The organism is Gammaproteobacteria bacterium, assembly GCA_040183005.1.
Taxonomy (GTDB): Bacteria; Pseudomonadota; Gammaproteobacteria.
In genome coordinates this window covers 1784702-1842372 of record JAMPIW010000007.1, presented here as the reverse complement: position 1 = coordinate 1842372, position 57671 = coordinate 1784702, and the positions used below count along the sequence as shown (strand labels likewise).

The following is a 57671-nucleotide window of genomic DNA, read 5'->3' as shown; positions in this document are numbered from 1 at the left end:
CCAGGTTTTACTCTCTTGCCCCTTACTCTCCCCGCCCCTCGCAGTTTCATTCTTCAGCTTTTTGTCTGCCACCTTGTTATGAAAAGGCCGGGTGGATTATTAAAGTTTTAATTATCAAATACCGCTAAAGAGGAGCACGAAAAAGAAAAAGACATTGTCTTTTCCAAGTGACGTTGATCGCATATCAATCGAGTGGAAATCATGAGCAATAGCACCTATTCATTACAAACCCTGTATCGGCGGGGTGACAAATTCATGACCAGCATCAACTGGCTGTTGCTGGTTGTGTCGTTGATGCTGGCCGCATGGCATGACACCTGGTTTGCAGCCTTTGCAATTGGCCTGCCGGCTGTTATCGCTTCTACCGCGATGTATTTCATGATGCCGGGTAGTCTTGCTACCCGATTGACGAATGCCACCACTTTTATGGTTTTTGCGGCGCTGCATATACATCAAAGCCATGGCATGATCGAGATGCATTTTGGCATATTCGCGCTGTTGGCTTTTTTGCTCTATTACGTGGATTGGAAACCCATTGTTGCCGCCGCAGTGGTGATTGCTGTTCATCATCTGGCCTTCAACTTTTTGCAGGAAGGCGGTTATGGTGTGCATGTCTTCCATGACCACAGTGGGATTGGCATCGTGCTGATTCACGCCGCTTTTGTCGTCTTTGAGACGGCAGTGCTGGTGCTGCTTGCCATTAACTTCCGCAAGGACGCGGTGCAATCCGAGGAGCTACGTGAAATTGGCCAACACTTGAATATCCGGGATGGCATTATCGATCTCAATTTCCGTTCAGCCAACGCCAGCAGTGAGTTCGCGCGCGGTTTTAATGAGTACATGCAGGCCATTCACAATGCCATCGGGAACGCCAGGACAGTTTCCCAAATGTTGGGTGCTTCCATGCGGAAAATGCAGCAAACCACCAGCCAGGCCAATGAAAATGCTCAAAGACAATTGGCCGACACCGACCACGCGGCCACGGCTATCAATGAAATGACTGCCTCAGTGCAGGAAGTGGCGCGGAGTGCGGAACGGGCTGCCCAGGCTACTACTAACGCCGATCAGGAGACCAAAGCCGGCCAATTTGTTATCGATCAGGCGCGTCAATCGATTCTCAATCTGGCCAATGAGGTAGAGCAATCGGCCGCTGTCATTCAAAAACTTGAGCAGGACAGTCAAGGTATCAGTATGGTGCTGGATGTGATCAAGGGCATCGCCGAACAAACTAATCTGTTGGCCTTGAATGCGGCCATTGAGGCGGCACGCGCGGGCGAACAGGGTCGCGGCTTCGCGGTTGTGGCCGACGAAGTGCGTACCCTAGCTAGCCGCACCCAACAGTCCACTGCTGAAATTCGGTCCATGATCGAAAAACTTCAAACAGGTTCGAAGAATGCTGTCGTGGCGATGCAAGAGGGTAAGGCGAGGGCTCAGCATGGCGTGGAGCAAGCCAACCGGGCAAGTGATGCCTTGCAAGCCATCGCCAATGCGGTATCGGCCATCCGCGACATGAACCTGCAGATCGCCAGTGCCGCAGAAGAACAGAGCGTCGTGGCCGATGAGATCAATCGCAATATTCATAGCATTAACCATTCAGCTAACGATAATGCCGAAAAGATGCAGCAGGTTAGTCAAACCAGCGGAAAGGTGCTGGGCCTTGGTGATCAGTTGGGTGATTACGTAGGGCGATTTAAGGTATGATCCTAAACATGGCGTGGCGACCCCCTACAGCAGCTGCTCGGGGGTAACCAACGCTGCTAAGGGCGTGATACGCCAAGGAGGTTCGACATCGCCCGATGATTGCTCTGCTTGAAGCTAAACGCGCCGGCTTGTTGCGACGCGAGCATGTAGCGCCCAACCTGTTGGCTGGTGTTGTCGTCGGCATCGTCGCCTTGCCGCTGGCGATGGCGTTTGCCATTGCGTCAGGGGCCAAACCCGAGCAGGGTATCTATACTGCAATCATCGCCGGTTTCCTGGCTGCTGTGCTCGGCGGCAGCCGGGTGCAGATCTCCGGCCCCACCGGGGCCTTCATCGCCATTCTCTTCGGCATCAGCGCCAAATATGGCATCGACGGCCTGCAAATCGCCACCCTCATGGCAGGTGTGATCCTGGTGGTGATGGGCATGGCGAAGCTCGGCGGGATCATCAAGTTTATTCCCAACCCGGTGGTGGTGGGATTTACCTCCGGCATCGCGGTGATCATCTGGGTTGGTCAGTGGAAGGACTTTTTCGGATTGCAGCCGGTGGAATCTGGTAATCACTTTCACCAGAAGGTGCTGCACCTGATCGAAGCCTTTCCCACCCTGCACCCGGCCACTGCGGGCCTTGCCCTCACCGGATTGTTGCTGGTGATTTTCTCTCCTAAATATCTGAGACGCATCCCCGGCCCGCTGGTGGCGATGCTGGCAGTGACCGCGTTGCAGGCGATATTCCAGTTTAAAGGGGTCGAAACTATCGGCAGCGCTTTCGGTGGCATACCGCAAGGGCTGCCTGAATTCAAGATGCCGGAGATCAGTTTTACGCGCATCGTCGAATTGATCGGCCCGGCGTTGACGATTGCCATGCTGGGCGCCATTGAATCCTTGCTGTCGGCGGTGGTGGCGGACGGCATGACCGGCGTCAAGCACGATTCCAACCAGGAGCTGATCGGTCAGGGTGTGGCCAATATGGTGACGCCCCTGTTTGGAGGTTTCGCCGCCACCGGCGCGATTGCCCGTACGGCATCCAATATCAAAAATGGCGGCAACAGCCCCCTGGCAGGCATCGCCCACGCCGTGACGCTGTTGCTAATATTACTGGTATTGGCGCCCTATGCGGCGCACATTCCGCTGTGCGCGCTCGCCGCGATCCTGTTTGTGGTTGCCTACAACATGAGCGAGATGCGTCATTTCATCGGCCTGGTGTGCGGCGGCCCGCGCAACGACGTAATCGTGCTGCTGATCACTTTCGTGCTCACCGTGTTTGCGGATCTGGTGGTGGCGGTCAACGTCGGTGTGATCCTGGCGGCATTGCTGTTCATGAAACGCATGTCGGAATCGGTGCGTATCGAAGACATTACTGCCGGGGAAATCGAAGCCGCTTTACCGGAAGGTGCTCAGGGCGAATTGCCACAAGGTGTGCGTATCTATTCCATCGACGGCCCGTTCTTCTTTGGCGCAGCGGAAACCTTCGAACGTACCCTGGCCGGACTGCATGTGGATGTAAAGGTGCTGATCATAAGGCTGGGGCGCGTGCCGTTCATCGACGCCACGGCGATGCACACCTTCGCTGAAATGATCAAGCTGTTTCAGAAGCGCCGCACACGCATCGTCATTTGCGAGGCCAATGAGCGTGTCATCCATAAACTGACCCAGGCGCACATCATCGAGCAGCTGGGGGAGGGAAACGTCTATCCCGATCTGGTCTCAGCGCTTGATGCGGTGCGCGCTTCCGGTGTTTGATGGGATCCATACCGCCGCGCATACAGTTTGGTGAATTCCGCGCCGAGAAAGAAGATTTGTGCGGAATAGTAGACCCACAGCAACCCTGCAATCGCCGATCCCGCTGCGCCGAATGCAGAGGTGATGGGGGTGTTGGCGAGGTAGAAGGCGATCACCGATTTGCCGAGGGTGAACAGCAGTGCGGTGAGCGCGGCGCCGATCCAGACGTCCTTCCAGGCGATACTGATGTCGGGCAGCAGTTTGTAGATGGCGGCGAACAGTACTGTGATGGTGCCGGAAAACAGGACAAAATTCAGAACCGCTACTACATGGGTCTTTTCCGGCAGTAAATCGGTGTGTTGTTCAATCGCGGTGAGCGCGGTACTCACTGCGAGCGATGCAAGCAGCAGCAGGCCGATGATCACGATCATGCTGAACGATAACAGCCGCGTTTCGATCATGTCCAGCATGCCCCTGCTCGAAGGTGCCCTGACACCCCAGATGTGATCTAGGCTGTTCTTGAGTTCAACGAAGACCGTGGTTGCGGTAATGAACAAGGTGGCCAGACCCACGATCACTGTGGCAAGCCCTGCCATGGGGTTGCGGGCGCTTTCGATAATCGCCTGGATGGTGGTGGCGCCCTGCTTGCCGATCAGCCCTTGAATCTGGGCGACGAGCTGCCCTTCCGCGGCCTGTTGACCAAAAAAGACGCCAGCGATTGTGATGACGATAATCGACAGTGGCACCAGAGAAAACAGGGTGTAAAACGCCAGCGCTGCACCCATGCTTGCTGCCCGGTCGTCGAGCCAGGCGAAGAAGGTGTCGCGCAGCAGGCGCCAGATTTCTTGGTAGTACATAGGGGGGATTATAGATCATCCGTAAGGCCAGATGACCTGGAATAGTCTGATAGGTTATCCTTTGCTTTCTGAAATCCAAAATAACTTTTCCTGACCGCATGAGGTATGGCGGTGGGGTTTGTGCAAGGGGCGGGATAATGAATGTTTTAATCATTGGTAACGGCGGGCGTGAGCACGCGCTGGCGTGGAAGGCGGCGCAGTCCGCTGGAGTGGAACATGTGTGTGTCGCACCCGGCAATGCGGGCACGGCGCGCGAGCCGAAGGTGCAGAATGTGGCGATTGCGGTGGATGACATTGCAGGGTTGTTGGCCTTTGCGCGGGACAATAGCATTGGGTTGACCATTGTAGGCCCCGAGGTGCCGCTGGTGTTGGGGGTGGTGGACGCCTTCCGCGCTGCGGGACTGCGCTGCTTCGGACCAACGCAGCAGGCCGCGCAGCTGGAGGGCTCCAAGGCATTCGCCAAGGACTTCATGGCGCGCCATGGCATCCCCACGGCAGCCTATGGCAAATTCACCGATGTGACGGAGGCCATTGCCTATATCCACCAGCTAGGCGCCCCTTTGGTGGTCAAGGCCGATGGGCTGGCCGCGGGCAAAGGGGTGATCATCGCCCAGACCACCGCGCAGGCCATCGATGCGGTGCGCGATATGCTGGCCGGCAATGCCTTTGGCGCGGCGGGCCATCGGGTGGTGATCGAGGAATATTTGCGGGGCGAGGAAGCCAGCTTTATAGTCATGGTGGACGGCGAGCACATCCTGCCACTTGCCACCTCGCAGGATCACAAGGCGCGCGACAATGGCGATCACGGCCCCAACACGGGTGGTATGGGCGCCTATTCCCCTGCCCCAGTAGTGACGCCGGAAATCCACGCACGCATCATGCGCGAGGTGATTGAGCCCACGGTGCGTGGCATGGCGCAGGAAGGTACGCCCTATACCGGCTTTCTCTATGCCGGCGTGATGATTGCCCCCGATGGCACTCCCAAAACACTGGAGTTTAATTGCCGCTTTGGCGACCCGGAGACCCAGCCGGTGATGATGCGTTTGCGCTCGGATCTGGTGGCATTGTGCGAGGCGGCGCTCGATGGGCGTCTGGATCAGGTGCAGGCTGAATGGGACCCGCGCCCCGCGCTGGGCGTGGTGCTGGCGGCGGGCGGTTACCCGGATGCCTACCGCAAGGGTGATGTGATCTTCGGCCTGAACAAAAAAGAGCCGGACGGCAGCAAGATCTTCTACGCCGGTGCTACGCTAAAGGATGGTGATGTCATCACGGCCGGGGGGCGGGTGTTGTGCGTCTGCGCGCTTGGCGACAGCGTCTCCGAGGCCCAGACGCGCGCGTATAACCTTGTGAAGCAGGTCTCCTGGAAGGACATGTATTACCGTACCGATATAGGTTATCGCGCTATGGTGCGCGAGAAACTTTGAGTTTTTGGCGTCTTAAACAAGCTGCCCGTGAACTGCGCAAGGGCGGGGTCATCGCCTATCCCACCGAGGCGGTGTACGGGCTGGGGTGTGATCCGCTCAATGCGCAAGCGGTGCTGCGTCTGCTGAGGCTGAAGAATCGCCCCATGGAAAAGGGGTTGATCCTGATCGCCAGCGACTTCCAGCAACTCACGCCGTTTGTTTGCCCGCTTGATCCAGCCATCATGGACAAAATAAGCCGCACCTGGCCTGGCCCCGTCACCTGGCTGCTGCCCGCCACACCCGAAACCCCGGCCTGGCTGCGCGGCGCACACGACACCCTCGCGGTGCGTGTCACCGACCACCCGCAGGCAGCGGCGCTGTGCAGGGCGTTCGGTGGCGCTATTGTCTCCACGAGCGCCAATCCGGGTGGGCGCAAACCCGCGCGCAACGCCTTGCAGGTGCGTGGCTATTTCGGCGATTCCATTGATTGCATCCTGTCCGGCGCGATAGGCCCTCGGAGAAATCCCAGCGAGATCCGCGATGCCGCAACCGGTAAGATTGTCAGGCCCGGGTAGTTCTACTGTGTCACAAAGCGCTGAAGGGCGCATTGCGGCGTTAAAATCGGACTCAAAATGCTCATTTACTCCGTGTAAACTCCGCTTTTTCGCCCGATTTTGCCTTGCACTGCATCCCTTGATCACTTTGTGACACAGTAGAAGTAGATGGGCTGTTCCCTGTCCGCCTCAAATGTAGGGTGCGTCGCGCGCACCAATTCATTTGCCGGACCCATGATGCGCGCGGCGCATCCTACGTGAAGGATGATTGGCCGTTTACTCCACCCATCCTGGCACATGGCGCCGGGCTGTGCGCAGTTCGGCGTCGAGGGCTTTGTAGCCGGGTTCTTTTTTTTCCACCAGTGCCCAAAACTTCGGTGAATGATTGAGCTGAATGGTGTGGCACAGTTCATGGACGAGCACACAACGCACCAGGGGTGCGGGCAGGAATAGCAGCTTGTAGTTGAGATTGATGTTTTTTTGGCGGGAGCAGCTTCCCCATCGGGTCTTTTGTCCTCGGATGCGCACCTGACGAAAGGGTAGAGCGGTTTCATGGCTGATCTGCTCCAGCCAGGGCCGCAGGTGCGTTTGGCCTTTGCGTGCCAGCCACAGCCTCAGCACGGACTTGCACAATGAGGTATTGTCCACAGCACCGCGCACGATTAGCCGCGCACCATCACTTTGCGACAATGTTACGCGGCGTGAATCAATGGCCTTGTATTCAACCTGCCAGACCTCATCTATTGCTTGCATGGCAATGATATCGGGAAGGGTGTCGTGAGCGCTCTGGCCGAGCCATTGCCGTTGTTCATTGACCCGCTGCAGGGTCTTGTTAATCCATGCCTGTTTCCCGTGCACCAGGGCTGGAATGCGCCGGTGATCAAAGCCGCGCGGCACCACCACCTCCACCTGCCCCAGCGGCGAAATCTTCAGGCAGACGCGCCTTGCCTTGGCACTTTCCCGAATAGAGTAAGCGTTAACCATTGCCTAGCGTGAATGCCTGATCTTCGGCCAATAGGTGTCGACGTTGAACGACGGACTATGGGCTGGGGTGTGGCATTGCGCGCACATCTTTTCGCGCGGCCAATCGGCGTTTCCTACAGGCTTCGTGCCACTTGATGCAACGTGCGCCTGGGCAGGGCCGTGACAGGACTCGCACTGCACATTGCTCAGATTGCCGGTAGTGTCGTCGTCGATGAAGCCGCCGGGCTTGTTGAACCCCACGGTGTGACAGACGATGCAGTTGGGATCAAACGCCTTGTTGACCCGGCGCAGTGTGCCATAGGCATGGGCGTGACGGCTGGCGTGCCAGGTCTTGTGCTGCTCGGCATGGCAGCTTTGGCAGGCCTGCGCTCCGGCATATGGGCTTTCACCGGCCTGTTGGGCCTTGGTGATCTTTACGCTTTTTTGGTAATCCGCCTCGACCTGGGCGTTATATTGCTTGTACCAGGCCTTCAAGCGCGGCGCATCGGGGATAGTTTTGGGCAGCGGGATGATCTTATGCTTCCATGACTGGATTGCCCCCGCGCTGTCCAGCGCGATGTCGAGTCGTCCCAGGCGCATGCCGCGCGACCCCGGTTGCAACACCAGGGTGTTGTCCACCTTTTTCGGCTCGCTGTATTTTTCGTAGGCGGAGCGGATCAGCAGGATGTCCACCTGCTGCAACGGCAACAGGCGGCGCGCGTCATCCAGCGTCAACGTGGTGGCCAGCACCGTGAGCGCACCGCTTTGTTTAGCGTGTTGCAGGGCTTGGGTCAGCGCTGCACCGTCGCTGCCCGGCGCTGTCATTGTGTGTGCTCCTCCCATCTGCTGGAGAGGCGACTCGCGGGGGTCGATCCAGCTAAAAAAGGCCAGTGTCCTGCCGTTGCGTGTGATGTCCCGTTCAGTCTGGAAGGTGGCATCACTCCAGTTGCTCGCCACCCACGGTAGCGTATCATTTTTGATGAAATCGGTGCCGTAGGCGAGATCCGTCCATTGCACACCAATGGCGTCATAATTGAGCGTCTTGACGCCCTTGAGGATATACTCCCCCGTGAGCCGGTCATGCACCGACTCGCTGCGCAAGAAACCGCCGGATGAGACCAGGAACAGGCCAGGCTTTTCCTTGCGTAAGCGATCAATCATGGTGGCTTGGCGCCGGATTCCGCCGAAATCCCCCTCCAGGCTGCACCCGCAGGGCTCCAGCTCGCCATCGAGATTGCTGGTGTAGATGAGGGTGATGCCGTTACTCCCCGCTGCATGGGCCTGACTGCTGAGCAGCAGCGTGAATGCCAGTCCGAAGAAGATAGCCATGAGGCTTTTTTTCATGATGTTCCCGCTACCCAAGAGTGAGGCACCTATCAGCCAGTCACTCTATTATCGGGGTTAACGGCAGGGGAGGGAAGGGAGGAGGTTAGTGTTGTGTACCTTTGCCGCCACGCACCAAGCGAACGAAGCGTGCTTCCCCTTTGTCACCGGGGGTTGCGCCCTCCGGGCCGAAGCTCAGGATATAGGCGTCATTGTCAAAGCCCTTGCGCGGCGTGGCGGACCAGAACGGGGCGGCAGGGGTGGCCGGGAAGAGCGTCAGGTTGATGCGGGGATCAGTGCATTGCCGTTCCGCGATCATGGCCAATTCGGGGATATGGGGGACACGCCAGTCGCTATGCTTTGCATAGCCCCCCTTTTTATTGAGTTGATTGGCCGCATCCAAGGCGCCCTGCCAGGTATAGCCGCCCGGCGTGCCCTTGCATGTTGCGCCATCCCAGCTTTGATTCAGTGCGCAACGCATCCAGGTCAGGCCCGATTGGCTATCGGTTAGCGTGCCGTCGCCATTATCCTTGAAGCGCTCGGTGGGCGTGGACATGGGGCGGGACCCGGTATCGCAGGTGTAACTCCAGGCTGGCGCAGCGCAAGCCATTGCCGCGTACAGGAAGAAGAGGTGTTTTGCCCCCATAGTTCGACTCCTTGGTATTCATTCTGCAAGATAAAGGCCGCCTCCTGTGTGAAGTGGGCGGCCTCTGGTTTAGTAGGCTTATGGGTAGCCCGCGCCGCTGCGCACTTCGACCGACGGATGCTGCCTGGTGTTTTCGCCTGGTTTGAGCTTGAAGCCACGGTGCATGTAGAAGGAATAGGCCTCCAGTGCCTTCATTTCCTTGCTGTTGGCGTCCAGTGCCTGCCCTTCCAGCGGCACCTGAATGCACCAGTTGATCATGTCGCGCAGCGGAATCACCTGTCCCAGATTGGCCTGCCACTTGGGGAAGGTGTGGGGATTGGACGCCGCCGCATCCGGGTGGCAATTGGCGCAGGCCAGCCCGTTCTTGCCGAGCTTGGCGCTATGCCACAGGTCATCGCCCTCTTTTACGGTCGCCATAAGGTCTTTGTACTGGGCTGCCAGCTCGTCCTGGGTAAACGGCTTTCTGGCCTGCGCGGGCTCGATGGTAAAAATGGCAAAGGAAACGATAGCAACAGTGATGCCGGTGAACGCGAATAAACGGCCTTTGGTGTTTGATTTCATTGACATGCCTCCTTAAAGTTTGACGCCTTTCTTGACGCCTTCCGGCAGAAGATCCGCCCACGCATCATAATGCAGAGCACCGCTGAACTCCTTTTCCAGGTCAATGTATTGCGTACCCAAGCCGTCCAGGATGTCGCCTGGATCGACGCGATTCATCTTGATATCGGGGAAGGGCAGTTCGACGCCAGGGTAGGGCCAGGGCCAGGAGGTAGACAGGGTGCCCACGGAGGATAGGTTGCCTATCCGGTTATACACAACCTGATGCACATGACCGTGGAATGCCATCACCCGCTCGAAGCCGGAAAGGATCTCGCGGATTTGCGGCGCGTCCTCGGTTTGGAAGTTCCAACGCGGGTAATAATCCCACAACGGCGAATGAGTGAAGACAACTACCGGGGTATCGGGCTTGAGTTTTTTGACGTCTTTCTTTAACCATTCAAGCTGCTCTTCACGGACGCCCCACAGGCCGCAATGATGGCACTCCAGCTCTTCCATGAAGCCCATTCTTTCATCCGGCGTCAGACCCTTCATCGTCCAGAAATCGCGCACCAGAATAGAGTTCATGCCGATAAAGTGCACCCCTTTGTGATCGAAGGACCACGTCGGACTGCCGAACATGTCACGCCATGCCTGCCCCATGTCCAGATACCAGTCGTGTTCGCCGGGGATAACCTTGAGTGGCACTTTTAGCTTGGAAAGTATCCGCTTGCCCTTTTCCAGCTCGGTACGCTTGCCTGATTGGCCGATGTCGCCGAGATAGACGACAAAATCCGGCAGGGGATTCATGTTGTTGACGTCATCGACTGCTTTTTTCAGAATGCCGTCGAACTTGTGATCAGGGATGTCGTAGAGATGCGCATCGGTCAGAATCGCAAACCGGAACGGTGTAAGCCGACTGTTACCCGCAGCCTCCGCTACCTGCACCATGCCAAAGGAAACCCCGGCGGCACTGGCTACCAGGGTCGCCAGCCCCGCCTTGCCCGTGATGCCCAGGAATTCCCTTCTGTTCATTTTGCTGAAATCAGTCATTGCAGTGCTCCTCCTCTATGCTGTGGTGTGTAAATCCGTTTTCGGCATCTTTGAGCTTAAACTTTAGTCTTGGTCTTAATCTAAATAAATCTATTTTCGTTAGGTGGCAATGTCAACATAAGTCTATCTTGAGAATAGATGATGGCGAAAAAAAGACTTCGGAAAGCCGCTGCATATTCTGCCCATCCCGAACCCACACATATGGTGGTGAGTTTGACTATACGCCTTATTTATCAGCGGTCAACAAGCTGTCAAAATCCGCGACCTGCCGATGCTCAGCAGTCGTATCCAGGGCGCCTTCGCGCACCAGCCACACCGTCTGCATTCCCGCCGTATGAGCAGCATCGAGCTCTTCCTTGATGTCGGAGAGGAACAGGATTTCGCTGGGATCGGTATTCATGGCCTCAGCAATAGTGAGATAGGCATTTGCCTCTCGTTTGCCACCCGTAGTGGTGTCGAAATACCCGGAAAATAGTGGCGTCAGGTCGCCGTATTCGGTGTGTGCGAAAAGCAGTTTTTGTGCATGAACGGAGCCGGAGGAGTAGACGCAAAGCCGTATGCCCTGCCCGTGCCACGCTTTGAGATTGCGCACGGCATCTTCATAGACATGGCCCTTGAAGGCACCGCGCTGGTAGCCGTCTTCCCAGATCATCCCCTGCAGCGCCTTGAGGGGGGTAATCTTTTTGTCTTCATCAATCCAGCGGATGAGCTGCTCGATGACCTGGTGGTCGCTGAGGTCACGCTCCACAATTTGTTTTACGTCGTTCAGCAGCTTGCGCACTGCCGCATCATGCGCATGATCGCGCACAAAATCCGCCATGCGTTCCCTGGCATAGGGGAAAAGTATATCTTTTACGAAGGACAGCGAGGAGGTGGTGCCTTCGATATCGGTGAGGATAGCTTTGATCACGTGTGATTCCTGAGCTTCATGATGACGGATACGGATTTTTTCGGAAATGATGTTACATACGCTCAACGAGAAGGTGCGATCCACGAAAAACACGAAAGGCACGAAAAAATTTAGCAGTACAATCCGTTCGTGGATGGCGCATAACGTTGCGCATAAGCCGCGAGCGGTAGCGAGTCGGATTTGATGCGCTTGTTAGCTGCCATATTCAGTGTGCTACCTCTGTCGTAGGGGCATTTTCGACGTCAAGCCGTGCTTCACAACCAAAAATGAACCCACCGTCATTCTCTCTAACCCAGTAGTTTCCAACTGCTCTTGGATCTGAAGCAAACATAGTTTTCTTTCTTTTAATTAATCGCTTAATGATTATTTTCATTTCCTTAGGCATTTCATCCAATGTTTTTACAAGCTCTGATTCATAGTGATTTTCATTATTCCAAGCGTCCAAAACTACGGCATTCCATGCAGTTATAACTATCTTAATTGCGGTTTCGAGTTCATCTTTTGTATGATGATTTGGCAAATTCATGATCAATTCTTTGCCGAACTCGAGGATTGTTTGCGATATTTTCGTCGTTGGAATCATTATCTAAATTATTTCAATATGTTCAGTGCGCCATTTTGGCAGCTAACATCACTTAGGAATATAGTCTTTTAGTAAGCAAGTGTATGCAATGCCCATGGAAAAAGAAATCTCCGCTCTATGGGAATGATGGTAAATATTTGAAGGTGGGGTGTTCCGGACTATCCCGGGAAAGTCTGTGGTGGCTACGGGTGGACTCGAACCACCGACCTCAGCATTATGAGTGCCGCGCTCTAACCAGCTGAGCTACGTAGCCATTTTATCAAACGGGAATTTACAAGCAGCAAGCCTCAGGTAACCATGAGCCAAGCACTAGCGGGCGGAAATTATAACCTCTTTTCCTGCGTCTGCCCACCCAAGTTTGGTAATTTTCTAAATACTTTACCTTGGATCAAACATTGAACCGCGCCTTCCCTGCCGCAGACCATGCCACGTGTGGGTTCTGGTTTTGACGGAGTCCAACCAAAGCTCTCTTGCTGCACGATCCGAGAGGAATGCGAGGGACGGGTTACTTGAGTGAGAAATCGACGCGGCTTTGTTTCGCCTTGTCCTTGCTGGCGTCCTTGCCCTCTTCAGCCTGCAATCTGGACGCAACCACAAAGAGCTGTTGCGGGACCACTTGGCCAGTCCTGAGCAGGTATTCCTTCACCGCATTAGCGCGTTCGTTGGCAAGTTGCCGCAAATCGTCGTCCGTGATGATGGTATTGGCCAGCATCAGCTTTTCCATCTCGGGCACAGGCAGATCCTTGAGTAGCCCAATGAAGGTGCGTGGCTTGGGGAATTTCTCCCGCTTGTAGGCCTCTTTCAGGTACTTCGGATATTCCTGAGATTCGACAGTAATTTCTTCTGCCGAACCGGCGGGGATGCCCTGCTCGACGAGAGTCCGGAGCTTGGCCGCTTTGACCTTCTGCTCCATCTGATAGTTGCGCAGACCTTCCTTGTCGAGTTCCGGGTCGGCACGACCGGCGATATCGAGATCAAGAGCAGGGCGTTCGTTCAAGGCTTTGGCGAGCGTGTTCAGCTTGTTCTCCATGGCCGGGGCAATGGCGTGGCGGCCATAATCGAACTCAAGATAACTCAGCTCTTCGCCGCCGCCAAACAGCGATCCCAGCAGTGCAAACGGCGAGGTTACGACCTTCACAACGAAATTCACGATCATCTTGATGACAATTCCGCCAATGCTGAAGTCAGGATCATCCAGCGTGCCGCTGATGGGGAGGTTGACATCTATGTTGCCGTTGCGGTCCTTGAGCAGCGCAACGACGAGCAACACGGGCAGCTTGGTAGCGGTGGGACTGTCGATTTTTTCGCCGAAGGTCAGTTGTTCGAGCAGGAGTTTGTTCTGTGCCTCCAGTTTGCGGTTTTCGACATGGTACTTGATATCAAGGGAGAGCTTGCCCTTGTCGATGCCGTAACCGGCGTACTTGCCTGAGTAAGGGGTCAGCGGCGAAAGCTCAAATCCTTTTACATTGGCCTGCAGGTCGAGAAACAGTTCTTTCGCCAGCGGATTGATCGTGCCCTTGATCTCCAGCGGTGCGGCGCCGTCGACTTCGCTGCGCAGATCTACATCTGCGAGTATGCTTGCCTGCGACGACAGGCCTGTCACCCGCCCACCGAACTTGGTCAGATTCGCCGAGTAATTGGGTTTGATGAAGCGGTCGGAAAAGTTGATGCGGCCGCCTTGCAGGGTGACTGCACCGATTCGCACCGGGTTCTCGCCATCGGCGGATGGCTGCGCCGGTGGCGGCGGTTCCTGCGACTGCTTTTCTTCCTTGACGAGTATGTTTTGCAGGTTGAACCTGCCGTCGGGATTGACGATTACGCGCGAATAAAAATCCGACAGCGCGACTTCCTTTATGTCGAGCCGGAACGGGTTATACGAGCCGTTAATCCCGCCCACATGGAGCGAGTCCCATTCCAGGAAGTCCTCCGCATTCACTTTGTCGACTGAGTGCAGATGGCTGATATCCGCCTCCCCCACCCATAACACTTTATGGGTGTCGCCCGACACGGGTTCTATATTCACTCTGCCGTTAACCGCCGCCTCGCCGCGGGTAAGAATTATGTTCACCTTGTCGGTGAAATACGGCTGCAGCGCGACGAGATTGATGCCGTTGGCACGCAGGCGCAGCTTTGTCGAAAAGGGGCCGAACTGGAGCGGGCCGCTGGCCGCTAGCGAACCGCCGCCGCGCAGTTTCGTTCGCAGCGAAACGGTCGCCCGGCTGCGTGGAAACGTCGCAAAGTCCTCGATGGCCAGATTCAGTGGGCTTGCCGTCAGCGTCACCGGCCCTGCCGCGGCCTGGTCATCGAATTTGAGGGTGTAGCCGGTGAGTTCGGCTTTCTTCACCGCGATTTGCCATGCGGCATCTTGTCTCTCAGGCTTTTTGGTCTGCTGCGGGCCGCCTTGCGCGAGCTTGGAGAGGTTGAGCGAACCGTTTTTGGCCCGGCTAATGAGCAACCGCCCGTCGCGGCTGGAGATGGCGCCTGCGGAGAGCGTATGCTGGGTGAAGTCGATGTCCACGCCCTCGATCGAGAGCGCGGGAATGGTGAGGAAATCGCGCCGCTCGTTCTTGATGCCAAGGCGCAAGGCGCTTGCCGTCATCGCCAGTTCCGTCAGGCGCAGCGCCGCGCCGTTTTTGGTTTGCGCAAAGCTATACCGTGATGAGGCGCCGAGCATCCCCTCGTGCACGGCAACCGGCGATGCTGAGTCGTAGTAAGGCGCGTAGCGTAGAAGATCCAGCCCGTCCAGCGAGATTTTGCCCTGTGCGGATAATGGAGCCAGTGTGATATCGCCGTGATGTTCCAGGGATTCGCCGCCATCTGTCTTTAGTGTGGCATCGAGTGTGGCGGCCTGCCCCGGCCGATTGCCGAGCTTGGCGGCCTTGATTTCGATGTCCTGCAAGGTGGCGTGGAATGGCTGCCGGAGGGCAAGGTCGGAAAAATGTACTGTTCCGTTTGTTATCGAGGCCTGGTCTACCGCATAGCGGAATTCGCTACTGTTATTCTCGCGACTTGCAGCCTTGGTGTCAGCGGGTAACAGCGATGCCAGATTGAAGGAGCCGCTCTTGGTGCGGCTCAAATAAAGCTCGGGCGACTCAAAACCCACCTTAGTGATGTTTGCTTGCCTGGCGATGATGTCGAGGTCGGCGATATGGAAAGTCAGCCGGGCAAGCTTGAACAACTCGGCGCCATCTCTCTCTTTCAGTTCCACGCCGTCAAGCGCGGCCTGTCCAGACACACGGATGCTGTTCGGCTGATTCTCCTTCATGCTGAACAGCACCTTGAGATCAGTGTTCAGTGTCGCGGAAGTTGCTTTGACTGGAATCTCGAACGGGACATACTCAAGGTACTCGGGCAGATGAAGATCCTTGATCGTGACTTCGAGGATGCTGTCGCGCGTTTTCTCAAAAGGTTTGCTCTTTGCCGCGAGTGTCACGGGATGGTCGTCAACCCGTGCGGAAAACGCTGGCTCGACATAGATATCCGCATAGTCCGGGAAATTGGAGATATAGGGGAGGGCGAGTTTCACATCGCTAACACGGTGGCGGCCGCTCTTGGGGCGATCCTCAAAGTCGATCTGGCCACCGCTGATCTGGATGTTGCTGATGGCAAACCGTGTCGGCGACTCCAATGGCTTGAGCAACTCTGCAATGATGTCCGAGATGTTATAGCGGGCGCCTTCGTAGCGTATGAGCTTGATGTGGGGTCCGGTAAGTTTCAGTTCGCGGATGATCATGCTCCGGCGCAACACGGATGTTATGTCGAGATTGACCAGCGCCTCGTCGAGCGTAACAGCCGGACTTTTTCCATCCGGCTCGCTGAGCGACACGCCGCTTGCCGTCAGTGTCAGCGTGTAGGGATTTAAGGTGATGTCTGAAATGACGAGCCGACGCTGAAATTTCTCGTAGACCAGGTCAGCAGCGATTTTTTTGATTAGCGGTGGGGTGGCGAGAAAGCCCGCAATGCTGAAAAGCACCAGCAGGCCGACCAGCCACAGTATGACTTTTCGGCCAGAAATCTTGGTAGCAAAAGCGGGCGGGCGCATTATTGTTCGGCCTCGATGCGTGAGAGAGGCGTTTGAGCTAATTATTCTCCAATCCGATGTAAAACACCAGCCGCTGGCGAGGGACGGGAACCACGTTACGCCATTTCTTCGCGGCTCAGCGGCCGGTCGATGGCGACGAATTCGTAGTATTGGTATTCGCTTATGGTGACTTCTGTTTTTCCCCTACGGCGCGGAAGGCGGAGTCATCCCCCATATGAATGTAAAAATGGCCACACAGTTCGTTGTTTTCGATCTCGGCGAAACCTCTCCCACTCGTCTCATCACCTTCCTCGGAGCCGCTCCATGTGAATTCGACGCGATTAGTGTTGACGCGGTAATCCATTTCGCCCTGCACCAAGCCGAATTGGAAATTTCCGATGCCGTTTTTCCCAAAGGTGATATGCCCTGGTATTTCCATATCCACGTAATCCTGATCCCAGGTCTCCATCCACACGATGCGCCATGTGCCGATGAAGGGATTTTTCTTGCGTGAAGTCATTTGGAAATCTCCTTTTTTCTCGGTACAGGCTGGCCGTGACTCTTCGGTGCTCTTTTCAGAATCCCTCGACAGAATGCGTGGTTCCAGTTTGGGCCGTGCATCCTTGCTTATCCAGGCGTAGGTGCGAATTTATTCGCATTGCTTATGAACCAAAACGTGCGAATAAATTCGCACCTACAACCATATTGCGTCCCAAAGCGGATAATCCCCGATATTTTCTGCCAATCCAGCGCGTAGCGGGTTGGCAACGATATACCGCGCAATGCCCTGTATATCTTCCTCTTTGCGCGCGGCGTGATCGCAAAACGCCTCATGAGCCCTCTTACACACGGACACGCGCCCGTTCGCGCGCCTGCAACTGCGCACGGATTTGTGTATAGAGCCGCGCCTCTTCGTTTTCGCGGTCGCTCATGCGGATCACCAAGGCATAGGGTTCTTCTTCAAGCGTAAACGGCGGGATGCCCCATGCATGATCGTTGCGGGTCACCGCAACAAATAATTTTTTCGTGCGGGACCGCTTGATTGCCCATGTGGATGCCTGTACTGTCCCGTAGGCGCGCTTCTGGGCGCCGTAGCTTGTCTTGTTGCAGTTGATTTCCTTGATGCTTTCAACTTCATCGACTGTTGCCTTGTCGAAAGCGGCCACGGCATCTTCAAGAGTCCCCGCTTCCACTAGCCGGAACTGGAAACGGCTGGCCTTGTAATCGAGGCGCGTTGTCCGGACCGGTGGGCAGTGTGCGAGCGCAACGGTGATTTCACGCCTTCGGCTTTTCTTGCCGCTGTTGTAGAAGCTCTCTGGAACCGGCACTTCGTAGAAGTGATGATGCTTGTCGATGAGGGCCGATTCAGCAATCAAAATTACCTGCTCCTCAGTGGACCGGAACAGATTGGAAACATCAACCATTCCGTAACCGACGACTTGCGCCAGCTGGTCTTCCTCACCACCGAAAAGATCATGGCTAGCGGTAGGTATCCTTCCGTTCGCAATCAGCAACGCGCGGAGAAGATTCATGCTGGCATTGGGGACTTCCGCCAACAATCGAGCGGCAGCATGGGCGACATGAGGGGCTGCGAAGCTTGTGCCCGCTCTCTCAGAAAGCAAATGTCCATCTGCGAAATCTTTTCCAGTGGACAATTCTCCCAGCCACCGATTCGACACATTTCCACCACGGGGATCAATGGCCTGGTTTCCGCCATAGGCCACCAACTCCGGCTTTATGGCCCCTTTTACGGAACAACCACAACGGGTAAACGATGATGGCTGATCTCTTTGGGCAATCGGGTTTTCCGGCAAGTCGTTTTGCCAGCGCCATGCCTTGGCGCCCCGATCCCAGCGGGCAAGGCTCCCAACGGTAAGCACGTTTAACGCTGGAGCCGGATCGACCAGTCTGGCTTCGTCTCGAAAGAGGTAACGCGGATATTCGGTTTTCAACCACTCGACAGGTACATCCCGGAAGTTTCCCGTCGGTACGACGAAGAGTACATCCAATTCACGCGCAAGGCGGTCCAGAGTGTACGCGAGACCACCAACCCGACCTCCAAGGTATGGTTTGTTCAAGTTGCCGTAGGAAAGGTTGAAGACACGGCAGCCATAGTTCTCGTGGAAATACCTTACCGCTTCATCCACGATGTTCTCGATGAAACGCGCGTCGGATTCGGCTTTGTGATCGAGCACGCGTCCACTCAATAGGCGCAACTGTGGGATGAATTCCTTAGCCTGGGCACAAGCTTCGACATCTCCATAGAGTGCGATACCCGCTACGATAGTTCCATGACCGTCATCATCATGGGACGCCTTGTCTGGGAGCAGAAAGCCCTGTGCATCGCCCAGCGCCGGGGCAAGCAACGGGTGGCCTTCGGCGATGCCACTATCGAGTACCGCCACAAATGGGGCGTTAGCCAGTGGCGCAGATTGCGTGACCTCCTGAATATCGAGATGCATGACGCCAAGTTCCAACCCCAACCGAGGTGGCAAGTCAGCAGCGCGAACATCGCGGTGTCTCAATAACGCCTCGGCCTGTTCACGTGACGTTTTCAGGCGATAGGCAACCAAGTCTTCCGCGTTGATGCGATCCAGTATTACGGCTCCCTCTTTCACCAGCCAGGCATTGAAGGCTGTTGTCATTGCCTCGCGTTCGTCGCGTCGCCCAAGAGGCCACAACTCCACATCGAGGATGAAAGGTTCCTGAGTCGGTAGCCCATCACGCCTCAAGGCCCAGCCCATACGATCTTCCGGCGTCCAGTGGTCGAACGCTTCCAGTGCATAGAGGATGTTGGCGTACTTGGGTGTCTTACCATCGGCAAGTTGGCTAAGCCTGGCCTCAAATTCATCAAGTGCGGCCTTGTCGGCGAAGGCAAGCGCGTAGCCGCCATCTTCTTGGCTTACAACCTCAACGCCGGGGAATGCTTGCTCAATTTGCTCTGGTGGTAGCGCGCCGACCTTCAATTTGAAAAGCGGACGGTTGTCAAAACCTCCGATGTCTTTACCAGCCTCCTCAATTGAGGTCGCAAGGCTCTTTTGGAGTTTGCGCGCATGTGCAGGCAAGTCTACTGGCCTCGAAAAACGGGGAGGTTGTCCGGGTCGCTTCTGTTTGACGGGTTGCTCCCGCTCAATCCGCAGATGAGGATATACGTCCATGCTCTGTCATTCCCCCTTCCAATTTTTTTATTCTGGCGACTTCTCGTTCCCGTGCTTTTGTGAGATGACGTAGCTGGAGAAACTCCTGTCCCTTGAGAATCATGTCTTTTATGGCGCGGCGTAGAATGCGTTCAACATCCGCGTGTGGCATACTTGAAAACAGCGTCAGAACTTGTTCATTATCCACTTCGAAGTCGCGCCGAACGCCGCGTAACTTGATATTGAGTAGCTGTGTCAGTTCTTCCCGATTTGGCGGCGAGAAGACCAGCACTTCCTCAAAGCGGCGCCAAATAGCTGAGTCGAGAATGCCTTCATGGTTTGTTGCTGCGATGATTAGACTCTTGCCTTGGTAGGCGTCCAGCATTTGCAGCACTGCGTTGACCACGCGCTTAAGTTCCCCGTGCTCGCTGGCATCCGCCCGTTCCTTGCCAAGGGCGTCGAATTCGTCGAACAACGCTACCGTCGGGACAGATTCGATGAAATCGAAAACCTTGCGCAGGTTTGCGGCAGTTTCGCCGAGATAGGACGAAACCACGCTGTCCAGGCGAATAAGTGCGAGAGGGCGATCCAGTTCCGTTGCAATAACTTCGCCTGTCAGTGTCTTGCCGCACCCCGGTGGCCCGCAAAACAGCACCCTGTCGGCAGGGCGTAGCCCGTAGCTCCTCAGTACATCGCCACGATGATGCTGTTCCAAAAGTTCTTCGATTGCCTGTCGCCCCTCTTGGGACAGCACGACTTCATCCAACCTGCGCGTCGGCTCCCGTAGTGTAAGAAGGGGCAGGCCCCGTTCCTGATCAGTCGGGATGCGCTCTTTTAGACCGTGCCGTAACGGTTGAGCCTGATAAATGTCCCCATGAAGAATGCGTTCTAGGTCATTTGCCAATAGGTGATGCTGCTTTTGACGCTCTTCCTGGATAATGGATTCTGAGGCGTCTTTGAAAGCCGCGAGGTCGCCGCTGGCTCCCGCCCGGATCAATTGCCTTAATATCTTTCCGCTCGCCATAATACCCCCCAATTTTCGTAATTCTACCCTATTCGCAGTCTCATTAGATGAGCTTTATGTTCTAATGCTATAAGGTTCCTCCATCTTCAAGTGCCGGGAACTCCAGTCCCTCAATCTCCTGCAAAGACTTCCCCGCAATCCCCTGCAAGTCCCCATACATGCCCACCGTTGCGCCCATCACGCGCATAATCTGTTCTTCGCGTTTGGCCCATTGTTTCATGATGGCTTTTCTTTCCTTGTCGAGGTCTTCCTGCATGGTGGAAAACGCTTCGACGATGGCTTCCACGCGCTGGCGGAAGCGTGGGCCGGTGAGGTACTGGTAGACCATTTCTGTTTTGGTCTGCTGGCCTTCGGTGGTCTGCCGCGCAAGGGCAAGTTCCAGCAATGACTGGCGCAAGATCATGGCTACCGGCAATGCGGCGCGGGGATGAGTTACCCAGACGCCTTCTACCATTTCAAAGGTTTCAACGCCTTTTGGCAATGTGTGACTCACGATCACGGCGATTTCTGCCTTGGCGGTGCGCTGATCACCGCGAAGCTTTATCAGCCAGGCGTCGCTCCAGTTTTTGGTGCGTTTGAACTCCCACAAAATGGTGCCGCCGTGCTGGCCGCCTGAGCTGACAACACGGTGCAGCACATCGCCGCCATATTCGCCTTTGGGTACAGGCTCAATGGCATCGAAAGGGAATTTGGCGCGCAGCAGGTTTTCAAGTTCCAGCTCTTGCACTTCGCCCTGTAGTTGTTGTGAGCCCTGCTCGGCTCGGCGCTTGAGGTCCTCAATCTGTTTCTGCATCGCGGCAATGGTCTGCTCTTTTTCCATTACTTTGAGTTTTTGTTCGTCCTCGGCTTCCTTTTTGGCTTGTTGGCGGGTGGCGTCGAGTCCTTCCTGCACGCGCTTTGCAACGGTGAGTTCCAGCTCACGCTTGGCATCGTCCAGTTCGCGCTGTTTTTTGATCAGATCGGCCTGCGCCTTCTGTGCCTCCGCAAGCTTTTCTTCACGGCTTTTCAGCACTTCTTGCAGGTCAGCCACTTCACGGGTTTTCTGTTCGAGGTCTGTTGCTGCGGCTTGTTTGGCTTTTTTGGCTTCCTCAGCTGCTATTCGGGTACGATCCTTTTTCAGTTGCTCTTCAACCTGATTGGCCACTTGTTCATCAAGTTTGTTTTTGGCGTCAGCCAGCTGCTTTTCCTTCTCACGCATGGCCTGTTCGCGCGTGGCAATATCGCTGTCTTTCTGTGCCAGTTGCTGCTCAAACTGCCTGCGAGTGGATTCAATCAGCGGCGCAGCCAGCGATTCGGTGAGTTTGATTTCCGTTTTGCAGTTCGGGCAGGTGATGGTGGGTTCTGTCATGCCAGTTTTTTCCTGAGCGCGATCAAATGAGGGAGCAAGGTGGGAATGTCGCTACAGATGATGCTCCACAGCGTGTCGTTGTCGATGCCGAGATAGCCATGGATCAGCCGGTTGCGGGTGGCAATGATGAGCCGCCATGGTATTTGCGGATTAGCTTGGCGAACGGTATCTGGAATATGGGTGGCCGCCTCGCCGATTAGCTCCAGGTTGCGCACAGCAGCGTCGTAATTAAGCCCGCTGGCGACGAAGCCGTCTTGATCCAAGCCCTGGGTGTAGGCAACGACCTTCTCGGCAAAGCCGATCATGTCATCAAGGTAAAACCGCCATTCGCGCTGCGTGGCATCAGACATGCACTGCCTCCTTTTCAATAAATGGACGCAGCTCCGCACGCAGGGCCTTTTCGGTCACTAAGTCGATCGGGCAGCCGAACAGGTCTTCGAGATAGAACTGGACGCCGAAGTAGCGTTCAGATGTGGCCGGTCCGTCGAACGCGACCAAGATGTCGATGTCGCTATCGTTCCGCGCGGTGTCGCGTGCGGTGGAGCCGAACAGGGCAAGGTGCGTCACCCCGTATCGGGTCGCCAATATTGGTTTGCTCTGGGTGAGCAGCTCAAGGACGCGTGATCGGTTCATTGCAGCCTCCATAAGGATGTCGGTATTCTTTAAGTCCTACTGTGTCACAAAGCGCTGAAGGGTGCATTGCGGCGTTAAAATCGGACTCAAAATACTCATTTACTCCGTGTAAACCCCGCTTTTTCGCCCGATTTTGCCTTGCACTGCATCCCTTGATCACTCTGTGCCACAGTAGGATTAGTTGTTTTTCCAGTTCATCAATCAGATTATCACGCTTAGCTTGAATTTCGTCCTGCCTTTGTAACAACTCTCGATGCTTTCGGCCGCACCAAAAGGAAAAGCCCGCCGCCATCCCCCAAAAGTAGGGGGCGGACGTCGGGCTTCGCGGTTCTGATCTTGGTGTCGATCAGGGTGTCATGTGGCATAAGGGGAGCCTGCTAACTCAATACCCCGTATTTACTGGACGTTGAAACGAAAGTTTCAAACATTAAACCTGAAATGCATGACATCGCCATCCTGCACGACATAGTCCTTGCCTTCCAGGCGCCACTTGCCGGCCTCTTTGGCGCCTTGCTCGCCCTTGCCGGCGATAAAGTCGGCATAGGCGATCACTTCGGCGCGGATGAAGCCTTTTTCAAAGTCGGTGTGGATCACGGCCGCTGATTGGGGTGCGGTTGCGCCGATGGAGATGGTCCAGGCGCGCACTTCTTTTACCCCGGCGGTGAAATAGGTCTGCAGGCCGAGCAACTGGTAGCCAGCGCGGATCACGCGGTTCAGGCCCGGCTCATCCAGTCCCATATCCGCAAGGAAATCTCCCTTTTCGGCGTCGGAGAGTTCGGCAATCTCGGACTCTATGGCGGCGCATACCGGCACCACGGTGGAGCCTTCCTGTGCTGCGAAGGCGCGTACCTGTTCGAGATAGGGGTTGTTCGCAAAACCGGTCTCCGCGACATTGGCGATGTACATGGTCGGTTTCACGGTGAGCAGATGCAAGTCGCGCAGCAGCCGTTGCTGATCCGCATCCAGCCCGAGCGAGCGTATTGGTTTGGCCTCATTGAGGCAGGCGAGCACTTTCTCCAGCACGGTCTTTTGCGCCACGGCCTCTTTGTCGCCGCCCTTGGCGGCTTTGGCGCAGCGGAACAGTGCCTTTTCCGCCGTTTCCATGTCGGCCAGCGCCAGCTCGGTGTTGATCACTTCGATATCGCTGAGCGGATCAACCTTTCCCGCCACATGCACCACGTCGCTGCTTTCAAAACAGCGCACCACATGAGCGATGGCCTGGGTTTCACGGATGTTGGCGAGAAATTTGTTGCCCAGCCCTTCACCCTTGGAGGCGCCGGCCACCAAGCCCGCAATGTCCACGAATTCCATGGTGGTGGGCAGTACACGCTGCGGTTTAACAATGGCCGCCAGTGCGTCGAGGCGCGGATCCGGCATCGCCACCACGCCGACGTTTGGCTCGATGGTGCAGAAAGGATAGTTTTCCGCCGCAATGCCCGCGCTGGTCAACGCATTAAAGAGGGTGGACTTGCCTACATTGGGCAGACCGACAATGCCGCATTTGAAACCCATAAGTTTTCCTTTAAGCCATAATGAGCACGGAAGGGTCGCTGAAAATTAAAAAATCTCTGATTTATTCAGCAGCTGATTTGCTATGCAACTGGTTCATTGCCCGCTGCGCTTCGCCACATAACAGTTCCGGCATCACGGCCAGAGCGGCGTCGATGGCTGAGTCGATCTGCTGCCGGTCCGCCAGTGAGGGACGCTGCAGTACATAGTCGATGACCTGTTCCTTGCTGCCGGGATGGCCAATGCCAATGCGCAGGCGCATAAAATTAGCGCCTAACCGGGCGATAAGATCGCGCAGGCCGTTGTGCCCGCCATGCCCGCCCCCTTGCTTGAGGCGCGCCACGCCCGGTGGCAGATCAAGCTCGTCATGCACGACCAGGATATTTTCGGCAGGTATTTTGTAAAAGCCCGCCAGGGCAGCCACTGATTGCCCACTACGATTCATGAAGGTAGCAGGTTTGAGCAGCCAGCAATCACGGCCCGCCAGGGAAACCTTGCATACGTCCCCCTGAAATTTGGATTCGGGCCTGAAAGCGCCGCCCTGGCGGGCCAGTGCGTCAACAAACCAGAAGCCGGCGTTGTGCCGTGTCTGCTCGTAATTGCCGCCAGGGTTGCCCAGGCCGACAATCAGATCAACAGGCGCTGACAACGCCGTTCTTTCCGACGCACATGGACGTGCTAGTGTCGGGGCTATGCAACAGCACTCTGCCTCGCTTGATACATTAACCTGCGGCAGGTGTCGCGGCTGCAGCAGCTTCTTCCACGCTGCCACGCGGCACATGGATGGAGGCTACTGGCAGATCATGCTCTGCGCCGTGAGTCAGTGCAACGACTTCCACGCCCGTTGACAGCTTGAGATCGGACAGGTGCACTGCCTCGTTCACGTGCAGGCCCTGTAGGTCAACTTCAATGAATTCCGGCAGGTCCTTGGGCAGGCAGGTGATTTCCACGTCATTCATGAGGTGGGCAACAATACCGCCACTCTGTTTCACGCCGGGCGCGATGTCGGCATTGATAAAGTGCAAGGGGACGTGCATGCGGATTTTTTCGTTTTCGTTAATACGCAGGAAGTCCATGTGCATGACGCGCGGCTTACTGGGATGCCTTTGCACATCTTTGAGCACGGCGCGCTCTGTCTGTCCATCCAGGTTGATGGTCAAAACATGAGAATAAAACGCCTCGTGTGCCAGGCTCTTGAGAACCTCGTTATGGTTGAGGTTGATATAGGTGGCATTTTTGTCCGCGCCATACAGTACGGCGGGTACCTTGTTATCATGACGCAGGCGGCGGCTCGCACCTTTCCCCAAGTCGTGACGCGCTTCGGCGACCAGTTCAAAATTGATGCTCATAGTGTTTCTCCACAGTTGCTGAAAACACCCTCCCTTGCGACCAGGGAAGGCAAGGTGCGGGGATGGATTAACCGCCCCCGCTATAACTTAAAATTAATCCATATAAAGCGAACTGACCGATTCTTCTGCGCTGATGCGGCGCATAGTCTCGGCGAGCATGGTGGCGACGCTCATCTGACGGATCTTGCGGCACGCACGGGCTTCGGGCTTGAGCGGGATGGTGTCGGTGACTACCATCTCATCCAGCACGGAGTTCTCGATATTTTCCAGTGCGCGCCCTGACAATACCGGATGCGTGCAATAGGCCACCACTTTTGTGGCGCCGTGCTCTTTGAGCGCTAGCGCGGCCTGACACAGCGTACCCGCGGTATCCACCAGATCATCAATCAACACGCAGGTGCGGCCCTCCACCTCGCCGATGATGTGCATCACCTTGGCCTCGTTGGGGCGCGGGCGGCGCTTGTCGATAATCGCCAGCTCCGCTTCCAGGTGTTTGGCCATGGCGCGTGCCCTGACTACGCCGCCGACGTCGGGCGATACCACCATCAGGTTCGGGTGTTCCTGGCGCCAGATGTCGCCAAGCAGTATCGGCGAGGCGTATACGTTATCCACCGGCAGATCAAAAAAGCCCTGGATCTGGTCGGCGTGGAGGTCGATGGTCAGTACCCGGTTCACCCCGACGCTGCTGATCATGTTTGCCACCACCTTGGCGGTGATCGGCACACGCGCCGAACGGGGGCGCCGGTCTTGCCGCGAGTACCCGAAATAGGGGATCACTGCCGTGACCCGGTACGCCGAGGCGCGCCGCATGGCGTCGGCCATCACCAACAACTCCATCAGGTTGTCGTTGGTCGGTGCACAGGTCGGCTGGACGATGAATACATCCTTGCCGCGCACGTGCTCCATGATCTCGACCATGATCTCGCCATCACTGAAGCGGCCCACGTTGGCTTTGCCCAAGGGCATGTTCAGGTGGCTGACAACATCCTCCGCCAGGCGTGGATTGGCGTTGCCGGTGAAGACCATCATCCTGCTGTCGGTCACAGTAGGCCCTCTCGCAACATTAAAGCATGTATGGCTGGGGTGCCAGGATTCGAACCTGGGAATGCCGGGATCAAAACCCGGTGCCTTACCGCTTGGCGACACCCCAATAATTAGTTCTACTTAAACAGTAAACAACGGGGATTGATTCATCCCTTTCGCAACAAAACCCTGCCAGGCTGGCGGCAGGCGCTCCAGCGCCCGGCGGGCGGCGTCTTCATCTTTAAAAGATACAAATACGCATGCCCCGGTGCCAGTCATTCTGGCCTGCCCGAACTGCGACAGCCAGTGTAATGCCTCGGCGACTTGCGGATGGTGTTCGCATACCACGGGTTCACAGACGTTTATGCCTTCGCCTGCGAGAAAGCCGCTTATTTTGATGGCTGGGAGGTTCCGTGTCAATTCCGGAGCGGAAAATATCTTTGCGGTTGAGACGTTACAAGGGGGCGCAACCACCAGATACCAAGGCTCTTTCAGATCCACCGGCGTCAACTGTTCACCTACACCTTCGGCCCAGGCGGCATGGCCAAGTACAAATACCGGCACGTCCGCGCCGAGCTGCAGGCCCAGCGCTGCAAGCCGTTCAACCGGCAAATTCAGCGCCCACAGCTTGTTTAAGGCTACGAGGGTAGTGGCGGCGTCGGAGCTGCCTCCGCCCAGCCCGCCGCCCATTGGTAAATGTTTTTCGATGCGGATATCAGCGCCGCGCAGGGATGCGCCAGTGCGGCGGGAGGCAGGATGCCGGGAGCCGCCGCCCAGCGCCAGACCTGATACTTCCTGTAACAAGTGTGCGGCGCGCACTGTTAGATCGTGCTCTGGGGGTACGCCGGGCACATCGGTGGTGCGCCGGATCACGCCATCGTCGCGGACATCGAAATACAGCCAGTCACAGCGATCAATAAATTGGAATACCGTCTGCAGCAGGTGATAGCCGTCAGCGCGACGGCCGGTGATATGCAGGAACAGGTTGAGCTTGCCCGGCGCGGGCCATGCCGTTGCCATCAAACCAGATCCCAGCGGTCGATCACCAGGCGCATTTGCAGATGGGGATTATTGAGCATCAATTTGTGCGGCAGATCAACGCCATTGACCCGGGCATAGCGCGAATACTCAATGCGCCAGCCGGATTGTTCGAAAAATAACGGGCGGCCTGCCTCATCCAGGCCTTTTTTCGCGGTGGTGCGCGGATCGGGCAGGCCCCGCACCCAGTAACGTAATCCCGTTACCGGCACGTTCCAGCCGGCGTGTTCGCGCAACAGGGTTTCCGCGTTGTCCGCTGTAAAGGACTGGCCGTCGGCGAGCCGCATTAACACGCCGCTCTGATCCCCTGTAATTTGTACCGCTCCTTGTCCCAGTGGGCCTATCAGGTTGAGGGTATAGGCTTCTGCCTGCTGCGTCCAATGCAGGGTCGCGCTCCAGTTTTCGTTCTCGTTATGCACGGCGATGCGGCCTGTGAGCGTCCAGTCATGCAACGCTGCAAGCGTCTGCTGCCGGGCCTGTTCAAGCGCGGCAAGGTCCGCTGGCGCAGTGACGGGGAGGCGGGACGGGGCGGTGGCGCAGGCCGCCAGCGTAACCACAAGGCCGCACATTGACAGCCAATGCACCACCGCGGTTGATTTCACTGCCCAAAACGTCGCATTGTTTCGAGCAATGCTTTGTGATCAGGTGCTGTTTTGGCGGCGCGCTGCCACACTTCCTTTGCGCCCTCCTGATCGCCTGTCACCCACAATACCTCGCCCAGATGCGCTGCAACCTCTGGATCTTGGCCCTGCTCGAAGGATTTGCGCAGGTATTTGATGGCTTCTTCGTTATTGCCCAGCTTATGCTGCACCCACCCCATGCTGTCCATGATGGCAAAATCCTGGGGGCGCAGCTCCAGGGCGCGTTTGATGTAGCCCAGCGCCTCCTGGTAACGGTTGGTGCGGTCGGCCAGCGTGTAGCCCAAGGTGTTGAGCACTGGTGCATTATCCGGTTCGCGTTTGATGATGCTGGTCAGGTCGCGCTCTAGAATATCCAGCCTGTCGAGCTTTTCTGCCGTCAGTGCGCGGCTATAGAGCAGCTCGGAATTGTCCGGTATTTCTGTCAGCGCCGCGTCATAGAGCTCCATGGCGAGGCCGTATTGTTCTGCCTGGTATAGGATGCTGCCCTCCGCCAGGTAAATGCGCAGCTTTTGGCTGGGATCGGCAAAGCCCAGGCCACGCAAATGGCCGCGCGCGCCTTCAATGTCCCCCTGCCGCGCCATCAGGTCGGCGATGCGGATCTGTGCGGACAGATAATTTTCCCCCGGCGGCACAACGGCGTACCATTGCCTTGCCGTGTCATAGTCTTTTTTCTCTTCCGCGACCACGCCAAGATAAAAGCTGGCCTCGCCACTGCGTTTCGGCTGTTTGTTCAGCTGGGTCAGATAGCCTTCCGCCTTGTCCAGATGTTTGAGGTCGATAGAGAGCAGGGCGGCGCCCAGCAGTACATCGGGATTGTCCGGCGACTGTTTTTGCAGCGCCTCAAATTGGGTGAGCGCATCCGCGTGACGGTTGGCGCTTATCAGGGTGCGGGCATAAACCAAGCGCAAGGGTATGTCATTGGGTTGCTGCTTGATGAGGGCATCCAGGATAGTTAGAGACCCGGCGGTATCGCCGCTCAATTGCAGGATGCGCGCCTGCAGAATCATGGCGTTGGGCCATTCCGGCTTGAGGCGCAGGGCTGTCTCCACGGCGCTACGGGCTTTGTCCAGCGCGTTAGCCCGCAACGCGATCTGGCTGTAGTTAAGCTGGGCAAATGGGTCATCCTTATGCTTGCTGGCGAGCTTCTCCATGGTTGCAAGCGCTGCCTTGTTGTCCGGGAGGCTGGCAAGCAGCGTGACGACCGTGCCAAAGCCGTGATCTGCGGTGGTGGCCTGCTCGGCCAGCACAGTCTCCAGGTGCTCTGCGGCAGCGTCAATCTGTCCCTGTTTGATGAGCACTGCGGCGATCAGCAGTCGCGCATCCAGGCTGCCAGGATCCTGCTCCAGCCATACTTTGGCGGACTCAAGTGCCTTTTTGTCATTACGGGTAAAAACTGCGATACGTGTGGCGCGTTCGGCGATTCTTGGGTCGCGGGTGGTGCGCGCCAGGAGTTGATAGTATTCCGCGGCGATATCGTATTGGCCGCGTTGCGCGGCCATTTCAGCTACCAGCGCCTGATAGATCGCTTCAGGCGGCGCGGGTAGGGTTTTTGGCTGCGGTTTGGCGGCTTTTGTCGATGGTGTATCGCCCGGTGCCGCTGCTGCGGCACTGCCCGGACGGGCTGTCGCGCAACCTGTCGCGAGGGTGGATATTCCCAGTACAGCCACAAATAAAGACAAGATTTTCATTTAGCTACTCCGCAACCAATCATGGGTACAAGTGTCACATATTACGGTCCACAAGTCTGCACCCCCTTTCCCATGCAAAGGATAGCCTGATATATTAGACGTTTGCATGAGCTTAATCAGACTGTGCTTTTATCAGCCGCAAGGTGTTTGTTTTCTTAGGGGCGGATAAGTTCAATGCGCCTTTTGGCCGTCGGTATCAATCATAAGACAGCGCCCGTGAATATACGGGAGAAAGTGGCGTTCGCGCCCGAGCGCCTGCCCGAGGCGTTGCGTGAACTCACGACGGGTTGCCGTGCCAATGAGGCGGCGATCCTTTCTACCTGCAATCGCACCGAGCTGCTGTGCTGCGCCAACCAGGCCAATGAGGATGAAATCATTGACTGGCTGGGGCATTATCACCATCTCAGAAGGGATGAAGTCGCCCCTTATGTGTATCTTTACCCGGAGCAGGACGCAGTGCGCCATATCCTGCGTGTCGCCAGCGGTCTGGATTCTCTGATCCTTGGCGAACCGCAGATTCTCGGTCAAATCAAAACCGCCTATGCAGCCGCCATGCAGGCCGGTACCGTCGGTACCACGCTTGGCAGGCTGTTCCAACATACCTTTTCTGTTGCAAAACAGGTGCGTACCGACACTGCCATCGGCTCCAGTCCGGTATCGGTGGCGTTTGCTGCGGTCAGCCTGGCGAAACAAATTTTCGGTGACCTCTCCAAGCAGACCGTGATGCTGATCGGAGCGGGCGAGACTGTCGAGCTGGCGGCGCGTCACCTTCATGAAAATGGCGTTGGCCGTATTATCATCGCCAATCGCACACTGGAAAAAGCGCACGCGCTGGCCAGCGAATTCAATGGTTATGCCATTGAGCTTGGGGAGATACCCACGCATTTGGCAGAGGCTGATATTGTCATCTCATCCACCGCCAGCCCCTTGCCAATCCTGGGCAAGGGCGCCGTGGAGCGGGCCATCAAAGTGCGCAAGCACCGCCCGATGCTGATGGTCGACATAGCCGTGCCGCGTGACATCGAACCCGAAGCGGGCGATCTGCGCGATGTTTATCTGTATACGGTCGATGATTTGCAGGAGATCATCCAGGAGGGCCTTAAATCACGCCAGGAGGCCGCCAAACAGGCCGAAGAGATCATTGATGTTCAGGTGACGCACTTCATGGGTTGGCTGAAATCGCTGGAGGCCGTTTCCACTATCCGCGCCTATCGCGAGCAGGCCGAACGCATCCGTGATGACGAGATTGAAAAGGCGCGCCGCCTGCTGGCGCGTGGGGGGTCACCCGAAGAGGCGCTACAACTGCTGGCGCGCGGCCTTACCAATAAACTCGTCCACACCCCCAGCACCCAAATGAAACAGGCCGGTTTCGAAGGCCGCACCGGGTTACTTGATGCGGCGCGCGAATTGTTTGATCTAAAAAACCTGGACACCTGATACCCCGTGAAACCTTCCATACGCAGCAAGCTTGAAGGTCTTTCCGAACGCTTGCAGGAGCTCAGCGCCCTGCTCGCGGATTCCGGCACTATCAAAAACCAGGATCGGTTTCGTGCGCTTTCCATGGAGTATGCTGAAATTAATCCGGTGGTAGCGTGTTTTGACCGCTACAACGTCGCGCTCGATGACATTGCCGCCGCTCAGGGAATGCTTCGAGATAAGGACCCTGATGTGCAGCAGATGGCTGAGGATGAAGTCAAGGATGCGCGCGCCCGGCAGGAGGCGATAGAGCTGGAGCTGCAAAGACTCCTGCTGCCCAAGGACCCTCATGACGCCAGTAACATCTTCCTTGAGATTCGTGCCGGGACTGGCGGCGATGAGGCCTCCATCTTCGCCGGCGATCTGTTCCGCATGTATCTGCGCTACGCCGAAAAACAGCGCTGGCAGGTGGAAATCCTCAGCGAAAGCCCGGGTGAGCACGGCGGATACAAGGAGGTTATCGCGCGTGTCATCGGTCACGGCGCCTATTCGCGTCTCAAGTTTGAGTCTGGCGCGCATCGCGTGCAACGTGTACCTGCGACAGAGTCACAAGGACGCATCCACACTTCCGCCTGCACCGTGGCGGTAATGCCCGAGGTCGCCGAGATCGACGAGGTGGCAATCAACCCTGCGGATCTCAAGGTCGACACCTTCCGTTCCTCCGGTGCGGGTGGCCAGCACGTCAACAAAACCGATTCCGCGATTCGCATCACACACTTGCCCAGCGGCATCGTCATCGAATGCCAGGAAGAACGCTCCCAGCACAAAAACCGCGCCCGCGCCATGTCGCTGCTGCAAGCTAAGCTATTGAGCACGCAACGTGAAAAACAGCTTGCCGAACAGGCTCAAACCCGCCGCCTGTTGGTCGGCTCCGGCGACCGCTCGGAACGCATCCGCACCTACAACTTCCCCCAGGGCCGTCTCACCGATCACCGCATCAACCTCACCCTGTACAAACTCGCCGACATCGTGGAAGGTGATCTCGATCCGGTGCTCAATCCCTTGAGCAGCGAATACCAGGCGGATCTGTTGGCGGCGATGGGGGAGTAAAATATAGGAAACTCTGAAAAATCCATCCGTGGATTTTTCAGAGACGAAAACCAAAAAATGGCGGTGCATCCATGCGCCGCACGGAACCTCTAATAAATTCAGAGGTTCCTATATTTGATTTTTTGAGTTGTTTCATCCGAGTAGGCCATAAATCCAGGGAGGGTGTTATGTCTGCCAACGATCTAAAGCATGGTGGTTTGATGAGTCTGGATGGGCTAGGCTCGTGAGCAGGGGCGCATCACGGATGGCGTTGCGCATTAGTGTGGTTTATGCCGCCATTGCGGGGTTGTGGATCTTTCTTTCCGACAGGCTGCTGGGCAGTTATGTTGTCGACGCCCAGCATCTGACGCAATTGCAGACTCTCAAGGGTTGGGGGTTCATTCTTGTCACCGCGCTGTCGCTGTATTTCCTGATACGCCACGAACAACGCCAGATCATGCAGGCAGATGCCGCGCGCCGTGTCAGCGAGGCGCATCTTGCGGATGTGATGAGTATCGCTGCTGACGCCATTATTACGATAGACAAAGAGCAGCGCATCGTCATTTTCAATCAGGGTGCGGAGCATATCTTTGGCTACCGTGCTGCAGATGTACTGGGACAGCCGCTGGACCTGCTGTTGCCACCGCGCATTGTCGATGTTCACCGCCAGCATATCCGTGATTTTTCTGCCACTTCTGATATCGCTCGTTGCATGGCAGGGCAGAGGGAGGTGTTCGGACGCCGCAGGGACGGCAGCGAGTTTCCCGTCGAGGCGAATATCTCCAAACTGGTTCAAAACGGACAGACCCTTTTCACTGTTATTCTGCAAGACATCACTCCACGTAAACAGACCGAGCAGCGGCTGCGCGAGAGCGAAATCAAGTTTCGCACGCTGGCCGAGAGCATGGCGGCGGCGATCTTCATTTACCGTGGAGGGACGCTACTCTATGTGAACCGCCAGGCGGAAGCAATCAGCGGGTACACACGGACGGAATTGCTGGCGATGGATTTCCTGGATGTGGTGCATCCTGAATTCAGGGAGTATGCAAAGCAGCAGGCGATGGCGCGCCGCGAGGCTGAAATTGCCTCAGCCCGTTACGAGTTCAAAATACTCACAAAGAACGCCGAAGAGCGCTGGCTGGACATCACGGCGGGCACCATCGAATTTGAGGGGGTGCTGGCGGGGTTGGGCACGGCGTATGATATTACCGAGCGCAAGCGGGCCGAGGAGGCGCTGCGCAAGGCGAAGGACGATCTGGAAAAGAAAGTAGCCGAACGTACGGCGGAATTAAGCAACGCCAATAGCGAACTTGAAGCCTTCTCCTATTCCGTGGCACACGACTTGCGCGCCCCGCTACGCGCCATGCAGGGTTTTTCGCAGGCATTGCTGGAGGATTACGGGGAGCAGCTCGACGCCATCGGTCAGGATTATGCCCGGCGAGTTATAGCCGCAGCGCGGCGCATGGATGAGTTGATCAAGGATCTGCTCGCCTATAGCCATGTCAGCCGCGCTGCGTTTCCGCTCGCAGCCATCGATTTGGGGGGCGTGATGACGGGTGTGTTGACGCATCTGGAGGCGGAGATCCGTGAACGGCAGGCACGGGTGATCGTTGTGACGCCTTTGCCTCCCGTGATCGGGCACTATGCCACACTACAGCAAGTGATGACGAATCTGCTTGGCAATGCCATCAAGTTCGTGCCCGCCGAAATTGAGCCGCAAGTGAAGGTATGGGCCGAGGAGCGCGGGGAGTGGGTGCGCGTATGGGTGGAAGACAATGGTATTGGCGTCGCCCCGGAAAACCAGGCGCGTATCTTCCATGTTTTTGAACGGTTGCATGGGATTGAGCATTATCCAGGCACCGGCATTGGCCTTGCGATTGTGCACAAAGGGATAGAACGCATGGGTGGGCGCGCCGGCGTGGAATCAATGCTTGATAAGGGCAGCCGGTTTTGGGTAGAGTTGCGGAGGGCTTCCTCATCATCATAATCAGATGTTGTTCCATAACGTAGCCGTCAGAGAGAAAAGTGGATGCTGATCACTGGGTTTGCCCTGGCAAAACACGCGCCGGGAAAATGGGTATTATGACTGATTGCCCCTTGCATATTTTACTTGTTGATGACAACCCTGACGACCGTGCTCTGGTAATGCGCGTCCTGGGTCGCGAATATCCCGATTCTTATGTCCGTGAAATCACCGGTGCGCCAGGGCTGGATCAGGCGCTGACGGAGGGCGGTTTTGATCTGGTCATCACGGACTATCAAATCCGTTGGACGGACGGCCTGGCCGTATTACGTGCCGTCAAAATGAGCTGGCCGCATTGCCCTGTCATCATGTTTACCGCCACGGGCAGTGAGGAGGTTGCCGTAGCGGCGATGAAGGCGGATATTGATGATTACATCATCAAATCCCCCGATCATATTGGCCGATTGGTTGTTGCGGTCAATGCCGCCCTGAATCAGGCGCGGCAGCGGCGAGCTTTGCTGGATGCCGAGCTTCGCTATCGTGGCCTGTTTGATGGTGTGCCCGTGGGGTTGTATCAAACAACCCCGGATGGACAAATACTGGATGCCAATCCGGCGCTGCTGCAGATGCTTGGCTACCAGGACCTGGATGCCTTGCGCGCACATAATGTGCTCAATTTGTGTGTGCATCCCGAGGGTTTTCAGAGGCTGCAGGACAAAATGCTGCAACAAGGGGGAAAGACCAGCGGTTTTGTGGCGCAGTTGCGCCGCCATAATGGCGATATAATCTGGGTCGAGATTAGTAGCCGGGTGGTTAGTGGTGTCACCGGCCAGGTGCTATACCATGAGGGCGCGATACAGGACATCACCGAGCGTAGACACGCCGAGGCACGTATTCATCACCTCGCCCATCACGACGATCTGACCGGCCTGCCCAACCGCGTGATGTTCAAGCAGCGTCTGGAACAGGCCATTATTGAGGCTGAACGGCGCGGCAGAGTGCTTGCGGTGTTATTGCTTGATATGGATCGCTTCAAGACCATCAATGATACGCTGGGACATGGTGTCGGCGACGCGTTGATCCAGGTGGTCGCCAAAAGGCTGAGAGCCTGTATGCGTGAGGTGGATACGGTCTCGCGTCTGGCAGGCGACGAGTTTGCGGTGATCGTGCCGGATCTTGCGCACGCGGAGGATGCGGCGCGTGTTGCGCAAAAAATCCTGGACAGTTTTGCCTATTCCTTCCGTGTTGGCGAGTACGAATTGTTCATGAGTGCCAGTATTGGCATCGCGCTTTTCCCGCTCGATGGCGATACACCGGAGGCGCTGCTCAAAAACGTGGATACTGCCATGTACCATGCCAAGGAACAGGGACGCAGCGCCTATCAATTTTACGCCGCCGCGATGAATGCCAAAGCCTTCGAGCGGCTGGCGCTGGAGAATGCCCTGCGCCATGCGTTGGAGCGGAACGAATTTCTGCTGCATTACCAGCCGCAAGTGGATCTTGAAAGCGGCGAAATTATCGGCATGGAAGCCCTGATACGCTGGCGGCACCCTGAGCTGGGCATGATTTCGCCGCTGCAGTTTATTCCCATCGCTGAAGACACCGGCATGATCAGCCCGATAGGCGAATGGGTGCTGCGCACCGCCTGCCTGCAGAACAAGGCGTGGCAGAATCAGGGCCTGCCGCCAGTGCGCATGGCAGTTAATCTCTCGGCGCGCCAGCTTCGGCAATCCAATTTTATTGGTACCGTTGCGCAGATATTGCAGAAAACGGGGCTGGAGCCGTGTTATCTGGAGCTGGAGCTGACAGAGACCATGCTCATGCAAAATGCTGAAACCGCCATTACTACCCTGAACGCATTGGACGCCATGGGGATAGATATCAGTATCGACGACTTTGGTACCGGCTATTCCAGCTTGGGCTACCTCAAGCGCCTGCCGATCAACACCCTGAAAATTGATCGTTCATTCGTGAGCGACATCCCCGCCGATCATGATGACGCGGCGATTGCCATGGCGATTATCGCCATGGCGCACAACCTGGGCATCCGGGTGGTTGCCGAAGGCGTGGAAACCGCAGAGCAAAGGGTATTTTTGGTCGAGCATCACTGTGACGCAATGCAAGGCTATTATTTCAGTCGGCCATTGCCCGCCGATGAAGCTGCACGGCTTCTCGTTTCCTCCCCATCAGGGTAAAATCCGCATATCCACTGTTTTTTCCCTAACTATACTCAGGATGCTCCCTTGAAACACCATCTGGAACACCTGCTTTCGAGCGCCCTCGTTGGCCTGCAACAGGGTGGCGGATTGGCCGCTGATATCGAACTGCCGTCACATATCCCGGTTGAGCGCACCCGTGACCGCAGCCACGGCGAATTTGCCAGCAATGTCGCGCTGACCCTGGCCAAGGTCGCGCGCCGCAAACCCAGGGAGCTGGCCGAGCATATCGTCGCCGCGCTGCCTGCTTCGGATAAAATCGCCAAGGTTGAAGTCGCGGGGCCGGGTTTTATCAATTTCTACATGACCCCCGCGGCCTTTCAGGGCGTCATCACCGAGATCATGGCGGAAGGCCCGCACTATGGCCGCAGCACCCTTGGCGGAGGGCGGCTGGTGCAGGTGGAATTCGTGTCGGCCAATCCCACCGGGCCACTGCACGTGGGGCACGGGCGCGGCGCCGCCTATGGCGCGGCAGTCGCCGATCTGCTGGAGGCGGTGGGTTATAAAGCGCACCGCGAATACTACGTCAACGACGCAGGACGCCAGATGGATATCCTCGCCACCAGCGTCTGGCTGCGTTATCTGGAGCTGTGCGGCGGTCGTTCCCAGCATCCTGCGCCGTCCAGGGATGGACAAGTGCCGCGAGAGCAGGATGCGCTGGAGTGGCCTTCCCGCGACACTGGCACATCCCTGTGCGGCGAAACATTTGCCTTTCCAGCCAATGGCTACAAAGGCGAATATGTGCGTGATATCGCTGCGGATCTGCGTACCCAGTATGGCGACACCCTGCATCATCCCATTGCGCAGGTCATGCAAGACCTGCCGCCGGACGAGCCGGCAGGCGGAGACAAGGAGGCGCACATCGATGCCCTCATCGCCCGTGCCAAGCAATTACTCGGCGCGGCCGCCTACCGCCAGGTATTTGATCTGGGGCTAAACGACATTCTGGAAGATATCCGTGAGGATCTGCGCGAGTTTGGTGTGATCTATGAAGAATGGTTTTCGGAGCGTTCGTTGTTCGAAAGCGGCGCAGTGGATCGCGCAGTGGCCCGTCTCCAGGCCAGTGGCCATCTCTATGAAAAGGATGGCGCGCTGTGGTTCCGCTCCACGGATTACGGCGACGAGAAAGATCGCGTTATCGTGCGTGAAAATGGCCAGAAGACCTATTTCGCTGCCGATATCGCCTACCACATGGATAAGATGGAGCGCGGATTTGATCGTGTGATCGATGTGTGGGGTGCGGACCATCATGGCTATGTGCCGCGCGTCAAGGCCGCGCTCGCCGCAGTGGGTGATGATCCTTCGCGGCTGGATGTGCTGCTGGTGCAGTTCGCCACCCTGTACCGCGCTGGCGAAAAGGCGCAGATGTCCACCCGCTCCGGCGAATTTGTCACCCTGCGTGAATTGCGCCACGAAGTCGGCGATGACGCGGCGCGCTTTTTCTATGTGCTGCGCAAGTGTGAGCAGCACATGGATTTTGATCTTGATCTTGCCAAGTCACAATCCAGCGATAACCCTGTCTATTACATCCAGTACGCCCACGCGCGAGTGTGCAGCGTAATGCGCCAGTTGCAGGAAAAGGGTCTGCATTGGGATGAGGCGCGCGGGCGCGCCAATCTACATCTGCTCACCGAGACGCACGAGCAGGCGCTGATGCTTGGCCTGTCGCGTTATCCCGAGATCGTCGAGACGGCGGCGCTTAATCACGAGCCGCATCAACTGGCCCATTTCCTGCGTGATCTGGCGAATGATTTCCACACCTATTACAACGCCCACATCTTTATCGTGGATGACGGTTTGCTGCGTGATGCGCGCCTCAATCTCATCATGGCCACCCGTCATGTGCTGCGTAATGGCCTAACCCTGCTCGGTGTATCCGCGCCCGAAGCCATGTAGCCGTGGCGCGCGACTACAAAAAAACCTCGGGCACCCTTAAGGGTGCGAGAAAAAGGGCGTCGACACGCAAGCCGGTGCCAGGCTGGATGTGGCTCGCCGCCGGTTTGACTGTTGGGCTGTTCGTTGCATTTCTGATCTGGCTGGACAAGCGTCCTGCATCGGATCATGTTCCCGAGTCTGCTGTCAGCGCCGAGCCGGTACCGGCTGCGAAGCCGCAGCAGAAGCCCAGCACGAAAGAGAAAAATACCGCCAGCGCAGCAACACCTCCAAAGCCGCGTTTTGATTTTTATACTATCCTGCCGGAGATGGAAGTAATCATCCCCGACAAAGAACTAAAAAAACGCGCGGCAACCGATGCGCAGGCAGGTAAAGCAGAATCCTACTTCCTGCAGGCCGGATCATTCAAAAATCTGGCGGACGCCGACGCGCTCAAGGCGAGCCTTGCCCTGCTCGGCATCGAGGCCAAAATCCAGTCGGTCACGGTTGAATATGATACCTGGCACCGCGTGCGCATGGGGCCGTATAGCGGCATGGATGAACTCAACAAAGTGCGTACCCAGCTCCGGCAAAACAACATTAATGCCATTCCGCTCAAGGCCAAGGGGTAGCTTTGGGGAAGATGCGGTCCACGAAAAACACGAAAGGCACGAAAAATTTTCATGGCACATCCCGTTTAACTGTTGTTTTCGAACTTTTCGTGGACGGCGCGCAATATCAACCAAAGGAAAATACATCATGCCAATTTACACACTTCGATCCGACACCCTGTCCGTGGCGGTTTCCACCCAAGGCGCAGAACTGCAGTCGCTCAAGATGGCGAATGGTCAGGAGCTGCTCTGGCAGGCTGATCCTGCTGTGTGGGCACGTCATGCGCCGCACTTGTTTCCCATTGTTGGCCGTCTTAAAAACGATGCCTTGGTGCATGAAGGCAAAAGCTATCCCATGACTCAGCACGGCTTCGCGCGTGACTTGCCGTTTGAGTGCGAGATTGCCTCCGCTGCCAGTTGCACCATGCTGCTCAAGGATGATGCCGAGACACGTCGCCGTTATCCATTTGCTTTCGAGTTGCGCATTACGCATACCCTGCACGGCAACGGCTTGGAGATTACCTATGCCCTGCGCAACCCAGGTTCGGCCGACCTGTTGGCGAGCGTCGGTACGCATCCGGCCTTCGTCTGGCCGCTCAACGCAGGCGCAGAGCGGCTGCAACACAAAATCATCTTCGATCAGAATGAGTCCGCGCCGATCCGCCGTCTTGCAGGCGGGCTGGTGAAGCCGGAATCTTACGCCACTCCGGTGCAGGGGCAGGCGCTATCGCTGTGCGATGATATTTTTGTCGATGACGTAATCTTTTTCGACCAACTGCACAGCCGCTCCCTGCGCTACACCGCGCCCGATGCACCCACTATTCGCGTGGATTTTGCCGATTTTCCCCACTTGGGAATCTGGACCAAACCCGGCGCCGGATTTGTCTGCATAGAACCCTGGCAAGGGCATGCCAGCCCGCAGGAATTTGATGGAGAATTCCGTGACAAACCGGGCGTGGTGAGTATTGCCGCCGGAGAAGAGCAGGTGTGGCGTTATACTATAGCCATCGAATAAATGAATAAGGTTCACAATCCATGATCATCCGCATCACCCAGCGCATCGCAAACGAGCTGTCGGTTCAGGAAAGGCAGATTGAAGCCGTCGTGCAACTGCTCGACGAGGGCTCAACGGTGCCATTCATCGCCCGTTACCGCAAGGAGGCAACAGGTGGCCTGGACGATATCCAGCTGCGCTTTCTGGAAGAGCGGCTGCGTTATCTGCGTGAAATGGAAGATCGTCGCGCGGCGATTTTGAAGAGCATCAGGGAGCAAGATAAGCTCACTCCGGAGCTGGAAAAGGATATCATCGAGGCCGAAACCAAGACGCGCCTGGAAGATTTGTATCTGCCCTACAAACAGAAGCGCCGCACCAAGGCGCAGATCGCGCGCGAGGCGGGGCTGGAGCCGCTGGCGCTGGCGTTGCTGGGCAATCCCACACTCACGCCCGAGACAGTGGCGGCAGAGTATGTCAGCGCGGATAAGGGCGTAGCGGATGTGAAAGCGGCGCTGGAGGGCGCGCGTCATATCCTGATGGAGCGGTTCGCCGAAGATGCGGAACTGCTGGGCCGGTTGCGCGAATTCCTGTGGGAAAACGCCAAGCTCGTTTCCCGCAAGGTCGAGGGCAAGGGCGAGGAGGGCGAGAAATTCCGCGATTATTTCGAATACAGCGAGCCGCTCAAGGCGATTCCCTCGCACCGTGCGCTGGCATTGTTCCGTGGGCGCAACGAAGGCTTTTTGCAGATTAATATGGTGCTGCCGGACGAGGAAGAAGGCACCGGCAGGAGTGCCCAGCCCAACACATGTGAATCCATGATCGCGCAGCGTTTCAGCGTCTCCGATCAGGGTCGCCCGGCGGACGCCTGGCTGCGCGAGACGGTGCGCTGGGCGTGGCGGGTGAAAATCTTCCTGCATCTGGATCTTGATCTGATGACGCAGGTCAGGGAAAGCGCCGAGGGCGAGGCGATCAAGGTGTTCGCCCGCAACATGCACGACCTGCTGCTGGCTGCCCCGGCAGGGCCGCGCACCGTGATCGGTCTTGACCCCGGCCTGCGCACCGGCGTGAAAGTGGCGGTCGTGGACGCCACCGGCAAGTTGCTGGATACCGCGACCATCTACCCCCATGCCCCGCGCAATCAGTGGGACGCCTCGATTCATGTGCTGGCGGAGCTGGCGCGCAAACACAAGGCGGAGCTTATCAGCATCGGCAACGGCACCGCCTCGCGCGAGACCGACAAGCTCGGTGCCGACCTCATCAAGCGTCATCCCGAGTTGGGCTTGCAGAAGCTGGTGGTATCCGAGGCCGGTGCGTCGGTGTATTCGGCCTCCGAGTTTGCCTCCAAGGAGTTCCCGCAACTGGATGTCAGCCTGCGCGGCGCGGTGTCCATCGCGCGGCGGCTGCAAGACCCGCTGGCAGAGCTGGTCAAGATCGACCCCAAGGCCATCGGTGTCGGCCAGTATCAGCATGATGTCAGCCAGACCGAGCTGGCCCGCTCCCTGGATGCGGTGGTGGAAGACTGCGTCAACGCCGTGGGCGTCGACGTGAACACCGCTTCCGTGCCGTTGCTGGCGCGCATCTCGGGCCTGAACCAGACGCTGGCAAAAAATATCGTGGAATTCCGCGACCACAATGGCCCGTTCAAGAATCGCCGTGATCTCAAGGACGTGCCCCGCCTGGGTGAAAAAACCTTTGAGCAGGCGGCGGGATTTTTGCGCGTTATGAATGGCGACAGCCCCGTCGATGCCTCCGCCGTACACCCGGAAAGTTATCCGGTGGTGCAGCGCATCCTCGCCAAGCTCGGTGTGGAGATCGGTTCAATTATCGGCAACGGCGCCGTGCTGAAGACGCTATCCCCCAAGGAATTCACCGACGAACGCTTCGGCCTGCCGACGGTGAAGGATATTCTCGCCGAGCTGGAAAAACCGGGCCGTGATCCGCGTCCAGAATTCAAGACGGCAGCATTCCGGGAGGGTGTGGAGGATCTCAAAGACCTGCAGCCCGGCATGATGCTGGAAGGGGTGGTGACCAATGTCACCAACTTCGGCGCGTTCGTGGATATCGGCGTGCATCAGGACGGATTGGTGCACATCTCCGCCCTGGCCGGCAAATTCGTCAAAGACCCGCACAGCGTGGTGAAGGCCGGTGATGTGGTCAAGGTCAAGGTGTTGGAAGTGGATGAAAAGCGCCGCCGCATCGCCCTTACCATGCGGCTCGACGAGCAGGCGGCAGTCCTCCCTGCCCAGCCAAAAGCGGATAATACCCCGCGCAAGCCGAAGGTGAAACAGGAATCCAAGCCGTCGATGGAAGGCGCGATGGCGGCCGCTTTCGCCAAGCTGCGGCCGTGAGTGACAGAGAAATGGCAAGCGGTGTAGATGAGATGCGCGTCATCGAACTGGAAACCCGCCTCACCTACCAGGAGGCGGCGATGCAGGAGCTGAGCGATGCCCTTGCGCATCAGCAGAAGGTGATAGACCGGCTCGGTGCGGAGCTTGACGCGCTAAGGCAGCAGGTGCGCGCCCAGGCCCAGTTCAATATAGCCTCCAGTTCCGAGGAAACACCGCCGCCGCATTATTGAGGTATTTTCAAAAAATCTCGTTCCCATCCCTGTGTTTTTTTCGTATGATCGGGCGATTACCGGTTTATTTTGGGCGGGTGGTTGTTTTACGGCGACAATACCCTCATTATAAACAATGGAATTGTGTTGGGAATTATCGCCATTGACGTTTGGTGAGTATCCAGCGTATATTAACCACAAGTTTTTTATGACAATGGAGTGCCGTGCATCACTTGCAGCACCCCAACTCTTTGGAGGGTTTCTTTCCGTATGTTTGACTGGGTCTTGAATCTACTGGCTAATGGCTTGTTGGGCTTTTCCGTATGGGGGTACATCGCCGCTGCGTTGATCATGACCCACATCACAATCGCAGGCGTGACCATCTATCTGCATCGTAACCAGGCGCATCGCGCGCTGGATCTGCATCCTATTATCAGCCACTTTTTCCGCTTCTGGCTGTGGCTGACCACCGGCATGGTCACCAAGGCGTGGGCGGCGATTCACCGTAAGCATCACGCAAAGTGCGAGACTGCGGAAGACCCGCACAGCCCGCAGGTTCTTGGGATCAAGAAGGTTTTCTGGGAAGGCTCCGAACTCTACCGCGCGGAGGCCAAAAACCAGGAAACCCTGGATAAGTACGGCCACGGCACACCGGATGACTGGATAGAGCGCAATCTTTACACCAAACACAGCCGATACGGCATTGTGCTGATGATCATTCTCGATGTGCTGCTGTTCGGCGCCGCGGGCATCAGCATCTGGGCGGTGCAGATGATATGGATCCCCATCACGGCCGCCGGGATCATCAATGGTATCGGCCACTACTGGGGATACCGCAACTACGAGCCAGCGGATGCGTCTACCAATATCTCCCCCTGGGGCATCATCATCGGTGGCGAAGAGCTGCACAACAATCACCATGCCTTCCCAGGTTCCGCCAAGCTTTCCTCCAAGCCGTGGGAGTTTGATATCGGCTGGATGTACATCCGCCTGTTTGAAATATTTGGGCTGGCGCACGTAAAGAAAGTTGCCATCGAGCCGGTTATCGTCCCCGGCAAGCAGGCTGTGGACATGGAGACATTACGTGCCGTGATCGTCACCCGTCTTCATGTGCTCTCCAATTATGGCCAGGATGTAATGCTGCCCGTACTCAAGGATGAGTTGCACAAGGCGGATGATTCCTGCCGCGCCCTGTTCACGCGCGCCAAAAAGCTGTTGGTGCGTGATGAGTCCTTGATGGATGATGCAGCGAAGAGCAAGTTGAATACCGTGCTGGATCGCAGCCAGGCGCTGAAAATCGTTTATCAGCACAAGCTGAGCCTGCAGGAGATCTGGAAGCGCTCGACGCTGACACAGGAGAGCCTGCTGCACAGCCTACAGGAATGGTGCAAACAGGCAGAGGCGACCGGCATCAAGAGTTTGCAGGATTTCGCGAAATCACTGCGCGGCTACACCCTGCACGCATCCGTAACCTGATCAGTCTGTCGTTGCAGACACAAAAAACCCACCTCAAAGGTGGGTTTTTTGTGTGTTTGCCCCCATATCGGGTATAATGCTTCGTTTATATTGGGTCGGCACACAGATTTGTCGGCCATCACCACCACCTCTTGAGTACCGTACTATGGATTCCATAAAGAATTTACGCAATATCGCTATCATTGCTCACGTCGATCATGGCAAAACCACACTTGTGGATAAGCTGATGCAGCAGTCCGGCACTTTCGGTGCGCGGCAGGTTGTTGCCGAGCGCGCCATGGACTCGAACGATCTGGAGCGTGAGCGCGGTATTACCATCCTGGCAAAGAACACCGCGATTCGCTGGCGCGATTACCGCATCAATATCGTGGATACCCCTGGCCACGCCGATTTCGGCGGCGAAGTTGAGCGTGTGTTGTCGATGGTGGATTCCGTGCTGCTGCTGGTGGACGCGGTGGACGGCCCCATGCCGCAGACCCGCTTTGTTACCCAGAAGGCGTTTGCCTGTGGCTTGAAGCCCATTGTGGTGATCAATAAAGTGGATCGTCCGGGCGCGCGCCCGGACTGGGTGCTTGATCAGACCTTCGACCTGTTTGACCGCCTTGGCGCCACCGACGAGCAGTTGGATTTTCCCGTGATCTACGCCTCGGCATTGCAGGGTTACGCAGGTTTGACCTCGGATGTCCGTTCCGGCGACATGACCCCGCTGTTCGAGGCGATCATACAGCATGTTAGTTGCCCCGCTGTAGACCCCGAGGGGCCGTTCCAGATGCAGGTCAGCTCGTTGAGCTATTCCAGCTATGTCGGTACGATCGGTGTTGGGCGTATCGCGAGGGGACGGGTCAAGACCAATTCGCCGGTGGTCGTGGTGAGCCGCGACGGCAAGCGCCGTAACGGTCGTATATTGCAGATTTTTGGCTTTTTGGGTCTGGATCGTGTCGAGGTGCCCGATGCTCAGGCGGGCGATATCATCGCCTTTACCGGCGTTGACGATCTGGGCATTTCCGATACCCTGTGCGATCCGGCTAATGTAGAGGCATTGCCCGCGCTGTCCGTGGACGAGCCTACCGTGAGCATGACCTTTCAGGTCAATACCTCGCCGTTTGCCGGTAAGGAAGGCAAATTCGTCACCAGCCGCCAGATTCGCGATCGCTTACAAAAGGAATTGATCCACAACGTTGCGCTGCGTGTTGAAGATACTGAAGACCCCGATAAGTTCAAGGTGTCCGGGCGTGGTGAACTGCATTTGTCCATCCTGATTGAAAACATGCGTCGTGAGGGCTTCGAACTGGCGGTGTCGCGCCCGCAGGTGATTCTCAAAGAGGTCAACGGCGAGATGTGCGAGCCTTACGAGATGTTGACCGTGGATCTCGAGGAACAACATCAGGGCGCTATCATGGAGAAGCTCGGCATGCACAAGGGCGACCTGCTCGACATGGTGTCGGACGGTAAGGGCCGGGTGCGGCTGGAGTACCGGATTCCTGCGCGTGGCTTGATTGGTTTCCACACCGAGTTTCTCACCATCACATCCGGCACCGGCTTGATGCACCATGTGTTCGACAACTATGCCCCGATCAAAAAGGGCAGCATCGGCGGGCGTATCAACGGTGTGCTAATCTCCAATGGCATGGGCAAGAGCGTGGCCTTTGGCTTGTTTAACTTGCAGGATCGCGGCAAGCTGTTTATCGGCCCCGGCGAAGAGCTCTACGAGGGTATGATTGTTGGCATCCACTCGCGTGATAACGATCTTGTCGTTAATCCGCTCAAGGCCAAGCAGCTTACCAATATGCGGGCCTCTGGTTCGGATGAGGCCGTAACGCTCATACCGCCGATCCGCCTTACCTTGGAGCAGGCGCTGGAGTTCATTGAGGATGATGAGTTGGTCGAGGTGACGCCCAGTAGCGTCCGGTTGCGCAAAAAGTTTTTGCTGGAGCACGAGCGCAAGAAGGCCTCGCGCAGCTCATCAATGTAATTGATTGATGGTTTGCCACGGAGGCGCGGAGAACACAGAGAAAAGGGTGTATGTTTTGGTTCGCAGTGGTTACGATGATGTGACCAGTGTCTGTAACGAATCAGAGCGGATATGCCGTAACGTTTTCAAATGTCTCGCGTGCTCCGTGTCCCTGTGGCTAATATCTGTTTTCAGGATCCATGTACAAGCTCTATCCAGAGATCAAGCCTTACGCAACGCACCGGCTCCCGGTCGCGTCGCCGCACCAGATCTATATAGAGGAGTGCGGCAACCCGGAAGGGCTGCCGGTGGTGTTTGTGCATGGCGGCCCCGGCGCGGGCTGTGAGGCGTATCACCGCCGTTTTTTCGATCCCAATGTGTACCGTATCGTGCTGTTCGATCAGCGCGGCTGCGGGCGTTCTACGCCGCATGCCGAGCTGGCGGGCAATACTACTCAGGCACTCGTGTCCGACATGGAGACGATACGTCAGCACTTGAAGATCGACAGCTGGGTAGTGTTCGGCGGTTCGTGGGGTTCAACGCTAGGGCTGGTCTATGCCCAGAGCCATCCCGAGCGCGTGCAGGGCTTGATTCTGCGCGGCATTTTCCTGTGCAGACCGCACGAAATTGAATGGTTTTACCAGCAGGGCGCCAGCCGCATCTTCCCGGACTATTGGGAGGATTATTTGCGTCCTATCCCCGAGGCCGAGCGCGGCGACATGGTGCGCGCCTACTACAAACGTCTTACCGGCGATGACGAGGTGGCGCGCATGGCCGCCGCCAAGGCGTGGTCGGTCTGGGAAGGACGCGCCGCGACCTTGCGTCCCAGCAAATCAGTGATCGATCACTTCGCCAACCCGTCCACGGCGCTCAGCCTGGCACGTATCGAATGCCACTACTTCATGAATGACATCTTTCTTGAACCCGATCAAATCCTGCGCGATGCGAAGCGGCTTGCCGACATCCCCGGCATTATCGTGCATGGCCGCTATGACATTGTTTGTCCGGTCGAGAATGCGTGGTCATTGCATCGCGTCTGGCCGCAGGCCCAGCTTAATATCATCCCCGATGCCGGGCACTCCGCCAGCGAGCCAGGCATCACCGACGCCCTCGTTAAAGCCACCATGATGATGGCAAATAACCTTCAGCAATGATCCTAAAAAACTCAGTTATCCACGAAATTCACGAAAAAACACGAAAATATTCAAGTGTAAATCGCGTGTTACTTGCCACCCTATCCGGTGGGCTGCTGAAGCAATCGCCATGTTTTTGTTTTATTTCGTGACTTTCGTGTTTTTCGTGGACAAAAAGAGGTTTTAAGGATGATCGGCCTGCTACAGCGAGTGCGTGCTGCGCAGGTGGTTGTGGACGGGGAAGTTGTTGGCGCCATCGGTCACGGTCTGTTGGTGCTGGTGGGCGTAGAGCAGGGCGATACCGAAGCGCAGGCCGACCGGTTGCTGGAGCGTCTGCTCGGCTACCGCGTGTTTGCCGATGCCGACGGCAAAATGAACCTCAGCCTGCGCGATGTCGGCGGTGGCCTGCTGCTGGTGCCGCAATTCACTCTGGCCGCCGATACCCGCAAGGGCATGCGTCCGAGCTTTACCCCTGCGGCCTCACCCCAGGCAGGGCTACGCTTATTCAATCATCTTGTCCTGCAAGCGCACAATCAACATCCTAATCTTGCTGCTGGCCGCTTCGGCGCGGATATGCTGGTGACACTCACCAATGATGGTCCTGTGACTTTCCTGCTGCGAGCTGCGGCAAGCCCCCAATAATCATTAGGCAAACAGATCGCGCTTGTTACAGAGTCACGCGAACACGCGCAGACTGCTCGTCCAATCCTTGCTTTTTTGGGGCTTCTGTTTGATGCTTAGAGCACAGGGCCTTTTATTATAATGGGGAGAGTTTTATGAAACGTCTGTATCCGCTGTTTGGTTTTGCGTCGCTGGGGATGATGGTGAGCTTGAGCGCCAGCGCGTCAGGTTTTCGTCTGCCAGAGGCATCAGTCGCTGGTGTGGGGACAAGCAATGCCCTGGTTGCCAATTACAAGGAACTCGGTGCGGTAGCCTATAACCCGGCTGCCATGTCTTTTCACGAGGGCACGAATATCGTGGCGGGCTTGATATTGATCGATCACAAGGCCGGTGTTACACCCGCCGGCAAGACAGGCAAAATAGATAGCGACCATGATAGCCTGGCCTATGTGCCCAATCTCTCTGTGATAAACCGGCGTAGCCCACAGTGGAGTTGGGGGTTTAACATTAATGCGCCGTTTGGCCTGGAGACCAACTGGCCAAAAAATACCTTTCCAGTCCCTGCCTCGATGCATCCTGAGCAAACCAGGATCGAGCTGGTTAATTTCAATCCCAATGTTTCTTACAAAATTAACGCCAATACCAGCGCTGCCTTTGGCCTGGATTATTACAAGGTGAGAGAGGTGAAACTCAATACTCAGGCCGCCACCATCAACGGCGACGGGGGGGATTTCGGCTGGAATGCCGCGTTGATGCATGTGGCCGGCCCCTGGAGTTTCGGCGCGTCGTACCGTTCCGCCATCAGCGTTGGTGTTGATGGGAAACTGACCTCGACGTCAGGCACAACGCCTGTCGTTGCCGATGTCAATCTGCCCTGGATGCTGCAAGTTGGCGCACGCTATCAGGCGACGGATAAACTGGGTGTCGAGTTTGATTACGAGCGCACTGGCTGGAAGAAATTCAACCAGATTGTCGTCGCTACGACCACAGGTAGTCCGCGCGTCATCAATTCCAATGGTTGGAGTAATACCGACGCTTACCGATTGGGTATGACCTATGATTTAAATGCCAATAATCAGTTGCGCGCCGGCTATTCACGCGATATGACAGGCCAGGGCGATGCGCATTTCAGCGCGCGCGTACCCGATGCCGACAGAAATCTTTTTAGCGTTGGTCTCAGGCACAAATTTGCCGGGGGCTGGGAGCTAGAAGGTGCGTACATGTACGTAAAATTCGACGACAGGAGTTACGTCTCAGCGACGCCGTTCACTCCTTCGCCGTCTTCCGTTGCTTCGCAAGACCCGAACGGTACGGTGGCGTACAACGGAAAATACGAGAACAGCGCGCAGCTGCTTGGTTTGGGTGTGACGAAACGGTTTTAGTGGTGCGGGTGCATTCTTTTGCCTGTAATTACGATGTCTGCCCCTATGCTCTAATCATGGTGCATAGGGGTTTTTGTTTCATAAAGTGCGTTGGTGCCCCAATGCGGTGTAGGGCGTGTGTTTTATCTAAAAGGAGAGAGATATGAATAGACTGAGTTCTGTGGTAGTTGTGACGGCGTTTTTATTATTAACGTCGATGCCTTCGTTTGCCCATACTGTGCCAGGCGGTACGGAATTTGCCGCTGATCTGAGTGGAGGGCAGGAAGTGACAACGGTAAGTGTCGTAGGCGCTGATGGCAAGACCCCAGTTGCAATTGTCAATGGTCCTGTCGCCACAGGTGCGTTTGGCATGGTGCATGTCAAGCTTGCGCAAGATCGCCAAAGTCTGGAGTTTCGGTTGCATGCCTCCAATTTTGGCACCCCGGTACTTGCCGCGCACATTCATCTTGGCCCGAAAGGGGCGAATGGACCAGTGTTGATTACATTGTTTAGCCGCGCCTCGCAAGGTGATTTTCCAGGCATGCTAAGCGGGGTATTAACCGCTGCCAATGTCGAGGCCAAGCCGGGTCTGGGCGTGAATACCCTGGAGGACGTAATCAACAATATCTTCTGGGGAAATGCCTACGTAAATGTGCATTCACAAACATTCCCTGGTGGTGAGATACGCGGGCAGCTCAAACGGCGGTTTGGGAAAGACAAAGACTAAGGATGGCATGTCTCAGGGGGCTGTGTGCTTATGCCCCCTGATTTTTTCACGGCCTCTCAGCGCTCAAGATATTTGAGCTTATCCTCTACACCCTTCCACTGATCGGCATCGTCGGGCGCGTCAATCTTTTCGGTGATTACCGGCCATTCTTTGGCGAGTTCCGCATTCAGCGCAAGGAAGTGCTTCTGATCATCGGGCAGGTCATGTTCTGAGAAAATGGCCTCTGCCGGGCATTCCGGTTCACACAGAGTGCAGTCTATGCACTCGTCCGGGTCGATTACCAGAAAGTTGGGGCCTTCGTGGAAGCAGTCCACCGGGCACACTTCGACGCAATCGGTGTATTTACATTTGATGCAGTTATCAACAACGATGAAAGTCATGCAATTCTCCTGACAGAAAAAGGGTCGGATGGGCGCGCCATCGCTTGTGCAATATGTTAATCGGTCTGCGGGCTTATGGCGAGTATCGGCCGAAAATTTGTATCGGCCGTAAATCCATCAGCAAAGTTGCGATGTCCGCCGGTGATTAAGCTCATAGTAAATGCGCCAGATCGTCAGATGATGGGGTCAAGAGGCACCCTGAGATCAAGTCCCCCGCTGTTTTCCAGGTGATTTTTCTACAGCCTTATTGTCTTGACTGAGGGGCTACACTGTATCCCTGCATGGCACATATGACCTCATGTGGCGTGGGCTATGATCGGGGATTGTAATTATGTTGTCGAAAAATTTTACATTATAAAACCTGTGCTACGGTCGGCGTTGAAACGGCACCTATTAACCCAATAAATGGAGTTTTAAATCAATGGTATAGGGAAATATTATACCGTCTCGATCATTGCCGATATTGCGCTGATCGGCTCGATATTAATCGCAAATCGATCATAATTCCTCCAATTTTTGTCGGAAAATTTTACACCCGTGTTTTTGACGCTGCCGCTGGAAATATCCCAACTATTTGTTCTTTAATAAATATTCTGTTGGGCGATGAAGGATTGGAACGCTTAATGCATATAAGCATTGGTTTCCACATCTCTCGAAGGGATATCGTTATGTTGAGACTCATTGCCCGCATCCTGGCGGGGATTCTGCTGATGACCTTGACCGGTCTGTCTGCTGCGGCCACGTTTTCCAATGCTACAACCATCACCAGTCCTGTTGGTGCGGGCACGTCGGGCACCGGCCCCGGTATTCCGTACAGCCCCTATCCGTCAGCCATCACCGTCTCTGGCATGGTGGGTACCATCTCGAAAGTGACGGTTACCATCAACAATCTGTCCGTAGACCGGCCAGATGACATGGCCATGGTGCTGGTCGGTCCGAGCGGCGCCAATCTGGTCATCATATCCGACCTGGGAGGCAACACTGCCGCCGCTAGCACGACGCTAACGCTGGACGATGCTGCAGCTTCCCAGTTGCCGGACAATGGTCCACTGGTCTCCGGCACGTTCAAGCCCACCGCCGTCAACTCTGGCATTGTGAAAGACAACTTTCCTGCCCCGGGGCCAGGGGTAGCCCTGACCTTCGCCGCACCCTTCGGGACGGGTACATTCGCCTCTCAATTCAACGGTATAAATCCCAACGGGACATGGAATCTCTATGTCGTAGACGATGCATTTGGCCCTTCCGCAGGGATAGGTGCCGCTATCACAGGTGGCTGGAGCATCACCATCACTACGGCCGCCGCCGCTGCGCCAACAGCTACGGTGATCACCTCGTCACTGAATCCTTCGTTCACGACCACCCCCAGCAACACGGCGACCTTCACCGCCACGGTGACCAGCGCGGGCAATCCTGTCACACAAGGCACGGTCACGTTCATGGAAGGCGCGGCGACGTTGCAGGCGGCGACGGCGGTCAACGGGAGCGGTCAGGCGACCTTCACGACCAGCGCGCTCGCTGAAGGCAGCCATCTCATCAAGGCCATCTATGATGGTACGGCGAGTTTTGCCACCAGCAACAGCACGCTCACGCAAGTGGTAAACAATCATACGATCGTTACCGGGAATGCCTTCTGCAACCCTGGCCCCATCGCTATTCCAGACGGCGCGCTCACGGGTGGCCCAGCCACACCGTATCCGTCCAACATCTTCGTGTCGGGCCTGACAGGGGGTGTGTCCAAGGTGACCCTGGCGCTGAATAATCTGACGGAAACTCGCCCCGATGATCTGGATATGCTGCTGGTTGGCCCGAATGGCGCCAGGTTCGTTGTCATGTCTGATGTCGGCGGACAGAACGCCGTCGGCAACATCACCCTGACGCTGGACGACACTGCAGCGTCGCTGTTGCCGGACACGACACCCATCACAGCAGGTACCTTCCGTGCCACGGCTGTCAACTCCGGTTCCGGCGCGGTGTTCCCGTCTCCAGCACCCGGAGCGCCCTATAGCTTTGCCGCCCCCTTTGGCGCGGCGACCTTCGCCACCTCTTTTGGCGGCAGCAATCCCAATGGAACCTGGAGCCTGTATGTGGTTGATGACGCCACCGGCGGCGGGGCTGGCAGCATCGCCAGCGCGTGCCTGAGCTTCGTAATGTCCAGCGATACACCGACCACCACCACCGTCACCTCATCGCAAAACCCGTCCTTCACTTCGTCTCCCAGCAACACGGTAACATTCACTGCCCAGGTGAAACGGAGCAGCGACAACGGCAGTGTGACGCTGGGAACGGTCACCTTCAAAGAAGGCGCCACCGTCTTGGCCGGCCCGGTCACGCTGAATGGTTCGGGCACGGCCAGCTTCACGACCGCCGCGCTCCCCGAAGGAGTGCATGTGATCACTGCGGTGTACAACGGCAGTGCCGGTAATTTCAATATCAGCAACGGCAGTGTCACCCAAACGGTGGACAATCACACCACGGTGAGCGGCAACACCTTCTGCAACGCCGGCCCCCTCGCCATCAACAGTTCAGGTACGGCTACCCCCTATCCCTCGCACATCTTTGTCTCCGGTTTGGCGAGCTCCGCCACCAACGTGACCTTGACGCTCAATAACCTGAACCACAACCGGCCGGATGATATCGACTTGTTGTTGGTCGGGCCGACCGGCGCGCAAGTGGTTGCGCTGTCCGACGTTGGCGGGACCTCGTCGGCCAGTAACGTGACCCTCACCCTGGACGACGCTGCCGGTTCGCTCGTGCCGGATAATGGCCCGCTCGCGAGTGGAACATTCCGTCCCACCAGCGTTAATTTCAGCGGCGCCAGCGTGTTCCCTGCACCCGCCCCGGCGGCGCCGTATAACTTCGCGGCTCCGTTTGGCGCGGCGACGTTTGGATCGGCCTTTGACGGCACCGATCCGAATGGTCCCTGGAGTCTGTATGTGGTCAATGATGGGCTGGGCGCTAGCGGCAGTTTTGCCGGCGGGGCGTGTCTGACCATCAATGCCACGACGCCACCCCCCCTGTCGGCGCTGATCACCGGCAAGACGGGCGCGCAGAATGCACGGGTCTGGACGGTTACCCTTGCTAACAGCGGCCCCGGCACCGCCACCAACGCGCAGATCAACGGACTCTCGCTGACACAAACCTTTGGCCCCGTATGTACACCGACCATCACCAGCCCGGCCTCGTTCCCGCTGCCGGTCGGCACCATCCCGGCTGGCGGTTCGGCGAGCGGCAACGTGACGATAGACTTTACAGGGTGTACTGCAACATCGCGGTTCAGCGCCACGATCCCGTTCAGCTCCAACGGCGGTTTGTCCACGGGGTCCAAAACACTGAACAATCAATTTAGATAGGGCGGAGAGAAATCATGATAAAGCGAGTTCTAAAATCCATGGCGCTTGCAAGCGCACTGTTCTGTGCAGTGTCGCAGGCGGCGTCCACCTTGGCCTTGGACCCTCCTGGCGGCGCCATTTCCGGAGCTCCCGGCGCTACCGTCGGCTGGGGCTTCACGCTCACTAACACTACGGACTATCTGGTGATAAGCAGCGCAAGCTTTGTTCCAACAACACCGCTGGGCACGTTTACTGATTTCATCAGTGCCTTCAACTTCTTTGTGGTCGGTCCTGCGCCGGACAACACCTCGGTATCACAAACATTCGATGTGTTGAACCAGACAGGTGTCGGGAGTTTTGCAATTGATGCGGGGGCGTTGATAGGGGCTGTCGCCAGTGGCCAAATCGTCCTGAACTATGACCTCTTTTCGGTCAGCCCCAATCACCCCCTGTTCAATCCGGATACGGACACGTTGTCCAATGGCAACACACTGGCAGTGAATGCTTCCGTGACGGTTGTTCCGGAACCTGAAGGCCTGCTGCTGATGGCCGTGGGCTTGATCGTGTTGTATGGAGCTCACCGTCACCGTGGCTGAGTGGCGTGTGGGTGGTTTTGAAGCTGTTTCTGGGAGATCAGGCAGCGGGATGGGATATCAGCCTTAACCATTTGATTGAACCTTACAATAGGAAGATGACATGAGTGATCCATTTATCGGGCAATTACTGTTGGTGCCGTACAATTTTGCGCCGCAGGGCTGGGCAATGTGCAATGGGCAGTTGCTTTCCATAGCGCAAAACACTGCCCTGTTTTCGCTACTCGGCACCACGTACGGTGGTGATGGTCAAACGACCTTTGCCCTGCCTGACCTGCGCGGCCGCGTCCCGCTTTCGTCGGGACAGGGGCCGGGCCTGAACAACTACACCCTTGGTGAAGCAGGCGGCGCGGAAAGCATCACCCTGACGGCGCCCCAGATGCCGCAGCACACACATTCCGCAAACGCCAACGCCGGCGATCCCACCGATACGGCTCCGACGAACAACGTACCGGCTGGGGGCAGCACCGGATCATACAACGCCGCCGCGAACACGGTAATGTCCGCCGGCATGATCGGACCTGCAGGAGGCAGCCAGCCGCATGAAAACCGGCAACCCTACCTGACGCTCAACTGGATCATCGCACTGGAGGGGATCTATCCGTCCAGGAATTAGCAGCCTGTAGGCACGCTGATGATATGAAAACCGCCGCGACTGTAACGCTTCGTCCTGCTCGTTCGGAGGATGAGGCGTTCCTGTTCGAGATATATGCCAGCACGCGACAAGAAGATTTTGCGTCTCTGCCCTGGGACAAACAACAGCGGGATATATTTCTCAGGTTGCAGTTCAGCGCCCAGCAAAAAAGCTACGAATCGCGCTATCCGCGATCCGGGCATAGCATCGTCATGCTGGATCAACGTCCTGTTGGAAGGATCTGGGTGGAGAAGGGCGACGAGGAATTCCGAATCATCGATATTGCGTTCCTTCCGGAACACCGGAGCTTGGGTATCGGAACGCTACTGCTCCAGCAGCTATTGGCAGAGGCCGGACGGGCGGGTAAGCCGCTGCGGCTTACGGTGCTGAAATGCAATGCTCGAGCAGTGATGCTCTATCAGAGGCTCGGTTTCTCAGTCCTCCATGACGATGGTATTTGTATCTCCATGACAAGTGGTGAACCAAGTATCAACTTACCGGCCTTGTAACATTCCGCAATACAGGGCAAGTTGGCGGCGTGATCAGTAAAGTGGCGGTGTGTGGTTGAATTGTTGAAGTGTTTTGTTGTTAATTTTTGTGAAAGACAGGAGGTGCAAGGCGAGAATTGACCCTTTTACGCGCCCTCGTTCTGATGATCAAGAGTTCCTGGTCTAGGTATACTTCAACCATCTTGTGACGGAGATCGAAAATGCGGCGAGTCCTGACACGTGTCCAGCAGATTCCCACAGCGCTTTTGGATGCCAGTGATCTAAGCGAGACAGAAAGCGCTTACCGGTTTCGTGTGCCTACGCAATACTTAGACCTGATTGACTTTGACGACCCAAACGATCCAATTCGAAAACTAGTCATACCGGATATTCGCGAGCTGCGACCGGTGGAGAGCCTTGACCCCACCAAAGAGGCTCAATCAACGGTTGCGCCGGGTCTCCAACACAAATTTCCTGACACTGGCCTTTTGCTTTGCACCACGAACTGCGCTGCTTACTGCAGATTTTGCTTTCGAAAGCGTCTTTTTCAGCCAAGCAGTCAGGAGGTTCCGCACGAATTCTCCCCCGCTCTTCTTTACATTGCTGAGCATCCCGAGATCACAAATGTCATACTCTCGGGAGGTGATGCTCTTGCGATGAAGACGTCTCAGCTCATTAATTTGCTGAATCGCATTGCCGATATTGCCAGTGTTAGGGTGATTCGCATTGGAAGCAAGACACCTGCGTTTGACCCAGCCAGAATCTTGCGAGATAGCACCCTCATCCAAGGATTGGAGGCAATTTCGGAGCGTGGCAAGCAGTTATACCTCATGGCCCACTTTGATCATCCTCGCGAGGTCACTAGGGAGGCAAAGCAGTCAGTCAAACTATTGGCGCGAACGGGCTTGGCCTGCCTCAATCAATGTCCGCTATTGCGAGGCGTCAATACCGATAATGGGGTCCTCGGCAACCTCTTCGAACAGATGGAGTTCATTGGGTGCCCTCAATATTATGTCTTTCACTGTCGACCAACCGACGGTAATGAACACTTCATGCTTCCTCTAGATGAGGCGTTTTCAATTTTTGAGCGGGAAAGCCACGTGGGCTCTGGTTTGTCAAAGACCGCCAGATACTGCATCACGCACCCAACCGGGAAAATTCAAGTGCTCGCATTAGAAGGGTCGCGAGTCCTGCTGAAATACCTGCAGGCCTGCGACACGGAACGAACGGGCCGAACATTCTGGCACCCAGTTTCAGAGGTGATGGATTTAGTTTAATTAACGACCATTACAGGAGGATCCAATGACGAAACGTCGCGTATTCCTGGCCTACTGCTCAAAGAAGCAGAAGATTGCTCAGGCACTACAGGAGAGCCTTCAGCATGACTATGAGGTGGTACATTGGCAGGACGCAGACTGGAGTGGTGGCGTTCTTCTAGATAATATTATTGACTCAATTGAATCATGTCAGTATGGCATCGCAATGCTCTCGTGCGACGACGAAATTCGCACCGGCTCCGATACTTATTGGACGCCTCGCGATAACGTCACAATGGAGCTGGGTTTCTTTCTTAGTCATTTTGGAAAGGCGAGGACGGCAATTGTAAGCGTCACAGAACCTAACGGAGAATTGCCAAAATTTCCAACCGATCTTGACGGGTGGTTATATCTAGAAACCCAAGAACCATTGACAAGTGCTGTTGTGGATAAGATTCGCAAGAGATTCGAGAGCAAGGGTGCGAATATTATCCCCTCGCTCGCGCCTCAAAGCGCAAGCGGACGTGGATTCAACGTGCTCACAATGGCCGATGCACGGGATCACTGGGGAAAATTTGAGGGTAAATTCTTCTCCCTCAACCCATCTTGGACGATGGAAGCAATAGACTCGGAATGGCTCAAGCTTCATTTCGACCGATATCAGAATCCTAATTTCACTGAAGCTCATTACATTGTTGACATCGATAGGGGGCGTAATATATCAGCCACTCAAGATCCAGGCGTCGGTCAAACAAGAAGTATTGATGTAAACCGCGATCTTCTTGGGATCTCGCGCTTCATTAAACGGTTGCGCAAGAAGTATCCCGATGTGAACCACAATCTCGAGGAGAAGATGAAAGTGTATGTCTGCCCAGGCGTGAAATCTGAGATGGCTACTTTCGTTTCTGAGCACCAAAATCAAGAGCGCGCATTTATATTCGTGCCGTGCCTAAACCAAAAGACAGTCCTTGAGGCGAGGTTTCCCGAACACGTGCAACGACTTCGTGAACATGTGAGCATTTTCATGACCGGACGCGAATACTTTAAGCCAAGTGAAGTTGAACTACTCTGCAGCCGAATCATTGCCCAGTAACTCTCTTCTTTTCCGCCACTATAGCAAGTCCTATAGGGTGGGCAAACGGTTTTTTGTTTGCCTGCCCGCAGACGAATGAACGTGACGCATGATGGGTGGTAGAGTGTGTCCTGGCTCTCTGTGCTTTTACCGCGTGGGCACAAAAAACGTGTCCACCCTACTGACTGACAACAGACGTTGACAGTAAGGCGATTTTGCATTACTTTGTAAAGTATCGATCAATAGATTACAAGGACATCACCATGACCACAT

Annotated in this window: 49 protein-coding genes, 2 tRNA genes and 1 pseudogene (1 of these 52 cut by a window edge); 26 read left to right on the top strand and 26 right to left on the bottom strand. The window is 56.3% G+C overall.

All coding sequences use genetic code 11. From position 1 onward, the window contains the following. Positions 1-201: 201 nt before the first annotated feature. Complete coding sequence (locus M3A44_14690; protein ID MEQ6342851.1) at positions 202-1701, top strand: methyl-accepting chemotaxis protein; 1500 nt, start codon at positions 202-204, stop codon at positions 1699-1701. 95 nt (positions 1702-1796) lie between these two features. Then, positions 1797-3440 carry a SulP family inorganic anion transporter gene (locus tag M3A44_14685; protein ID MEQ6342850.1) on the top strand — a complete coding sequence of 548 codons (1644 nt, stop codon included), beginning with the start codon at positions 1797-1799 and terminating at the stop codon, positions 3438-3440. Here the strand turns inward: M3A44_14685 and M3A44_14680 are convergent. Further along, a complete protein-coding gene (locus tag M3A44_14680; protein ID MEQ6342849.1) occupies positions 3389-4276 on the bottom strand; it encodes a YihY/virulence factor BrkB family protein in 888 nt (295 codons plus the stop codon). The genes M3A44_14685 and M3A44_14680 overlap by 52 nt on opposite strands. A gap of 137 nt (positions 4277-4413) precedes the next feature. On the opposite strand from M3A44_14680, the gene purD reads away from it, so the two are divergent. Further along, entirely contained in the window at positions 4414-5700 is a 1287-nt protein-coding gene (gene purD / locus M3A44_14675) for a phosphoribosylamine--glycine ligase (GenBank protein MEQ6342848.1), read from the top strand. After that, the gene (locus tag M3A44_14670) at positions 5697-6254 is read left to right on the top strand and encodes an L-threonylcarbamoyladenylate synthase (protein MEQ6342847.1); all 558 of its coding nucleotides are present in this window, start codon (positions 5697-5699) and stop codon (positions 6252-6254) included. The genes purD and M3A44_14670 overlap by 4 nt, the downstream gene beginning before the upstream one ends. A 255-nt stretch (positions 6255-6509) precedes the next feature. Here the strand turns inward: M3A44_14670 and M3A44_14665 are convergent, their stop codons facing one another. The 24 genes and pseudogenes from M3A44_14665 to M3A44_14550 form a co-directional block, all read right to left on the bottom strand. Continuing rightward, entirely contained in the window at positions 6510-7217 is a 708-nt protein-coding gene (locus M3A44_14665) for a M48 family metallopeptidase (protein MEQ6342846.1), read from the bottom strand. 3 nt (positions 7218-7220) lie between these two features. Further along, complete coding sequence (locus tag M3A44_14660; protein ID MEQ6342845.1) at positions 7221-8540, bottom strand: hypothetical protein; 1320 nt, start codon at positions 8538-8540, stop codon at positions 7221-7223. Between the two features lie 85 nt (positions 8541-8625). Next, positions 8626-9165 carry a DUF1566 domain-containing protein gene (locus M3A44_14655; GenBank protein MEQ6342844.1) on the bottom strand — a complete coding sequence of 180 codons (540 nt, stop codon included), beginning with the start codon at positions 9163-9165 and terminating at the stop codon, positions 8626-8628. 78 nt (positions 9166-9243) lie between these two features. Beyond that, entirely contained in the window at positions 9244-9726 is a 483-nt protein-coding gene (locus M3A44_14650) for a cytochrome C (protein MEQ6342843.1), read from the bottom strand. Positions 9727-9738: 12 nt separating this feature from the next. Then, on the bottom strand, positions 9739-10755 hold the full coding sequence (locus M3A44_14645) for a metallophosphoesterase (GenBank protein MEQ6342842.1): 1017 nt from the start codon (positions 10753-10755) through the stop codon (positions 9739-9741). Between the two features lie 226 nt (positions 10756-10981). Then, positions 10982-11665: an acireductone synthase gene (mtnC, locus tag M3A44_14640; protein ID MEQ6342841.1), complete on the bottom strand. Its 684-nt coding sequence runs from the start codon at positions 11663-11665 to the stop codon at positions 10982-10984. Positions 11666-11870: 205 nt separating this feature from the next. Beyond that, positions 11871-12191, bottom strand: a complete 321-nt coding sequence (locus M3A44_14635; protein MEQ6342840.1) for a hypothetical protein — start codon at positions 12189-12191, stop codon at positions 11871-11873. A 233-nt stretch (positions 12192-12424) separates the two neighbouring features. After that, positions 12425-12501, bottom strand: a tRNA-Met gene (locus M3A44_14630). Between the two features lie 252 nt (positions 12502-12753). Further along, on the bottom strand, positions 12754-16290 hold the full coding sequence (locus M3A44_14625; protein ID MEQ6342839.1) for a DUF748 domain-containing protein: 3537 nt from the start codon (positions 16288-16290) through the stop codon (positions 12754-12756). Between the two features lie 160 nt (positions 16291-16450). Beyond that, positions 16451-16789, bottom strand: a complete 339-nt coding sequence (locus tag M3A44_14620; protein MEQ6342838.1) for a hypothetical protein — start codon at positions 16787-16789, stop codon at positions 16451-16453. 174 nt (positions 16790-16963) lie between these two features. Next, positions 16964-17095, bottom strand: a pseudogene (locus M3A44_14615) (transposase). A gap of 16 nt (positions 17096-17111) precedes the next feature. Then, positions 17112-19427: a S8 family peptidase gene (locus tag M3A44_14610; protein MEQ6342837.1), complete on the bottom strand. Its 2316-nt coding sequence runs from the start codon at positions 19425-19427 to the stop codon at positions 17112-17114. Further along, on the bottom strand, positions 19399-20430 hold the full coding sequence (locus tag M3A44_14605) for an ATP-binding protein (GenBank protein MEQ6342836.1): 1032 nt from the start codon (positions 20428-20430) through the stop codon (positions 19399-19401). The genes M3A44_14610 and M3A44_14605 overlap by 29 nt, the downstream gene beginning before the upstream one ends. 67 nt (positions 20431-20497) lie before the next feature. After that, complete coding sequence (locus M3A44_14600) at positions 20498-21778, bottom strand: DUF2130 domain-containing protein (protein ID MEQ6342835.1); 1281 nt, start codon at positions 21776-21778, stop codon at positions 20498-20500. After that, positions 21775-22128 (bottom strand): DUF86 domain-containing protein, encoded by a 354-nt coding sequence (locus M3A44_14595; GenBank protein ID MEQ6342834.1) that lies wholly within the window; start codon positions 22126-22128, stop codon positions 21775-21777. Before M3A44_14595 ends, M3A44_14600 begins: the two co-directional genes overlap by 4 nt. Continuing rightward, complete coding sequence (locus tag M3A44_14590) at positions 22121-22411, bottom strand: nucleotidyltransferase family protein (protein MEQ6342833.1); 291 nt, start codon at positions 22409-22411, stop codon at positions 22121-22123. The genes M3A44_14595 and M3A44_14590 overlap by 8 nt, the downstream gene beginning before the upstream one ends. A 420-nt stretch (positions 22412-22831) precedes the next feature. Continuing rightward, positions 22832-23923, bottom strand: a complete 1092-nt coding sequence (ychF, locus tag M3A44_14585) for a redox-regulated ATPase YchF (GenBank protein MEQ6342832.1) — start codon at positions 23921-23923, stop codon at positions 22832-22834. A 61-nt stretch (positions 23924-23984) separates the two neighbouring features. Further along, positions 23985-24569 (bottom strand): aminoacyl-tRNA hydrolase, encoded by a 585-nt coding sequence (pth, locus tag M3A44_14580; protein MEQ6342831.1) that lies wholly within the window; start codon positions 24567-24569, stop codon positions 23985-23987. A 73-nt stretch (positions 24570-24642) separates the two neighbouring features. Then, positions 24643-25269 carry a 50S ribosomal protein L25/general stress protein Ctc gene (locus tag M3A44_14575; GenBank protein MEQ6342830.1) on the bottom strand — a complete coding sequence of 209 codons (627 nt, stop codon included), beginning with the start codon at positions 25267-25269 and terminating at the stop codon, positions 24643-24645. A gap of 93 nt (positions 25270-25362) precedes the next feature. Further along, positions 25363-26313 carry a ribose-phosphate diphosphokinase gene (locus M3A44_14570; protein MEQ6342829.1) on the bottom strand — a complete coding sequence of 317 codons (951 nt, stop codon included), beginning with the start codon at positions 26311-26313 and terminating at the stop codon, positions 25363-25365. Positions 26314-26344: 31 nt separating this feature from the next. Next, positions 26345-26419, bottom strand: a tRNA-Gln gene (locus M3A44_14565). Between the two features lie 14 nt (positions 26420-26433). Next, a complete protein-coding gene (gene ispE / locus M3A44_14560; GenBank protein MEQ6342828.1) occupies positions 26434-27312 on the bottom strand; it encodes a 4-(cytidine 5'-diphospho)-2-C-methyl-D-erythritol kinase in 879 nt (292 codons plus the stop codon). Further along, a complete protein-coding gene (gene lolB, locus M3A44_14555; protein MEQ6342827.1) occupies positions 27312-27932 on the bottom strand; it encodes a lipoprotein insertase outer membrane protein LolB in 621 nt (206 codons plus the stop codon). Before lolB ends, ispE begins: the two co-directional genes overlap by 1 nt. Further along, positions 27929-29659, bottom strand: coding sequence for a tetratricopeptide repeat protein (locus M3A44_14550; GenBank protein ID MEQ6342826.1), 1731 nt, complete (start codon positions 29657-29659; stop codon positions 27929-27931). Before M3A44_14550 ends, lolB begins: the two co-directional genes overlap by 4 nt. Positions 29660-29833: 174 nt before the next feature. Between M3A44_14550 and hemA the strand changes: the two genes are divergently transcribed. The 15 genes from hemA (at position 29834) to M3A44_14475 (ending at position 49646) form a co-directional block, all read left to right on the top strand. Continuing rightward, on the top strand, positions 29834-31096 hold the full coding sequence (hemA, locus tag M3A44_14545) for a glutamyl-tRNA reductase (protein ID MEQ6342825.1): 1263 nt from the start codon (positions 29834-29836) through the stop codon (positions 31094-31096). Positions 31097-31102: 6 nt separating this feature from the next. After that, positions 31103-32185: a peptide chain release factor 1 gene (gene prfA / locus M3A44_14540; GenBank protein MEQ6342824.1), complete on the top strand. Its 1083-nt coding sequence runs from the start codon at positions 31103-31105 to the stop codon at positions 32183-32185. A 244-nt stretch (positions 32186-32429) separates the two neighbouring features. After that, positions 32430-34151 (top strand): PAS domain S-box protein, encoded by a 1722-nt coding sequence (locus tag M3A44_14535; GenBank protein MEQ6342823.1) that lies wholly within the window; start codon positions 32430-32432, stop codon positions 34149-34151. 95 nt (positions 34152-34246) lie between these two features. Next, positions 34247-36322: an EAL domain-containing protein gene (locus M3A44_14530; protein MEQ6342822.1), complete on the top strand. Its 2076-nt coding sequence runs from the start codon at positions 34247-34249 to the stop codon at positions 36320-36322. Positions 36323-36370: 48 nt separating this feature from the next. Next, entirely contained in the window at positions 36371-38239 is a 1869-nt protein-coding gene (argS, locus tag M3A44_14525) for an arginine--tRNA ligase (protein MEQ6342821.1), read from the top strand. 2 nt (positions 38240-38241) lie between these two features. Continuing rightward, positions 38242-38847, top strand: coding sequence for an SPOR domain-containing protein (locus M3A44_14520; protein MEQ6342820.1), 606 nt, complete (start codon positions 38242-38244; stop codon positions 38845-38847). A 127-nt stretch (positions 38848-38974) separates the two neighbouring features. Then, complete coding sequence (locus M3A44_14515) at positions 38975-39841, top strand: aldose 1-epimerase family protein (GenBank protein MEQ6342819.1); 867 nt, start codon at positions 38975-38977, stop codon at positions 39839-39841. A 20-nt stretch (positions 39842-39861) separates the two neighbouring features. Then, positions 39862-42168, top strand: coding sequence for an RNA-binding transcriptional accessory protein (locus M3A44_14510; protein ID MEQ6342818.1), 2307 nt, complete (start codon positions 39862-39864; stop codon positions 42166-42168). Then, positions 42165-42398, top strand: coding sequence for a SlyX family protein (locus M3A44_14505; GenBank protein ID MEQ6342817.1), 234 nt, complete (start codon positions 42165-42167; stop codon positions 42396-42398). The genes M3A44_14510 and M3A44_14505 overlap by 4 nt, the downstream gene beginning before the upstream one ends. Positions 42399-42728: 330 nt before the next feature. Beyond that, the gene (locus M3A44_14500) at positions 42729-43853 is read left to right on the top strand and encodes a fatty acid desaturase (protein MEQ6342816.1); all 1125 of its coding nucleotides are present in this window, start codon (positions 42729-42731) and stop codon (positions 43851-43853) included. Between the two features lie 145 nt (positions 43854-43998). Next, the gene (typA, locus tag M3A44_14495; protein MEQ6342815.1) at positions 43999-45825 is read left to right on the top strand and encodes a translational GTPase TypA; all 1827 of its coding nucleotides are present in this window, start codon (positions 43999-44001) and stop codon (positions 45823-45825) included. 179 nt (positions 45826-46004) lie between these two features. Next, positions 46005-46958: a prolyl aminopeptidase gene (pip, locus tag M3A44_14490; protein MEQ6342814.1), complete on the top strand. Its 954-nt coding sequence runs from the start codon at positions 46005-46007 to the stop codon at positions 46956-46958. 168 nt (positions 46959-47126) lie between these two features. Then, the gene (dtd, locus tag M3A44_14485; protein ID MEQ6342813.1) at positions 47127-47579 is read left to right on the top strand and encodes a D-aminoacyl-tRNA deacylase; all 453 of its coding nucleotides are present in this window, start codon (positions 47127-47129) and stop codon (positions 47577-47579) included. A 134-nt stretch (positions 47580-47713) separates the two neighbouring features. Further along, entirely contained in the window at positions 47714-48940 is a 1227-nt protein-coding gene (locus tag M3A44_14480) for a porin (protein ID MEQ6342812.1), read from the top strand. Positions 48941-49082: 142 nt separating this feature from the next. After that, on the top strand, positions 49083-49646 hold the full coding sequence (locus tag M3A44_14475) for a CHRD domain-containing protein (GenBank protein MEQ6342811.1): 564 nt from the start codon (positions 49083-49085) through the stop codon (positions 49644-49646). Between the two features lie 56 nt (positions 49647-49702). Here the strand turns inward: M3A44_14475 and M3A44_14470 are convergent, their stop codons facing one another. Beyond that, positions 49703-50026, bottom strand: a complete 324-nt coding sequence (locus M3A44_14470) for a ferredoxin family protein (GenBank protein ID MEQ6342810.1) — start codon at positions 50024-50026, stop codon at positions 49703-49705. Between the two features lie 668 nt (positions 50027-50694). Between M3A44_14470 and M3A44_14465 the strand changes: the two genes are divergently transcribed. From M3A44_14465 to M3A44_14435, 7 genes are all read left to right on the top strand, one after another. After that, on the top strand, positions 50695-53376 hold the full coding sequence (locus M3A44_14465; GenBank protein MEQ6342809.1) for an Ig-like domain-containing protein: 2682 nt from the start codon (positions 50695-50697) through the stop codon (positions 53374-53376). A gap of 14 nt (positions 53377-53390) precedes the next feature. Next, entirely contained in the window at positions 53391-53951 is a 561-nt protein-coding gene (locus M3A44_14460; GenBank protein MEQ6342808.1) for a hypothetical protein, read from the top strand. 100 nt (positions 53952-54051) lie between these two features. Further along, positions 54052-54564 carry a tail fiber protein gene (locus M3A44_14455; protein MEQ6342807.1) on the top strand — a complete coding sequence of 171 codons (513 nt, stop codon included), beginning with the start codon at positions 54052-54054 and terminating at the stop codon, positions 54562-54564. Positions 54565-54587: 23 nt separating this feature from the next. Continuing rightward, positions 54588-55091, top strand: a complete 504-nt coding sequence (locus M3A44_14450; GenBank protein MEQ6342806.1) for a GNAT family N-acetyltransferase — start codon at positions 54588-54590, stop codon at positions 55089-55091. A gap of 200 nt (positions 55092-55291) precedes the next feature. After that, on the top strand, positions 55292-56347 hold the full coding sequence (locus M3A44_14445; protein MEQ6342805.1) for a radical SAM protein: 1056 nt from the start codon (positions 55292-55294) through the stop codon (positions 56345-56347). Between the two features lie 25 nt (positions 56348-56372). Then, entirely contained in the window at positions 56373-57419 is a 1047-nt protein-coding gene (locus M3A44_14440; GenBank protein ID MEQ6342804.1) for a nucleotide-binding protein, read from the top strand. Between the two features lie 242 nt (positions 57420-57661). After that, on the top strand, positions 57662-57671 hold the start of the coding sequence (locus tag M3A44_14435; GenBank protein ID MEQ6342803.1) for an AbrB/MazE/SpoVT family DNA-binding domain-containing protein. 242 nt of this gene lie beyond the right edge of the window; only the first 10 of its 252 coding nucleotides appear in the window; it begins with the start codon at positions 57662-57664; its stop codon lies beyond the right edge, outside the window.

What these genes read in the sequence shown, in the direction of transcription:
- M3A44_14465 (MEQ6342809.1), top strand. Translation starts at nt 50,695, where the DNA reads ATGTTGAGACTCATTGCCCGCATCCTGGCGGGGATTCTGCTGATGACC.
- M3A44_14575 (MEQ6342830.1), bottom strand. Translation starts at nt 25,269, where the DNA reads ATGAGCATCAATTTTGAACTGGTCGCCGAAGCGCGTCACGACTTGGGG.
- M3A44_14660 (MEQ6342845.1), bottom strand. Translation starts at nt 8,540, where the DNA reads ATGAAAAAAAGCCTCATGGCTATCTTCTTCGGACTGGCATTCACGCTG.
- M3A44_14645 (MEQ6342842.1), bottom strand. Translation starts at nt 10,755, where the DNA reads ATGACTGATTTCAGCAAAATGAACAGAAGGGAATTCCTGGGCATCACG.
- M3A44_14480 (MEQ6342812.1), top strand. Translation starts at nt 47,714, where the DNA reads ATGAAACGTCTGTATCCGCTGTTTGGTTTTGCGTCGCTGGGGATGATG.
- typA (MEQ6342815.1), top strand. Translation starts at nt 43,999, where the DNA reads ATGGATTCCATAAAGAATTTACGCAATATCGCTATCATTGCTCACGTC.
- M3A44_14455 (MEQ6342807.1), top strand. Translation starts at nt 54,052, where the DNA reads ATGAGTGATCCATTTATCGGGCAATTACTGTTGGTGCCGTACAATTTT.
- M3A44_14460 (MEQ6342808.1), top strand. Translation starts at nt 53,391, where the DNA reads ATGATAAAGCGAGTTCTAAAATCCATGGCGCTTGCAAGCGCACTGTTC.
- M3A44_14650 (MEQ6342843.1), bottom strand. Translation starts at nt 9,726, where the DNA reads ATGAAATCAAACACCAAAGGCCGTTTATTCGCGTTCACCGGCATCACT.
- M3A44_14665 (MEQ6342846.1), bottom strand. Translation starts at nt 7,217, where the DNA reads ATGGTTAACGCTTACTCTATTCGGGAAAGTGCCAAGGCAAGGCGCGTC.
- M3A44_14450 (MEQ6342806.1), top strand. Translation starts at nt 54,588, where the DNA reads ATGAAAACCGCCGCGACTGTAACGCTTCGTCCTGCTCGTTCGGAGGAT.
- M3A44_14475 (MEQ6342811.1), top strand. Translation starts at nt 49,083, where the DNA reads ATGAATAGACTGAGTTCTGTGGTAGTTGTGACGGCGTTTTTATTATTA.
- M3A44_14515 (MEQ6342819.1), top strand. Translation starts at nt 38,975, where the DNA reads ATGCCAATTTACACACTTCGATCCGACACCCTGTCCGTGGCGGTTTCC.
- M3A44_14510 (MEQ6342818.1), top strand. Translation starts at nt 39,862, where the DNA reads ATGATCATCCGCATCACCCAGCGCATCGCAAACGAGCTGTCGGTTCAG.
- ispE (MEQ6342828.1), bottom strand. Translation starts at nt 27,312, where the DNA reads ATGGCAACGGCATGGCCCGCGCCGGGCAAGCTCAACCTGTTCCTGCAT.
- M3A44_14445 (MEQ6342805.1), top strand. Translation starts at nt 55,292, where the DNA reads ATGCGGCGAGTCCTGACACGTGTCCAGCAGATTCCCACAGCGCTTTTG.
- M3A44_14590 (MEQ6342833.1), bottom strand. Translation starts at nt 22,411, where the DNA reads ATGAACCGATCACGCGTCCTTGAGCTGCTCACCCAGAGCAAACCAATA.
- purD (MEQ6342848.1), top strand. Translation starts at nt 4,414, where the DNA reads ATGAATGTTTTAATCATTGGTAACGGCGGGCGTGAGCACGCGCTGGCG.
- M3A44_14550 (MEQ6342826.1), bottom strand. Translation starts at nt 29,659, where the DNA reads ATGAAAATCTTGTCTTTATTTGTGGCTGTACTGGGAATATCCACCCTC.
- hemA (MEQ6342825.1), top strand. Translation starts at nt 29,834, where the DNA reads ATGCGCCTTTTGGCCGTCGGTATCAATCATAAGACAGCGCCCGTGAAT.
- M3A44_14470 (MEQ6342810.1), bottom strand. Translation starts at nt 50,026, where the DNA reads ATGACTTTCATCGTTGTTGATAACTGCATCAAATGTAAATACACCGAT.
- M3A44_14595 (MEQ6342834.1), bottom strand. Translation starts at nt 22,128, where the DNA reads ATGTCTGATGCCACGCAGCGCGAATGGCGGTTTTACCTTGATGACATG.
- M3A44_14620 (MEQ6342838.1), bottom strand. Translation starts at nt 16,789, where the DNA reads ATGACTTCACGCAAGAAAAATCCCTTCATCGGCACATGGCGCATCGTG.
- M3A44_14635 (MEQ6342840.1), bottom strand. Translation starts at nt 12,191, where the DNA reads ATGAATTTGCCAAATCATCATACAAAAGATGAACTCGAAACCGCAATT.
- ychF (MEQ6342832.1), bottom strand. Translation starts at nt 23,923, where the DNA reads ATGGGTTTCAAATGCGGCATTGTCGGTCTGCCCAATGTAGGCAAGTCC.
- pip (MEQ6342814.1), top strand. Translation starts at nt 46,005, where the DNA reads ATGTACAAGCTCTATCCAGAGATCAAGCCTTACGCAACGCACCGGCTC.
- M3A44_14535 (MEQ6342823.1), top strand. Translation starts at nt 32,430, where the DNA reads ATGGCGTTGCGCATTAGTGTGGTTTATGCCGCCATTGCGGGGTTGTGG.
- M3A44_14685 (MEQ6342850.1), top strand. Translation starts at nt 1,797, where the DNA reads ATGATTGCTCTGCTTGAAGCTAAACGCGCCGGCTTGTTGCGACGCGAG.
- M3A44_14600 (MEQ6342835.1), bottom strand. Translation starts at nt 21,778, where the DNA reads ATGACAGAACCCACCATCACCTGCCCGAACTGCAAAACGGAAATCAAA.
- M3A44_14440 (MEQ6342804.1), top strand. Translation starts at nt 56,373, where the DNA reads ATGACGAAACGTCGCGTATTCCTGGCCTACTGCTCAAAGAAGCAGAAG.
- M3A44_14500 (MEQ6342816.1), top strand. Translation starts at nt 42,729, where the DNA reads ATGACCCACATCACAATCGCAGGCGTGACCATCTATCTGCATCGTAAC.
- M3A44_14625 (MEQ6342839.1), bottom strand. Translation starts at nt 16,290, where the DNA reads ATGCGCCCGCCCGCTTTTGCTACCAAGATTTCTGGCCGAAAAGTCATA.
- M3A44_14655 (MEQ6342844.1), bottom strand. Translation starts at nt 9,165, where the DNA reads ATGGGGGCAAAACACCTCTTCTTCCTGTACGCGGCAATGGCTTGCGCT.
- M3A44_14680 (MEQ6342849.1), bottom strand. Translation starts at nt 4,276, where the DNA reads ATGTACTACCAAGAAATCTGGCGCCTGCTGCGCGACACCTTCTTCGCC.
- dtd (MEQ6342813.1), top strand. Translation starts at nt 47,127, where the DNA reads ATGATCGGCCTGCTACAGCGAGTGCGTGCTGCGCAGGTGGTTGTGGAC.
- M3A44_14610 (MEQ6342837.1), bottom strand. Translation starts at nt 19,427, where the DNA reads ATGGACGTATATCCTCATCTGCGGATTGAGCGGGAGCAACCCGTCAAA.
- M3A44_14690 (MEQ6342851.1), top strand. Translation starts at nt 202, where the DNA reads ATGAGCAATAGCACCTATTCATTACAAACCCTGTATCGGCGGGGTGAC.
- M3A44_14530 (MEQ6342822.1), top strand. Translation starts at nt 34,247, where the DNA reads ATGACTGATTGCCCCTTGCATATTTTACTTGTTGATGACAACCCTGAC.
- M3A44_14605 (MEQ6342836.1), bottom strand. Translation starts at nt 20,430, where the DNA reads ATGGCGAGCGGAAAGATATTAAGGCAATTGATCCGGGCGGGAGCCAGC.